The organism is Thiorhodococcus fuscus (assembly GCF_042682685.1).
Classification (GTDB): Bacteria; Pseudomonadota; Gammaproteobacteria; order Chromatiales; family Chromatiaceae; genus Imhoffiella; species Imhoffiella fuscus.
This window is the reverse complement of sequence record NZ_JBHUHX010000036.1, coordinates 56,242-113,912: the sequence shown is the minus strand read 5'-3', so window position 1 is coordinate 113,912 and position 57,671 is coordinate 56,242. Positions and strand designations below refer to the sequence as shown.

50 protein-coding genes (2 of these 50 only partly in view) are annotated in these 57,671 nt (G+C 61.6%); 24 read left to right on the top strand and 26 right to left on the bottom strand.

Going from position 1 to position 57,671, the window contains the following annotated elements; all coding sequences use genetic code 11:
- A protein-coding gene (gene gyrB / locus ACFSJC_RS13335) for a DNA topoisomerase (ATP-hydrolyzing) subunit B (RefSeq protein ID WP_386027410.1) crosses the window boundary here: on the top strand, positions 1–581 show its 3' end. Its footprint begins 1,825 nt before the window's first position; only the last 581 of its 2,406 coding nucleotides appear in the window; its start codon lies beyond the left edge, outside the window; the stop codon is at positions 579–581.
- 69 nt (positions 582–650) lie between these two features.
- Here gyrB and ACFSJC_RS13330 read toward each other — a convergent pair whose 3' ends face one another.
- Genes ACFSJC_RS13330 through glyQ form a run of 4 tightly spaced genes read right to left on the bottom strand, consistent with a single transcriptional unit; the run spans position 651 to position 4,972 of the window.
- Positions 651–1,391 (bottom strand): lysophospholipid acyltransferase family protein, encoded by a 741-nt coding sequence (locus ACFSJC_RS13330; RefSeq protein WP_386027408.1) that lies wholly within the window; start codon positions 1,389–1,391, stop codon positions 651–653.
- The gene (gene gmhB, locus ACFSJC_RS13325; protein ID WP_386027423.1) at positions 1,388–1,975 is read right to left on the bottom strand and encodes a D-glycero-beta-D-manno-heptose 1,7-bisphosphate 7-phosphatase; all 588 of its coding nucleotides are present in this window, start codon (positions 1,973–1,975) and stop codon (positions 1,388–1,390) included. Before gmhB ends, ACFSJC_RS13330 begins: the two co-directional genes overlap by 4 nt.
- Complete coding sequence (glyS, locus tag ACFSJC_RS13320; protein WP_386027407.1) at positions 1,975–4,059, bottom strand: glycine--tRNA ligase subunit beta; 2,085 nt, start codon at positions 4,057–4,059, stop codon at positions 1,975–1,977. The genes gmhB and glyS overlap by 1 nt, the downstream gene beginning before the upstream one ends.
- A gap of 7 nt (positions 4,060–4,066) precedes the next feature.
- Complete coding sequence (gene glyQ, locus ACFSJC_RS13315; RefSeq protein WP_386027406.1) at positions 4,067–4,972, bottom strand: glycine--tRNA ligase subunit alpha; 906 nt, start codon at positions 4,970–4,972, stop codon at positions 4,067–4,069.
- Between the two features lie 345 nt (positions 4,973–5,317).
- Here glyQ and ACFSJC_RS13310 point away from each other — a divergent pair, with 345 nt between their 5' ends.
- The 5 genes from ACFSJC_RS13310 to ACFSJC_RS13290 all read left to right on the top strand — a co-directional run bounded on the left by ACFSJC_RS13310 (position 5,318) and on the right by ACFSJC_RS13290 (position 11,693).
- Positions 5,318–6,472, top strand: coding sequence for a cation diffusion facilitator family transporter (locus ACFSJC_RS13310; protein ID WP_386027405.1), 1,155 nt, complete (start codon positions 5,318–5,320; stop codon positions 6,470–6,472).
- Between the two features lie 490 nt (positions 6,473–6,962).
- Complete coding sequence (glnA, locus tag ACFSJC_RS13305; protein ID WP_386027403.1) at positions 6,963–8,366, top strand: glutamate--ammonia ligase; 1,404 nt, start codon at positions 6,963–6,965, stop codon at positions 8,364–8,366.
- Between the two features lie 371 nt (positions 8,367–8,737).
- Positions 8,738–9,820, top strand: coding sequence for a nitrogen regulation protein NR(II) (gene glnL, locus ACFSJC_RS13300; RefSeq protein WP_386027402.1), 1,083 nt, complete (start codon positions 8,738–8,740; stop codon positions 9,818–9,820).
- Positions 9,813–11,246 (top strand): nitrogen regulation protein NR(I), encoded by a 1,434-nt coding sequence (ntrC, locus tag ACFSJC_RS13295; protein WP_386027401.1) that lies wholly within the window; start codon positions 9,813–9,815, stop codon positions 11,244–11,246. The genes glnL and ntrC overlap by 8 nt, the downstream gene beginning before the upstream one ends.
- A gap of 39 nt (positions 11,247–11,285) precedes the next feature.
- Positions 11,286–11,693, top strand: a complete 408-nt coding sequence (locus ACFSJC_RS13290) for a hypothetical protein (protein WP_386027400.1) — start codon at positions 11,286–11,288, stop codon at positions 11,691–11,693.
- Between the two features lie 93 nt (positions 11,694–11,786).
- Here ACFSJC_RS13290 and ACFSJC_RS13285 read toward each other — a convergent pair whose 3' ends face one another.
- Positions 11,787–12,011: a hypothetical protein gene (locus tag ACFSJC_RS13285; protein WP_386027399.1), complete on the bottom strand. Its 225-nt coding sequence runs from the start codon at positions 12,009–12,011 to the stop codon at positions 11,787–11,789.
- 136 nt (positions 12,012–12,147) lie between these two features.
- On the opposite strand from ACFSJC_RS13285, the gene ACFSJC_RS13280 reads away from it, so the two are divergent.
- Positions 12,148–12,636 carry a tRNA (cytidine(34)-2'-O)-methyltransferase gene (locus ACFSJC_RS13280; RefSeq protein WP_386027398.1) on the top strand — a complete coding sequence of 163 codons (489 nt, stop codon included), beginning with the start codon at positions 12,148–12,150 and terminating at the stop codon, positions 12,634–12,636.
- A 21-nt stretch (positions 12,637–12,657) separates the two neighbouring features.
- Here the strand turns inward: ACFSJC_RS13280 and ACFSJC_RS13275 are convergent, their stop codons facing one another.
- From ACFSJC_RS13275 to ACFSJC_RS13260, 4 genes are all read right to left on the bottom strand, one after another.
- Positions 12,658–13,686 (bottom strand): NAD(P)H-dependent glycerol-3-phosphate dehydrogenase, encoded by a 1,029-nt coding sequence (locus tag ACFSJC_RS13275; RefSeq protein ID WP_386027397.1) that lies wholly within the window; start codon positions 13,684–13,686, stop codon positions 12,658–12,660.
- On the bottom strand, positions 13,683–14,165 hold the full coding sequence (gene secB / locus ACFSJC_RS13270) for a protein-export chaperone SecB (RefSeq protein WP_386027396.1): 483 nt from the start codon (positions 14,163–14,165) through the stop codon (positions 13,683–13,685). Before secB ends, ACFSJC_RS13275 begins: the two co-directional genes overlap by 4 nt.
- Before the next feature lie 81 nt (positions 14,166–14,246).
- Complete coding sequence (locus ACFSJC_RS13265) at positions 14,247–14,678, bottom strand: rhodanese-like domain-containing protein (RefSeq protein WP_386027395.1); 432 nt, start codon at positions 14,676–14,678, stop codon at positions 14,247–14,249.
- A 190-nt stretch (positions 14,679–14,868) separates the two neighbouring features.
- Positions 14,869–15,171, bottom strand: coding sequence for an ArsR/SmtB family transcription factor (locus tag ACFSJC_RS13260; RefSeq protein WP_007040883.1), 303 nt, complete (start codon positions 15,169–15,171; stop codon positions 14,869–14,871).
- A 210-nt stretch (positions 15,172–15,381) separates the two neighbouring features.
- On the opposite strand from ACFSJC_RS13260, the gene ACFSJC_RS13255 reads away from it, so the two are divergent.
- The 16 genes from ACFSJC_RS13255 (at position 15,382) to gspD (ending at position 32,676) form a co-directional block, all read left to right on the top strand.
- Positions 15,382–16,644, top strand: coding sequence for a murein hydrolase activator EnvC family protein (locus ACFSJC_RS13255; protein WP_386027394.1), 1,263 nt, complete (start codon positions 15,382–15,384; stop codon positions 16,642–16,644).
- 202 nt (positions 16,645–16,846) lie between these two features.
- Positions 16,847–18,154, top strand: coding sequence for a S41 family peptidase (locus tag ACFSJC_RS13250; protein ID WP_386027421.1), 1,308 nt, complete (start codon positions 16,847–16,849; stop codon positions 18,152–18,154).
- Between the two features lie 124 nt (positions 18,155–18,278).
- Positions 18,279–18,833 (top strand): DJ-1 family glyoxalase III, encoded by a 555-nt coding sequence (locus ACFSJC_RS13245; protein ID WP_386027393.1) that lies wholly within the window; start codon positions 18,279–18,281, stop codon positions 18,831–18,833.
- Positions 18,834–18,898: 65 nt separating this feature from the next.
- A complete protein-coding gene (locus tag ACFSJC_RS13240) occupies positions 18,899–19,945 on the top strand; it encodes an MraY family glycosyltransferase (protein ID WP_386027392.1) in 1,047 nt (348 codons plus the stop codon).
- Entirely contained in the window at positions 19,942–21,834 is a 1,893-nt protein-coding gene (locus ACFSJC_RS13235) for a polysaccharide biosynthesis protein (RefSeq protein WP_386027391.1), read from the top strand. The genes ACFSJC_RS13240 and ACFSJC_RS13235 overlap by 4 nt, the downstream gene beginning before the upstream one ends.
- Positions 21,835–21,847: 13 nt before the next feature.
- Entirely contained in the window at positions 21,848–23,680 is a 1,833-nt protein-coding gene (gene gspE, locus ACFSJC_RS13230) for a type II secretion system ATPase GspE (protein WP_386027390.1), read from the top strand.
- A gap of 57 nt (positions 23,681–23,737) precedes the next feature.
- Positions 23,738–24,946 (top strand): type II secretion system F family protein, encoded by a 1,209-nt coding sequence (locus tag ACFSJC_RS13225; RefSeq protein WP_386027389.1) that lies wholly within the window; start codon positions 23,738–23,740, stop codon positions 24,944–24,946.
- A gap of 81 nt (positions 24,947–25,027) precedes the next feature.
- On the top strand, positions 25,028–25,456 hold the full coding sequence (gene gspG / locus ACFSJC_RS13220) for a type II secretion system major pseudopilin GspG (RefSeq protein ID WP_007040891.1): 429 nt from the start codon (positions 25,028–25,030) through the stop codon (positions 25,454–25,456).
- Between the two features lie 21 nt (positions 25,457–25,477).
- The gene (locus ACFSJC_RS13215) at positions 25,478–25,930 is read left to right on the top strand and encodes a GspH/FimT family pseudopilin (protein WP_386027388.1); all 453 of its coding nucleotides are present in this window, start codon (positions 25,478–25,480) and stop codon (positions 25,928–25,930) included.
- Positions 25,927–26,319 carry a prepilin-type N-terminal cleavage/methylation domain-containing protein gene (locus tag ACFSJC_RS13210; RefSeq protein ID WP_386027387.1) on the top strand — a complete coding sequence of 131 codons (393 nt, stop codon included), beginning with the start codon at positions 25,927–25,929 and terminating at the stop codon, positions 26,317–26,319. Before ACFSJC_RS13215 ends, ACFSJC_RS13210 begins: the two co-directional genes overlap by 4 nt.
- 1 nt (position 26,320) lies before the next feature.
- Positions 26,321–27,025: a prepilin-type N-terminal cleavage/methylation domain-containing protein gene (locus ACFSJC_RS13205; protein WP_386027386.1), complete on the top strand. Its 705-nt coding sequence runs from the start codon at positions 26,321–26,323 to the stop codon at positions 27,023–27,025.
- Position 27,026: 1 nt separating this feature from the next.
- Positions 27,027–27,947 carry a type II secretion system minor pseudopilin gene (locus ACFSJC_RS13200; protein WP_386027385.1) on the top strand — a complete coding sequence of 307 codons (921 nt, stop codon included), beginning with the start codon at positions 27,027–27,029 and terminating at the stop codon, positions 27,945–27,947.
- 154 nt (positions 27,948–28,101) lie between these two features.
- Positions 28,102–29,211, top strand: a complete 1,110-nt coding sequence (locus tag ACFSJC_RS13195) for a PilN domain-containing protein (RefSeq protein WP_386027384.1) — start codon at positions 28,102–28,104, stop codon at positions 29,209–29,211.
- Positions 29,208–29,819 (top strand): type II secretion system protein GspM, encoded by a 612-nt coding sequence (gspM, locus tag ACFSJC_RS13190; protein ID WP_386027383.1) that lies wholly within the window; start codon positions 29,208–29,210, stop codon positions 29,817–29,819. The genes ACFSJC_RS13195 and gspM overlap by 4 nt, the downstream gene beginning before the upstream one ends.
- Positions 29,816–30,400, top strand: coding sequence for a hypothetical protein (locus ACFSJC_RS13185; RefSeq protein WP_386027382.1), 585 nt, complete (start codon positions 29,816–29,818; stop codon positions 30,398–30,400). The genes gspM and ACFSJC_RS13185 overlap by 4 nt, the downstream gene beginning before the upstream one ends.
- A 41-nt stretch (positions 30,401–30,441) precedes the next feature.
- Positions 30,442–32,676, top strand: a complete 2,235-nt coding sequence (gene gspD, locus ACFSJC_RS13180) for a type II secretion system secretin GspD (RefSeq protein ID WP_386027380.1) — start codon at positions 30,442–30,444, stop codon at positions 32,674–32,676.
- A 123-nt stretch (positions 32,677–32,799) separates the two neighbouring features.
- Here the strand turns inward: gspD and ACFSJC_RS13175 are convergent, their stop codons facing one another.
- The 9 genes from ACFSJC_RS13175 to ACFSJC_RS13135 form a co-directional block, all read right to left on the bottom strand.
- A complete protein-coding gene (locus ACFSJC_RS13175) occupies positions 32,800–34,266 on the bottom strand; it encodes a glutamate synthase subunit beta (protein WP_386027379.1) in 1,467 nt (488 codons plus the stop codon).
- Positions 34,259–38,914: a glutamate synthase large subunit gene (gene gltB, locus ACFSJC_RS13170; protein ID WP_386027377.1), complete on the bottom strand. Its 4,656-nt coding sequence runs from the start codon at positions 38,912–38,914 to the stop codon at positions 34,259–34,261. The genes ACFSJC_RS13175 and gltB overlap by 8 nt, the downstream gene beginning before the upstream one ends.
- A gap of 437 nt (positions 38,915–39,351) precedes the next feature.
- Entirely contained in the window at positions 39,352–40,434 is a 1,083-nt protein-coding gene (gene aroB, locus ACFSJC_RS13165; RefSeq protein WP_386027376.1) for a 3-dehydroquinate synthase, read from the bottom strand.
- Between the two features lie 9 nt (positions 40,435–40,443).
- A complete protein-coding gene (gene aroK / locus ACFSJC_RS13160; RefSeq protein WP_386027375.1) occupies positions 40,444–40,968 on the bottom strand; it encodes a shikimate kinase AroK in 525 nt (174 codons plus the stop codon).
- Positions 40,969–41,200: 232 nt separating this feature from the next.
- Positions 41,201–43,438, bottom strand: a complete 2,238-nt coding sequence (gene pilQ, locus ACFSJC_RS13155; RefSeq protein ID WP_386027374.1) for a type IV pilus secretin PilQ — start codon at positions 43,436–43,438, stop codon at positions 41,201–41,203.
- A 113-nt stretch (positions 43,439–43,551) separates the two neighbouring features.
- On the bottom strand, positions 43,552–44,004 hold the full coding sequence (locus tag ACFSJC_RS13150) for a pilus assembly protein PilP (protein WP_386027419.1): 453 nt from the start codon (positions 44,002–44,004) through the stop codon (positions 43,552–43,554).
- Between the two features lie 74 nt (positions 44,005–44,078).
- Positions 44,079–44,696, bottom strand: coding sequence for a type IV pilus inner membrane component PilO (locus ACFSJC_RS13145; protein WP_386027372.1), 618 nt, complete (start codon positions 44,694–44,696; stop codon positions 44,079–44,081).
- A 57-nt stretch (positions 44,697–44,753) separates the two neighbouring features.
- Positions 44,754–45,326, bottom strand: coding sequence for a PilN domain-containing protein (locus ACFSJC_RS13140; RefSeq protein ID WP_386027371.1), 573 nt, complete (start codon positions 45,324–45,326; stop codon positions 44,754–44,756).
- Complete coding sequence (locus ACFSJC_RS13135; RefSeq protein WP_386027370.1) at positions 45,327–46,400, bottom strand: pilus assembly protein PilM; 1,074 nt, start codon at positions 46,398–46,400, stop codon at positions 45,327–45,329.
- Between the two features lie 512 nt (positions 46,401–46,912).
- On the opposite strand from ACFSJC_RS13135, the gene ACFSJC_RS13130 reads away from it, so the two are divergent.
- The gene (locus tag ACFSJC_RS13130; protein ID WP_386027368.1) at positions 46,913–47,548 is read left to right on the top strand and encodes a hypothetical protein; all 636 of its coding nucleotides are present in this window, start codon (positions 46,913–46,915) and stop codon (positions 47,546–47,548) included.
- Here ACFSJC_RS13130 and ACFSJC_RS13125 read toward each other — a convergent pair.
- The 8 genes from ACFSJC_RS13125 to uvrD form a co-directional block, all read right to left on the bottom strand.
- The gene (locus ACFSJC_RS13125; RefSeq protein ID WP_386027366.1) at positions 47,524–48,819 is read right to left on the bottom strand and encodes a citrate synthase; all 1,296 of its coding nucleotides are present in this window, start codon (positions 48,817–48,819) and stop codon (positions 47,524–47,526) included. The genes ACFSJC_RS13130 and ACFSJC_RS13125 overlap by 25 nt on opposite strands.
- A 101-nt stretch (positions 48,820–48,920) precedes the next feature.
- Complete coding sequence (gene mdh / locus ACFSJC_RS13120) at positions 48,921–49,853, bottom strand: malate dehydrogenase (RefSeq protein ID WP_386027365.1); 933 nt, start codon at positions 49,851–49,853, stop codon at positions 48,921–48,923.
- Positions 49,854–49,964: 111 nt separating this feature from the next.
- The gene (locus tag ACFSJC_RS13115) at positions 49,965–51,227 is read right to left on the bottom strand and encodes a malic enzyme-like NAD(P)-binding protein (RefSeq protein WP_386027363.1); all 1,263 of its coding nucleotides are present in this window, start codon (positions 51,225–51,227) and stop codon (positions 49,965–49,967) included.
- 308 nt (positions 51,228–51,535) lie between these two features.
- Positions 51,536–51,736 (bottom strand): 50S ribosomal protein L31, encoded by a 201-nt coding sequence (rpmE, locus tag ACFSJC_RS13110; RefSeq protein WP_007042166.1) that lies wholly within the window; start codon positions 51,734–51,736, stop codon positions 51,536–51,538.
- A gap of 100 nt (positions 51,737–51,836) precedes the next feature.
- On the bottom strand, positions 51,837–53,024 hold the full coding sequence (hemW, locus tag ACFSJC_RS13105; protein WP_386027361.1) for a radical SAM family heme chaperone HemW: 1,188 nt from the start codon (positions 53,022–53,024) through the stop codon (positions 51,837–51,839).
- Complete coding sequence (locus tag ACFSJC_RS13100; protein ID WP_386027360.1) at positions 53,021–54,106, bottom strand: TRAP transporter substrate-binding protein; 1,086 nt, start codon at positions 54,104–54,106, stop codon at positions 53,021–53,023. The genes hemW and ACFSJC_RS13100 overlap by 4 nt, the downstream gene beginning before the upstream one ends.
- 62 nt (positions 54,107–54,168) lie before the next feature.
- Complete coding sequence (locus ACFSJC_RS13095) at positions 54,169–55,383, bottom strand: 30S ribosomal protein S1 (protein ID WP_386027359.1); 1,215 nt, start codon at positions 55,381–55,383, stop codon at positions 54,169–54,171.
- Between the two features lie 135 nt (positions 55,384–55,518).
- On the bottom strand, positions 55,519–57,671 hold the 3' portion of the coding sequence (gene uvrD / locus ACFSJC_RS13090; protein ID WP_386027358.1) for a DNA helicase II. Its footprint extends 25 nt past the window's final position; 2,153 of the gene's 2,178 nt are visible here — the last part of the coding sequence; its start codon lies off the right edge, out of view; its stop codon occupies positions 55,519–55,521.

Sequence of the window (57,671 nt, the reverse complement as noted above, 5' to 3'; positions counted from 1 at the left end):
TCGCGCCGTTCGACGAGTCGGTACATTCGAATGCCCAGCGGCTGGACGAATGGTGCAAGGCGGTCGAGGTGGGCTTGAACACCGACGGTCAGGCAGCCGTACACTATCGGCTGCGTTATTCACAGGCGACGGACGAGACATCCGCTGGAATCGAGGTCATCCGCCTGATCCACGGGATTCCGGAGACGCGCGTCGTACCCATCGAGTTTTTCCAGACGTCCGACTATGCCAAGTTGGTCGAGTTCGGCGTGAAGACGGAGGGGCTCCTCCATCCAGGTGCCTACATCAAACGCGGGGATCGTCGCTGTACGATTGAGGATTTGGGAAGCGGTATCCGCTGGCTGCTGGCCGAGGCGCAACGCGCCTACAACATTCAGCGATACAAAGGACTTGGAGAGATGAATCCGGATCAGCTTTGGGAAACCACCATGAATCCCGAGCTTCGTCGCTTGCTTCAGGTCACGATCGAGGACGCCGTGGCTGCGGATCAGATCTTCACCACCCTCATGGGCGATCAAGTCGAGCCTCGGCGCCTTTTCATCGAGAGAAATGCGTTGAACGTCGAGAACCTCGACGTCTGACCTCGACTCGGCGCAACACCTCACGATAGATCCTGCCGGACTCAATCGCCCGGCAGGATCGCACCCTCCTCAGACAGCTGTCTTCAGCTGACCGAACCGATCCGGAAGCGATGCCACGGTGGACTCGATCCAATGCTCTACCTCGGCATTGATTTCGGTCGCCTTCTTGCCGTCCGTCTGCATGAGTGGACCGATCACCACGTCGATGGTCCCCGGATATTTCAGGATGCTCCTACGTCCCCAGAACTCGCCGGCATTATGGGCGATGGGAATCACCGCTTTGTCGCAACGCTCAGCGAGCAAGGCACCACCGATTTCATAACGCTGCTGGGTGCCGGGAGCAACGCGCGTTCCTTCCGGAAACACGATGATCCAGCGGCCCTTTTTAGCCGCCACCTGTCCCTCGCGAATCAGCTTGCTCATGGCCCTGCGGCCGTCGGAGCGTCGAATGGCGATGGATTGGAAACGCTTCAGCGCCCAGCCGAAAAGCGGGATCTGCGTCAGTTCCTGTTTCAGCACCCAGGTCTGATTGCACGGCAGAAACGCCCGCAGCGCGATCGTTTCCCAGGCGGACTGATGCTTCGCCAGCACCACGACCGATTCTTGTGGCAGGTTCTCGAATCCCTTGACTCGGTAGTCGAGACGACAGAACGTGCGAAGCGCCCAGAGATTGGCGTATCCCCAGGCGTTCCCCAGCCGATCGGTCGGTGGATTGCGAAGAATCAGGTCCAGGATCAGGATGACGCTCGAATAATAGAGACTGGAAGCGATCAGGAAGATCTGAAATAACAGCGAGCGAAGTAGGATCATAGACAACCTTCGTTGTTCAAAAGGGCATCGGCCGCAGCTGCGAGATCTCGATAGATCGGCAGGTTCGCACCCCATTTGGTGTTCTTTTCATCGTCGAGCGAGACGAGCGTCTTTTCGCCCTTTCCGGTCCTAACGAGGATCGGGAAGGCCCCGGCCGATCGTGCCGCTTCAATATCCGAGAGCGAATCTCCGATGAAGGGCACGCCAGCCAGGTCCAGGCTCAGTCGCTCGGCAATCTCCTCCAGCAAGGCGATTCCCGGTTTCCGACAGCGGCACCCATCGCTCGGCGTATGGGGACAGAAGGCGATCATGTCGATTCGGCCTCCTTGCGCCGACACCAGATCCCGCATCCGCTGGTGCATTGCATTCAGATCGACGAGGGAGAAATAGCCCCGACCCAACCCGGACTGATTGGACGCGACCGCGATCCGCAACCCGGCCCGAGACAATCGCGCGATGGCTTCGATGCTGCCGGCGATCGGCCTCCAGTCGGACAGACAGCGGATATAGCGGTCGGAGTCCTGGTTGATGACACCATCGCGATCCAAAATGACGGCCCGGCCGGTCAAGTCGGGACACCGCATCATTGAAGCCGAGAGATGTCGGCCACCTGTAGAAAGAGCTCCGCGACGGATGCCAGGAGTCGGATACGGTTGTTGCGGACCGCCTCGTCATCCGCCATCACCATCACATCGGTGAAGAAGCGGTCGATGTCAGCCCTCAGATCGGCGAGACACTCCAAGGTTTCCACATAGTTGCCCTTCTCGATCAGGGGCTGGACCTGGCTCCTCAGAGCGGCGACCTTGTCGGCCAATGCGATTTCGGCTGGATCCGAAAGCAAGTCCGAATCCAATCGAGTATCCGCAATCGCCCCGCTGTCGGCCTTCGCCAGGATGTTGCGAATGCGCTTGTTGGCGGCGGCGAGTTCCGGTGCCGCTGACAGCGTTTGGAAGCGGGATACGGCGGCGACGCGTCGATCGATGTCGAAAGCGTTGCTTACCCCGACCTGGATCACCGCGTCCACGACATCGGCCGAAATCTCCCGATCGCCGTAATAACCGTGCAGCCGCTCCAGCATATACTCGAGCACGGTACTGGAGGTGTCGTCCGCAATGACGCCCGCCGGGAAACCCTCCGCTGCGGTTTGCAGCAGATCCTTGAGATCGAGGTCCACGGGCGTCTCGATGAGAATGCGCAGCACGGCGATCGAGGCCCGTCTGAGCGCATAGGGATCCTTCGTCCCCGTCGGTCGCAAGCCGATACCGAAGATGCCAACGAGGGTATCGATCCGATCCGCGATCGCCAGGGCTAGACCGCAAGCACTGGAAGGCAAGACATCGCCAGCGAATCGCGGCAGATACTGCTCCTGCATGGCGCTGCAGACACAGGGATCCTCGTTGGAATGCGCCGCGTAGTACTGCCCCATGATTCCCTGCAGACCAGGAAACTCATAGACCATCGAACTCACCAGATCGCACTTGGCAAGTTCGGCCGCGCGCTGCACCAGTTCGGGATCGGCCTGGACGCTGGCTGCCAGATGACGCCCCAAACGGGCGACGCGGGCGCTCTTGTCCGCGATGGTTCCCAGCTTCTCTTGAAAGACGACCGTCTCCAGTCGCTGAGCGAAGGCGTCAAGCGGCTGCTTGATATCCTGCGACCAGAAAAAGGCGGCGTCGGAGAATCGGGGGCGAATGACGCGCTCGTTGCCTTCGCGGACCCGATCGGGATCCTGGCTCTCCAGGTTGGTGACGACGATGAAGGCCGACTGAAGTCTCCCCTCGGCATCTTCGACGGGAAAATATTTCTGGTTGGTCTGCATCGTCTCGATCAGAACCTCAGGAGGGATCTCCAGAAATTTCTCGTCGAAATGACAGAGTAGAGTCTGAGGCCATTCGACCAGCGCAGCGACCTCCTCCAACAGACCCGGATCGATACGTGGAACCAACCCCTGCTCGGAGGCCATGGTCCGGATTTGCTTTTCGATCGATGTCTTACGGGCCTCGAATGAGGGTACGACATAAGCCTCGGCGCTTAGACGCGCTTCGTAGCTCGCCGCCTCTTCGATCGTGATGGCATCGGGATGATGGAAGCGATGCCCGTAGGTGACCGGGGCCGAGGTCAGACCGAGCACGGAACCCTCGATCGGGGTCGCGCCAATAACCAGACACACCCAATGCACCGGACGCACGAATTCCTCGTTGCCAGCGCCCCAGCGCATGCGCTTGGGGATCGGTAGGGCCGCGAGTGCCTTTTCTGCGACGTCTGGCACCAAGGTCGCCGTGTCTTGACCCGGGATCAGGCTCTTGTAGATGAGCCACTCGCCCTTTTCGGACACCTCCCGTCCCAGATCCGTTACCTCGACGCCACAGGAACGCGCGAACCCTTGGGCTGCGGGCGTCGGGTTTCCCGAAGCGTCGAACGCCGCTCGCACGGCGGGACCTCGGCGCACGCTCTCCTGATCCGCCTGACGGGTCTGGAGGTCCCGCACCAAGACGGCCAGACGTCTTGGCGTCGCGAATCGCTCGATGGCGCGGTACGAAATCCCGTAGCCCTCGAACTGGGATCCCACCGCATCGGCGAAGGCCTTGGAGAGCTTCGGCAGGGCGATCGGCGGGAGTTCCTCCGTCCCTATCTCGATCAAGAGGTCAGCGAATGTATCCAAAATCATCTCCCAATCACTGCGTCAACATGGGGAAGCCGAGCGCTTCCCGTTTTTCGTAATAGGCCTGTGCGACCGCCCGAGACAGCGCCCTCACCCGAAGGATGAATCGCTGACGCTCCGTGACCGAGATGGCACCGCGCGCGTCCAGCAGATTGAAGGTATGCGAGGCCTTCAGGACCTGATCGTAGGCGGGCAGAGGCAGTCCATTCTCGATCAGGCTGGTGCTGACGCGCTCGCAGGTATCGAACAGATCGAACAGTGCGGCGACATCCGCATGCTCGAAGTTGTATGTCGACTGCTCGACCTCGTTCTGATGGAAGACGTCGCCATAGGTGACCGTGCGCTCGGGCGTGCGGCTCCAGACCAGGTCGTAGACGCTCTCCACGTTCTGCAGATACATGGCGATGCGCTCGAGGCCGTAGGTGATCTCGCCGGTGACCGGACGGCAGTCCAGACCGCCGACCTGTTGGAAGTAGGTGAACTGAGTCACCTCCATCCCGTTGAGCCAGACCTCCCAGCCCAAACCCCAGGCACCGAGTGTCGGCGATTCCCAGTTGTCCTCGACGAAGCGAATATCGTGCACCGAGGGATCCAGTCCCAGGCGACGGAGCGAGCTCAGATAGAGATCCTGGATGTCGATCGGTGACGGCTTGAGCACCACCTGGAACTGGTAATAGTGCTGCAGTCGGTTTGGGTTCTCGCCGTAGCGGCCGTCGGTCGGTCGGCGCGACGGTTGAACGTAGGCGCTTCGCCATGGCTCGGGGCCGATCGAGCGCAGAAAGGTGGACGGATGGAAGGTGCCGGCTCCGACCTCCATGTCCAGCGGCTGAACGATGACGCAGCCCAACTCGGCCCAGTATCGTTGCAGTGCAAATATGAGACCTTGAAAGGTCCCGAGATCCTCGGATTCTAGATTCAAAGGGGTCTCCTTCATCCAGGTTATGTGGAAAAATCCTGCAGTATATTCGGTCGCCGATTCGTCCGTGCCGGCAGGGCGGAAATTCGGTGCGGGCCTGTGGGGAAAAACGGGTTCCATTGCATTGGAGCCAATAGGATACCCCTCGGCGTCGCGCGCCGTGCGCCCACCGCCGACCAAGGGAAGACTTCTTGGGTCGAGACGGGTCTCGCGTTCTCCAGGCGTCCCTCGGCGCGAATCACGCCAAGGTCGACCCACCCCGAGAGGCACGTCTCATACACCGCGTGACACCCTGGCTCCGCTATACTGAGCCGCTCGCTCCAACATTCGTCTCGACGACCGAGTACCGTGTCCAAGGAAAACCAAACTCAGATCGACCGCACTCAGGCAGTGACCCGCACGGCTGTGGGTGGCGCCATCGTCAATCTTCTTCTGTCGGTGCTCAAGGTGGTCGTGGGGCAGCTCGGCCATTCCCAGGCGCTCATCGCCGACGGCATCCATTCGCTCTCCGATCTGCTCTCCGATCTGCTGGTCCTCATCGCCGGCCACCATGCGAGCCAGGAGGCGGATCGCGATCATCCCTACGGCCACGCACGCTACGAGACGGTCGCGACCCTCGCTTTGGGGTTCCTGCTGTTCGGCGTCGCCATCGGTATCGGCTGGGATGCCGCCGAGCGACTCTTTCAGCCCGAAGAACTCCTTCGCCCAGAACTCTCCGCCTTGGTCGTGAGCCTGTTTTCGATCGGCGTGAAGGAATGGCTCTATTGGTGGACCCTCGGCTATGCCAAGCGGGTCAAGTCGGATCTGCTGAGAGCCAATGCCTGGCATCATCGCTCCGACGCCATCTCCTCGATCGTGGTCTTCATCGGCGTTCTCGGCACCATGGCCGGACTTCCCTATCTGGACGCCATCGCCGCCATCCTCGTCGCGGTCATGATTGCCAAGATCGCCTGGGAGCTCGGCTGGGAGGCAACCAACGAACTGGTCGACACCGGACTGGAGGCCTCTCGTCTGAAAGACGTCACGGATACCATCTGTTCGGTCGGCGGCGTCCGTTCCATCCATATGCTGCGAACCCGGCGCTCCGGCGGGCGGGCCTCGGCCGACGTTCACGTCCTGGTCGATCCCTACGTCAGCGTTTCGGAGGGGCATATGGTCAGCGTTCTGGTGGAGCAGCGCCTGAAACGTCAGATTGCCGAGATCACGGACGTCACGGTGCATATCGATCCAGAGGACGATGAGACCATTCCGGCCGGTCCGCTTCTGCCACTTCGCGCCGAGGCGCTGGCCATCATCGCCTCGGCCTGGTCGGCGATTCCGGCGGCTTGCGAACGCGAGCGTGTCGTCTTCCACTATCTGGGAGGCAAAATCGATATCGACGTCTATTTGCCGATATCGGCTTGCCTGAGAAAGGGCTGGGATCCCTCCGGTTTGAGGAACGAGCTCCAGAACGCCCTGGCCCAAGAACCGGCCTTCGGGCGTGTTCGGATCTACTATGGGTGACTTTATGCGCTATATTGGTGCGCTCGCTCGTCATCAGGTACGTTATTGGTGCAATTCTGGGCTCGCATGTGCCGCAGCGTCTGATGACCACTCATCCATACGGGATCGCAACCAGGTAGCGTCGGCACCTTATGCAAGGTATATCCCAATTAAATCATCCTATTAGACCGTTAGTGCGCATGCCTCCATCCCCGAACCATGAGGTCAACCCGAGCCACCTGACAAGGCGGATGCTTGGCGTATTCATTGCATACGGCCAGCGAGACCATTGAGTGGGCCAACCGCCCAACCCCGAGTCCCCTCGCGGACAGAGCCGACGGCTCCATCCGACCTCTTCAGGGATTTCGATAGCGGCTCGTGCAACTCAATCGGCGACCTGTTACGCTCCGGCGCCGGGTGCGATGCCTTCTGTGAGCCCGTCTCTCGACTCGGCGTCCAGAATCGCGTCTGCCGGAACAGATTTTGAGAAAACTGCATCGGAGACTGCCAAATGACAGATGTCATTAAGATGATCAAAGACAACGAAGTGAAGTTCGTCGACCTTCGCTTCACGGATACTCGCGGCAAGGAGCAGCACGTCTCCATGCCCGCCAGTGTCATCGACGAAGACATGTTCAAGGACGGCAAGATGTTCGACGGTTCGTCGATCGCCGGCTGGAAAGGCATCGAGGCATCCGACATGGTGCTCATGCCCGAGGCGGACACTGCGGTCATCGACCCCTTCTCCGACGAGAACACCCTGATCATCCGCTGCGACATCCTCGAACCGGACACCATGATCGGCTACGAGCGCGATCCGCGTTCCGTCGCCAAGCGCGCCGAGGCTTACCTCAAGTCCACCGGTATCGCCGACACCGCCTATTTCGGGCCCGAGCCGGAATTCTTCGTCCTCGACGACGTCCGTTGGGGCTCCGACATGTCGGGTTCCTTCTATAAGATCGACTCCGAAGAGGCCGGCTGGAATTCCGAGCGCGTCTTCCCCGACGGCAACATGGGTCATCGTCCTGGCGTCAAGGGTGGTTACTTCCCGGTTCCCCCGGTCGACTCCCTCAACGATCTGCGTGCGGCCATGTGTCTCACCCTCGAAGAGATGGGCGTTGGGGTCGAGGTTCATCACCACGAAGTGGCGACCGCAGGTCAGTGTGAGATCGGCACCAAGTTCGACACCCTGGTGGCCCGCGCCGACCAGAACCAGATCCTCAAGTACGTCATCCAGAACGTCGCTCACGCCTATGGCAAGACAGTGACCTTCATGCCCAAGCCGCTGGTCGGCGACAACGGCAACGGCATGCACGTCCACCAGTCCCTGTCGAAGGATGGCCAGAACCTCTTCGCAGGCGACAAGTACGCCGGTCTGTCCGACAACGCGCTCTACTACATCGGCGGCATCATCAAGCACGCCCGTGCACTGAACGCCCTGACCAACGCCTCGACCAATTCCTACAAGCGTCTGGTCCCCGGCTTCGAGGCTCCGGTCATGCTGGCCTACTCGGCTCGCAACCGTTCGGCGTCGATCCGTATCCCGCACTGCGCCAGCCCCAAGGGCCGTCGCATCGAGGTGCGTTTTCCCGACTCGACCGGTAACCCCTATCTGTCGTTCTCCGCGATGATGCTGGCCGGTCTCGACGGCATCATGAACAAGATCCATCCCGGCGACTCAATGGACAAGGACCTCTACGACCTGCCGGCCGAAGAGGCGAAGGCTATCCCGACCGTGTGCTCCTCGCTCGACATGGCCCTGGAAGCACTCGACAAGGACCGCGAGTTCCTGACCGCTGGCGGCGTCTTCTCCGACGACCTGATCGACAGCTACATTAAGCTGAAGATGGATGAAGTGACCCGGCTGCGGATGACGACGCACCCCGTCGAGTTCGACATGTACTACAGCCTCTGATCGGATCGATCGTCATTCGGTATTAAGAATGACCGGGTGCATGGACGCACCCAATATCCGCCCGTCCTATCGCCACACTGGGCGACTGCACCAAACCCTCCGTTCGCCTGCATATGCCGGGCGTCCCTCGATAGCCCCCTCGCAGCGATGCGTTTCGTCGCTATTCGGGCGCGAAAGCACTCCCGATCCTCCAGCATGCGGAATCGCCCCCAAGCCTAAAACTTGGCTCGCTTATTGCTTTTATAGGTCAGGATCCCGATCCTTAGACATGATCGAATCACCTCGTCGTTGCCACTCACCTTCGGTTCAGGATCGAAACCGATTTCGTCAACGAGCGACGACGCAGCGAACATCTATCTGGATTACGCCTCATGACGATTCCGCCAACGGTCAGACCGGCCATTGAGAGGATGATTCTGGATCATCTCAATACGGCAGTGATGCTGTTTGACAAGGACTTAACCCTTCGGTACATCAATCCGGCGACCGAAATTCTGTTCGAGGTCAGTTCGCGCCACCTGATCGGGCAAACGGCGGGCGTGCTTTTGCCCTGTCCTGGAAACCATGCCTTGGAACGCCTCACCGCTGCGCTGAACTCCCGCCACCCCTTCACCGAACGGGAGATCAACATCACAGTCGCGGACGGACGCACCAAAACGGTGAACTGTACGGTTCTGCCTTTGCATCATGATGATGCAGGCGATGAACTGCTGGTCGAGCTCTATCAAGTTGATCGCCAACTCCGCATCACCCGCGAGGAGCAACTGCTGACCCAGCATCAGGCGGCGCAGGCGCTGATCAAGGGACTCGCCCACGAGATCAAAAATCCGCTTGGTGGACTGCGTGGAGCGGCTCAGCTACTCGAACAGGAACTGCCAGACCCCGCATTGCGCGAATACACCCGGATCATCATCGAAGAGGCGGACCGGCTTCAGGCGCTGATGAACCGGATGATCGGTCCGAATCTCATGCCGCGTCGCGGAATGCTCAACATTCACGACGTCATCGAGCACGTCCGAGGGCTGCTGCTGGCTGAATTCCCGCGTGGCCCCGTGATGCTGCGCGACTATGACCCGAGCATCCCGGATTTCATGGCCGATCAAGACCGCCTGATCCAGGCGTTCCTCAATCTCGCCCGCAATGCCGCAGCAGCGGCCGGGCTCGACGGTTGTGTCGAATTCCGAACCCGCGTCCTGCGCCAGTTCACGATCGGCAATCGGCGTCACCGCCTGGTTCTGCTGACCCAGATGCGTGACAACGGACCGGGAATCCCCGAAGAGATTCGCGATCAGATTTTCTTTCCGATGGTTTCCGGGCGCCAGGGCGGAACCGGTCTGGGTCTGTCGATCGCGCAAGAACTGATCAACCAGCACGGTGGGCTCATCGAATGCGAGAGTCGACCCGGAGAGACGACCTTTTGTGTCTACCTGCCCCTGGAGTGCGACCATGAATAGAGAGCCCAAGGTGTGGGTCATCGATGACGATCGCTCGATTCGCTGGGTGCTGGATCGAGCCATGCGCAAGGCTGAGATGAACGTCACCTGCTTTTCGAACGGGGTGGGCGTCATGGAGGCCCTGCAGCAGGAGCAACCGGATGTCATCCTCACCGATATCCGCATGCCCGGCGTCGATGGTCTAGATCTGCTCCGCCAGGTCTCCGCCCGCTATCCGGGGCTGCCGGTCATTATCATGACGGCCCACTCCGATCTGGACAGCGCCGTATCGGCCTTTCACGGCGGGGCGTTCGAATATCTGCCGAAGCCGTTCGATCTGGACGAGGCGGTCTCCCAGGTCAGGCGGGCCTGCAGACGCGGCCGCGAGGATCGCACCGAGGAGATCAGTGCGCCGAAGGGGCCGGACATCATCGGCGAGGCGCCCGCGATGCAGGATGTGTTTCGCGCCATCGGACGTTTGGCGCGATCCAACATTACGGTCCTCATCAACGGGGAGTCCGGCACGGGCAAGGAGTTGGTCGCGCATGCGCTGCATCGTCACAGCCCGCGCAGCGATTGTCCCTTCATCGCCCTGAACATGGCGGCGATCCCACGCGATCTGTTGGAGTCGGAGCTGTTCGGTCACGAGCGCGGCTCCTTCACCGGCGCTCAGGCGCGTCGAGAGGGACGTTTCGAGCAGGCCGATGGCGGCACGCTGTTCCTCGACGAGATCGGCGACATGCCCGCCGAACTCCAGACGCGCCTGCTGCGAGTGCTCGCCGATGGCGAATTCTATCGTGTCGGCGGTATCTCCCCCATCAAGGTCGATGTGCGCATCATCGCGGCGACTCATCAGAACTTGGAAGATCTGGTTCGACAGGGCCGTTTTCGCGAAGACCTGTTCCACCGCTTGAACGTGATCCGGATCCATCTCCCTGCGCTGCGCGATCGGCGCGAGGACGTTCCGCTTCTCATGCGTCATTTCCTGGCCCAGGCCGCGCAGGAGTTGAGCTGCGAACCAAAGGTTCTGCTGGCCGACGCGATCGAGCACCTCAAGCGACTGGACTGGCCAGGGAACGTGCGTCAGTTGGAGAATACGGCTCGCTGGGTGACGGTCATGGCATCGAGCAAGCACATCCATGCCGAGGATCTGCCGCCGGAGCTCAACGCCTCCTTTCCCAACCAGGTGGCCGACGAATCCTGGGAGAGCGTCTTTCGGCGCTGGGCGAGACAGAGCCTCAAGCAGGGCAGGGAGAATATCCTGGACACCGCATTGCCCGCCTTCGAGCAGGTCCTCATCCAGACCGCGCTGGAGCATACCGGTGGGCGGCGCCAGGAGGCCGCGCGCTTGCTCGGATGGGGGCGCAACACCTTGACACGCAAGATCAAGGAACTGGGGCTGGATACGGACAACGAGACGTCCGAGGCCCTCTCGAACGAACATTGATACCCAACACGATGGGTCGGCACTTTATGGAGACCGCTATTGGATAACATCAGCATCGAGCTGAAGGGTTCGGAGATCGCAGCGATCGATTGTCGAGACGGTCTGTTGACCATCGAGTTCTCGCGCGCCTATCTGATCAAGACGATGACGGGTTCGCACGAACGGACGCGCTGGTGGCAGGCCGGAAGCCTGATGATCGATGGGGCGGTTCTAGAGGGGGAAACGCCCGATTGTCCCTTGATCTGCTCCGGAGGCGACATCGAGGAGAACATCTACACCTACCGAGACATGATCCCCATTCCGCTCGACAGCCGTGGTCACGTCCGCTGCGAGCTCGGCTTCTCTGGTCTCGAATCCCGTCTCGTCGCAACGGGAACCGCCATTCGTCTCCTGATGCGCGAGACGCCCAAATACATCGAGCATCTCCGATCGAACGGAAGCGCCTGATCCGATCTCCATCCTAATAACGAAAAACCCGCGCCTCGGCGCGGGTTTTTCGTTTCGCTCGTCTCGTTCCGCGTGTGCCGCGGAGCCCCTCGCTCAGAAGCGGGCGGAGCCGACGATCTCATGGGCGAGATCCACGACGCGAGTAGCCATCTCCTGATACTCCTGACGGTAGTCCGCCAGCAATCCTTCGGTCGATGCCCAGTAGTCCTTTCCTGAGACGCCGTTCTCGTGCTCGTAAGCGATGAATTTCTTCTGCATTTCGAGCATCTTGTCGATCAGATCTTGCTTTTCTTGTTTCAGCGCCGCGATATCGGTCATGGATGTGTCCCCCATCATGAATAAACCGAAGATGCAAGGCAGTTTCGGTAGATACGGATTTTTTAATATATCATGGGACTCGGAAAAACAGTCAACTCAAAGACATCGCATCCCGAACGAGCCCGCCCCTTCGCCCATGTTCGATATCATCCTCTATCAGCCGGAAATTCCGCCCAATACCGGCAACATCATGCGTTTGAGCGTCAATGTCGGCGCTCGTCTGCACCTGACTCGACCGCTCGGGTTTTCGCTCGACGATCGACTGCTTCGCAGGGCGGGACTGGATTATCGCGAATGGGCGGATGTGCGGCTGCATGACTCGCTCGACGCCTGTCTCGAACAGATCGCCCCGTCGCGCATCTTCGCCGCAACGACGCGAGGGACGGTCGCCCATACGGAACCGACCTATCGGGAGGGAGATGCCTTTCTGTTCGGACCTGAAACGCGCGGTCTACCCAGCGAGATTCTAGAGGAGATTGCTGGCGACCGGCGGCTCTATGTCCCGATGCGTCCGGACAACAGGAGCCTGAACCTGTCGAACTCGGTCGCGGTGATCCTGTTCGAGGCCTGGCGTCAGCTTGGATTCGAGGGGGCGGGGCGACGTCCAGAGACCGCGACACCCTGATCGAGCGTCGCGGATTCGATCTCAGCCGAATTCGGGTTTCGGGTCGCGTTCCAGCAGCGCCTTGGTGGCCTGTTCCGGCGAGATCCCATCGTAGAGGACCCGGTAGACCTGCTCGCTGATCGGCATCTCGATGCCGAGCCGCTCCGAGAGCCGGTGAATGGCCAGTGCGGTCACGACCCCCTCAACCTCCTGACCGATCTCGGACTTCGCCTGCTCGATCCCCTTGCCGCTCGCGAGGGCCAAACCCATGCGCCGATTGCGCGATTGGTTATCGGTGCAGGTCAGAACCAGATCGCCGATTCCGGCGAGCCCCATGAAGGTCTCGGTCCGGCCACCGAGCGCCGTTCCAACCCGAATGAGCTCGGCGAGCCCGCGCGTGATGATCGCCGCCCGGGTGTTGGCGCCAAAGCCCAGTCCATCGGCGATGCCGGTCGCGATGGCGAGCACGTTCTTGGCGGCACCGCACATCTCGACACCCACCATGTCCGAGCTCGTATAGGCACGGAAGCGGTCGCCGTGAAGCAGCAATGCGATCCGCTCGGCGAAGCTCTCGGACGAGGAGGCGACCGTGATGGCCGTGGGCAGGCCCCGCGCGACCTCCAAAGCGAAGCTGGGACCGGACGCGACGGCAAGTGGGCGATCGCCGAGGCACTCTCGGGCGATCGTATGCAGCAACTGACCGGAGCGCGAATCCAGACCCTTGGTCGCCCAGGCGACGCCCATGTCCTGGGGAAGGCGCTCCGCTAGGGCCGAAGCGACCGACTCGAAGGCCATGCTGGGAACAACGACCAGACAATCGGTCGCATCCGAGAGCGCTTCGTCGAGCGAATCGGTCGGAATCAGCTCCGAGGGCAGGGGAAAGCCCGGCAGGAACTGCCGATTCTCGCTGTCACGCCGGATGGCCTCGACCTGAGCGGCCTCATGCCCCCACAAACGGACCCGATGACCGTTGCGGCAGAGTTGGAGAGCCAGGGCGGTTCCCCAGGAACCTGGCCCCAGCAGCGCGACCGTCGCCTTCGTCGAGCCGTTCACGCCGACCTCTTTGCTCAATGGTGGCTCGGCTGAGCGCCGCCGGCCTGGCCTTGCTCTGCGGCCTGTTTCTGATGCTGAGCGTACAGCAGGTCGAAGTTCACGTGCTGAAGGACCAGCTGGGGATAGCTGCCCTTCACGACCAGATCCGTCACGACTTCACGTGCATAGGGGAAGAGCAGGGTTGGGCAATAGGCGCCGAGCAGCGGTCCCATTTCTTCCTCGGAGAAGCCGTTGGCGCTGAAAATGCCTGCCTGCTGCACCTCGACGACGAATGCGACCTTGTCATCGACCTTCGCATTGACCGTGACGGACAGCACCACCTCGAAGATGTTGTTATCGAGCGGATTGACCTTGGTGTTGAGATTCATCTCGTGCTTCGGGTTCCACTCGCCACGAAAGATCTGGGGGGCGTTCGGAGACTCGAAGGAGACGTCCTTGGTGTAGATGCGCTGAACGGAAAACTGACGCTCTGCGGATGGCTGTTCGTTTTCTGCCATATTTCGATGTCCTGGTTTCTGTGAGGTGAGGTGTTTCCGGTGAAATCGAGGGCGAGGAAATGTCCGAGGCGGACGGCGGCGTCAACGCTTCTTCTTGGTCAGGGGCAGACTCGCCGTCTCCCACGCCATGATGCCGCCCTGGAGGTTGTAGACCTCCTCGAAACCCGCCTTGCGAAGCTGAGCGCAGGCAACCGAGGATTGAGACCCGGACCGGCAGTTCACAATGATGGGGCGACCCTTGTATTTGTTCAGGGTGGCCATCTGGTTCTTGAACCCGTTCATCGGGATGTTGATGGCGTTGATGATGTGGCCCTGAGCGAAATCCGCAGCGGGACGCACGTCGATGACGACCGCGTCCTTGTGATTCATCATCTCGGTGGCCTGCAGGGGACCTGCGGAGCCCTTGCTGCCGACGATCAGATTGTAGATCAGCAACCCGGCGATCACGACCAACGCCACAAAGAGAAACCAATGATTTCCGACGAATTCGATGAGCTGATTCAATAGCGCCATGTTGATGCTGTCTCGTTAACAGGTAGCGTAGCGGCCCCGCGTTAATGACGGCAGCGACGGACCACGCTGGAAAACCTCGTGCGCCCATGCCACCCGGTGATACACAAGGCCGAGCGGATTCTAAAGGCGCTGAAGTATAAGGATCGCGAGAACGGGCGTCACCCCGCCTCGGCGGCGCGAGCGGGGAAATCTAGCGCGTGTGATGACAGAAGACCTCACGCATCATCCCGATCAGGCGTAGCGTTCGGCCGTCGCTGACGCGGTAGTAGACGCGATTGGCATCCTTTCGCGATGCCAGAATGCCCTTGTCGCGCAGAATGGCCAGATGCTGAGAGATGTTGCTCTGTGACGTCCCGACGTGCCCCACGATTTCTTGGACGCTGATCTCCTGATCGCCCAAGGTGCAGAGGATTTTCAGGCGCAACGGATGCGACATCGCCTTGAGCGACCGCGAGGCGCGCTCGATGTCTGCGTCGTCCGCAAACAAATCCATCGCCTCGCTGTCCGTTGCCGAAAGGTTCAAAATCGGGCGTGGAGGATGGCTCACGTCATTACCCATTGAATCGCATCTGATCGACTTATCACCATACAATAATAAACTTTTTTCCGCTCGCCCGCGAAGCGTTCGCGTCGGGGCTTGGCTCCGGCACGATCCAAGTATCACTAGGATCCACCGGGCGGAGAAGATCTGGAGCTTATCGCGATGCGCAATGCCGCCGATTCCCGACGTAGGACTCAAGCCCAGCCCCGACTCCACTCAGGCCTGGATCGTCTCCATCGGCGATTTGGCATCCAGTTCCCGCAAGGATTCCTCATCCTGGCCGTTTCACTGTGCGTCTGCTCGGCAACCCTCGCGGAGGACAGCGATCCGAGCCTGGATGCACGTCAGCGCGATCTGATGGATATCGAACGCAAAGTGGAGTCCATCGGACAGGATCTGATCGGCCGTCGAGAGGATCGGCGCGCCATGATCCTGGAGCTGGAGGCCCGTGAGCGCAACGTCGCGGAACTCGCCCTCGCGAATCGCGAGCTCCAGCGTCTCGTCGCCGAGCACACCCGGATCGCAGCCGAGCTGCGGGCACGCCAAGCGGAGGAGCGCCAGGCCCTCGACAAGCAATTGGTCCTGCTGGCCGAGCTCGTGCGCACCGCCTACGTCATGGGACGCGCAGACCGTTTGAGGCTGTTGCTCAATCAGCAGGATCCGACCGAAGCCAGCCGGGTCATGTCCTATTTCGCCTATTTCAACCGCGAGCGCATGAAGCGCATCCAGGCCGTACAGGAGTCGGCCGACCGTCTTGCCCGACTGGCTCGGGACGCGGAGGAGGAGGCCAAGCGGCTCGCCAAGCTCGCCAAGAGCCAGGAGGCGACCCGTCAGCGTTTGGAGGTCGCTAAGCAGGAGCGCGCCAAGGTTCTGAAGCAACTGGAAGCGACCATCGCCAGCCGCTCCGAAACCCTGGAGACGCTCAAGAAGGATGCCGAATCGCTCAAGCGACTGATCGAGCATCTGCGTCAACGCGCCCAGATCCGGGCCGAGCTGGACATCCGCCGCGAGCCCTTCGAGAAACGCAAGGGCAGACTCCCCTGGCCGCTGCTCGAAGGCCGGATCGTCGCCTCCTTCGGGAGCCGAAAGGAGGACTCCGAGGTCGCCTGGGACGGCGTCCTGCTGGCGGCTCGGGAGGGCGAAGAGGTCCGTGCGGTCAGCGGTGGGCGTGTCGTCTATGCCGATTGGCTGCGGGGGTTTGGCCTGTTGATGGTCATCGACCATGGAGATGGCTTCATGACCCTCTACGGTCACAACGAAGCATTGATGCGCGAGGTGGGCGAGTGGGTCTCTGGCGGCGACATTATCGCCCTAGGAGGAAACAGCGGGGGGCGGAGCAAAGCGGTACTCTATTTCGCCATCCGTCGTATGGGGAAGCCGCAGGATCCGGCGCAATGGTGCACCGGCTCTGGCACCCATAGCTGATCGTCCATGTCGAAGCGCAGGGACATTTGCCGCCGATCGCGGTCCAAGACGAAACCCACCGCGCACTGTCGAGGCGAATGAAAACATGCGATCCTTCGCCACCATCTCGATGTGTCGCAGCCGATCGGTCCATCCAGGATGGTGCCGGGACTGCGAACTCGCCCCACATTCACAGCCCATGCACAGATTCCAGAACATCATGATGCGTCGTCATTTCGCCCAACGCCTCTGTCTCACAGCCTTCCTGTTGGCGGGGCTGCCCCTCTCCCATGCCGAAGAATCCACGCCTGCCAAACTTCAGGCGGACGCCGATCTGCCACTCGAAGAGCTGCGCTCCTTCGCAGACGTCTTCGGCCGAATCAAGGACGATTATGTCGAACCGGTCGATGATAAAACGCTGATCGAGAGTGCGATTCGAGGCATGCTATCCGGGCTCGATCCCCATTCGTCCTATCTCGACGCTGACGCATATCGAGATCTCCAGGTCGGAACGAGCGGCGAGTTCGGAGGGCTTGGAATCGAGGTCGGACTGGAAAATGGCTTCGTCAAGGTAATCGCCCCGATCGACGACACGCCGGCACAGCGTGCGGGTCTGCAGGCAGGAGATCTGATCATCCGCATCGACGACAAACCGATCAAGGGATTGGGCCTCGACGAGTCGGTCAAGCTGATGCGCGGCAAACCCGGCACCAAGATCCAACTGACCATCATGCGCGGCAGCAATCAGTCTCCGTTCGACGTCAGCATCGAGCGAGCGGTCATTCAGGTCGAGAGCGTGAAGAGCCGCATGCTGGAACCGGGATATGGCTATGTTCGCCTGACCAACTTCCAGGCGCATACCTCGGACGACATGCAGAAGGCCCTGACCGCGCTGGAGAAGTCCAACGAGGGACCGCTCAAGGGCCTGATTTTGGACCTTCGCAACAATCCGGGCGGCGTACTCAGTGGCGCGGTTGGCGTCAGCGACGCCTTCCTGACCGAGGGTCTCATCGTTTATACCCAGGGACGGGTGAAGAACAGCAAGATGCAGTTCGATGCCGGACCGGATGACATCCTCGACGGCGCGCCTCTCGTCGTGCTGGTGAACGGCGGCAGCGCCTCGGCCTCGGAGATCGTCGCCGGCGCGTTGCAGGATCAAAAACGGGCCATCATCATGGGCACCCGAACCTTCGGCAAGGGCTCGGTGCAGACGATCGTTCCCATCGACGACAGCACCGCGCTCAAGTTGACGACCGCACGCTACTACACCCCGTCGGGGCGTTCCATCCAGGCACAGGGCATCGAGCCGGACATCCTTCTCCAGCCAGGCGAGTTCAAGCCGATCGAAAACGCCACGCTGAAACCCGTCAAGGAGGCCGATCTGATGCGTCACCTCGACGAAGAGGCGCCGGATGAGGCGAAATCCGGGGAGGAAGAACCCAAACCCCTGGCGATCGAAGACTTACAGCTCTCCGAGGCACTCAACGTGCTCAAAGGGTTGACCATCCTCGGACACTCGAAGGCCGACTGATCCGTGCGCAATAGAGCTCGGGTCGCCCGACCCGAGCGGACCGCTGACGCGGGTTTTCGCGAGCGGCGATCCGCCCACCAGACACCCTTCAACTCATCCATTGCGATCCACTTGGAGACATCCGATGCCAAAGGTACTCGTTCCGCTCGCTCAGGGATGCGAAGAACTCGAAGCCGTGACCATCATCGATCTACTGCGTCGCGCCGAGATCGATGTCGTCACCGCAGGACTGACCGATGAGCCGGTTACGGCCAGCCGGGGAACCGTTCTGATCGCGGACACCACCCTGGACGCCGTCCTGGATCAGGACTTCGACATGATCGTCTTGCCGGGCGGACTTCCCGGGGCGACCAACCTTCAGGAGGATTCTCGGGTCTGCGATCTGCTGCGCCGCCAGCAGGCTCAGGACCGCCATGTCGCCGCCATCTGCGCTGCGCCCCGCGTGTTCGCCGCCACGGGGTTGCTCGAAGGCAGGACCGCAACCGCCTACCCCGGAGCCTTGGTGGCCGACGACCTGCCGGGAACCCGACTGACCGACGCACCAGTGGAGGTCGATGGCAAGGTCGTGACCGGTCGCGGACCGGGAACCGCCATGGATTTCGCACTTCAGCTCGTCGAAATTCTGCAAGGGCGCACTACGCGCGACAGCGTCGAGCGCGACCTGGTTCGAAACATCTGAGATGAGCGGCTCGAATCCGTCATGACCCCCTCTCTTTCGGTGATCGGGAACGCAGATCCGACGCCATGACCTCGTCACTTTGGATATTGATCGCCGCACCGGCGATGTCGCTGCTGTCGAGTCTAACCGCGACCCGTTGGCTCTGCTCGGACCGCGCGGCGCGGCGCGGTCCCATGGACCGCCCCAACGCGCGCTCGTTGCATTCGCACCCGGTTCCGCGAACCGGAGGATTGGCCGTGCTCTTCGGCTTGGTCATTCCGCTCCTGGCCTTGGGCCTCTGGGAGCCGGTCGCGCCCGAGCTTCTCTGGCTGTGCGGTGCCCTGTTCATGGTGGCGGGCGTTTCCTTTCTCGACGATCTGGGCGAGGTTCCGGCGGCCGGACGATTGGTCGTCCATCTGCTGGCGGCCGTCCTAGTGTTGCTCGCCGGAATGGGATGGAGTCATCTGGATCTGCCAGGGACATGGATCTCCTGGCCCCTATGGGTCGCGGTCCCGGCGACCTTGCTGTACCTGGTCTGGATGATCAATCTCTACAATTTCATGGACGGTATGGACGGGCTTGCCGCCGGCATGGCGGTCTTCGGATTCTCGGCGTTCGGTATCCTGGGGTTGATCGGCGGCGAGCCGCAGTTCGCGCTCGTCGCCTTCTGCATCGCGGGTGCGGCGGCCGGATTCGGGATCCTGAACTTTCCTCCCGCCTCCATCTTCCTCGGCGACGTCGGATCCTCAAGTCTCGGTCTGCTGGCTGCGGGTCTGTCGCTGTGGGGCGCCCAGCTCGCGCTCTTTCCGATCTGGACCGCCTGGCTGGCCTTCTCGCCATTCATCGTCGATGCGACCTGGACCCTGTTGGCCCGAGCCTGGCGCCGCGAGCGCATCTGGGAGCCGCATCGCTCGCACCATTATCAGCGCCTCGTCCTGTCCGGCTGGACCCATCGCAAGACCCTGTTGCGCGCCTATGTGCTGATGGCCGCCTCGGCCGCCTGCGCGGTCGCCTCTCCCAGACTCGTCGAGCGGGAGCAATGGATGCTCATCGCAGCCTGGGCCGTCATCTACCTACTCATCCATCTCCGGGTGCGATCCTGCGCCCCTGGTTCGGCACTGGATCGACCATGAATCCACTCGTCGATCGGCTGCGTTCGCGCACCGCCGCCTTCACTCACGACTTCATCAGCATTCCGGTCGCTTGGCTCCTCGCCTATTGGCTGAGGTTCAATCTGGACCAGATTCCGCCCCAGTTCATCACCAGCGCATGGCACTCCTTACCCTGGGTCTTGCTGATTCAGGGATCCATGTGCTGGATCTTCGGTCTCTATCGGGGGGTGTGGCGCTTCGCATCGCTTCCGGACCTGGTTCGCATCACCAAGGCCGTGTCGGCCGGCACCCTGCTGATCGTGGTCGCGCTCTTCCTGGTGGACCGGTCCACCCATATCCCGCGCTCGGTCCCCGTCATCTATTTCGGGCTGCAACTCATGATGCTGGCGGGTCCAAGGCTGATTTACCGATGGATGAAAGACCATCGGCTCAATCTGTCCTCCGGTCAGCGGGTACTCATCATCGGTGCCGGGCGCGATGGCGACATGCTCGCCAGGGATATGATGCGCGATCCGTATCGGGCCTATTTCCCCGTCGGCTTCGTCGACGACAAGCTGCGCCGTCAGGGCAGCGAGGTCCAGGGACTGCCGGTGCTTGGCTCGACGTCGAAGATTCCCGAAATCGTTCGCGAAAAAGGCATCGATCTACTGATGTTGGCCCTGCCCAACGCGACGGCTTGCGAGATGCGCCGTCTGGTCGAGATCTGCGAGCAGACCGGTCTACCCTTCCGCATCCTGCCTCAGCTGCGCGCGCTCATGAACGGGCAGCTCGACATGAGCCAGTTGCGGCCGGTGTCGATCGAGGATTTGCTGGGACGCGATCCCGTCCGGCTCGATTGGCCCGAGATTCGCGCCGGCCTGGCCGGTAAACGGATCCTCATCACGGGTGCCGGCGGCTCGATCGGCTCCGAACTGGTGCGACAGATCGCCCGCAGCGATCCGGCCCGACTGATCCTGGTCGACCATGGGGAGTTCAATCTCTATCGCATCGAAATGGAGCTACTGGAGACGCAACCCGGTCTTGAATTCTCCCGCCACCTGCTCGACGTGACCGACGAACGGGCGATTCGCAATCTGTTCGAATCCGAACGTCCGGTCATCGTCTTCCACGCGGCGGCCTACAAGCATGTTCCGCTGCTGGAGAACCAGCTACGGGCCGCGATCCGCAACAACGTGATGGGGACCCAGATCGTCGCTGAAGCCGCAGCGGTCCATGGCTGCGAGCGCTTCGTCCTCATCTCGACCGACAAGGCGGTCAATCCGGCCAACGTCATGGGGGCGAGCAAGCGCATCGCGGAATCCATCTGCCAGGCCTTGGACGGGGGCTCGGAATGCCGCTTCATCACGGTGCGCTTCGGCAATGTCCTGGGCTCGGCCGGAAGCGTCGTCCCCCTGTTCCGACGTCAGATCGAGCAGGGCGGCCCCGTCACGGTCACCCATCCGGACATCGAGCGTTTCTTCATGACCATCCCGGAGGCCTGCCAGCTCATCATGCAGTCGGCCGTGATCGGCGACGGCGGCGAGATCTTCGTGCTGGACATGGGCGAGCCAATCAAGATCCGCTATCTTGCCGAACAGATGATCCGGCTCTCGGGCCGCGAGCCCGATCAGGACATCCCGATCCAGTACGTCGGTCTGCGCCCGGGCGAGAAGCTCTACGAAGAGCTCTTTTACGCCTCGGAGGAGCTGGTTCCCACGCGTCACCCCAAGATCCGAGCCGCGCGGCACATCGATGGCCCATCGGGGACCGAGCTCACCGAGGGGCTGGACGCCTTGCGGACGTCGGCCGACCTGTTCGACCATGAGGCGATGCTCCTCGCCTTGAACCGCTTGCTGCCATGCTGGTCGAAGGAGCCGGACCCAGAGCGTCCACCGCTCCACTCCGCCGGACTCACCACAGAAGACGCCTGATCCAAGGTCGAACATGGATACCAATCCCGCACAAGATGCGCTTCTGAGCGAAGACGCCCCCGTCATTCGGGGCCTCCGCGACGAACCGGACGAGACGATACAGGAATCGCCCGAACGGTCGATGGAGGACATCGACACCTCCAATGAGCGTTCGGCCGGAGACGATCTGCGCTCTGCCGAGGCCCGTGTGCTCGCCCACCTCCAGGACCGGAGCAAGATCACGGCGGGGGATCTCGGACGCGCCCGTCGTCTGGCCGATGACGCCGGCGATCCGCTCGTCCCCATGTTGGTGCGTCTGGGTCTGATCTCGGAGCGTGACATGGCGCGCGCGATTTCGGAGATTCTGGACATCCCGCTCGCCGAACCGAGCGGCTTTCCGAGCGAGCCCGTGCGCGAGGATCTCTTCTCGCTGCGCTTCCTCAAGGACGCCCGGATCCTGCCGCTGAGCGAAGACGACGACGCCATCCGAATCGCCATCGCCAATCCGCTCGACAACTACGCCCTGGCCGCGATCGGCATGGCCGCCGGAAAGACGGTTTCTCCGCTGGTGGGGCTGCCGACCGAGATCGAATCGGCGATCGAGCAGCTTTACGAAAAGGTCGAGGAGGAACCGGCGGAGGCCGAATCCGAGTTCGGCGATTTCGACGAGGAAGACATCGAACACCTCAAGGATCTGGCCAGCGAGGCGCCGGTGATCCGTATGGTCAACCAGCTGATCCAGAAGGCGGTGGAATCGCGCGCTTCGGACATCCATGTCGAGCCCTTCGCCGATGTCCTGAAGGTGCGCTACCGGGTCGACGGTATCCTCAACGAGGTCGACGCTCCGCCGGTACGCTCCACTGCGGCCGTGATCTCGCGAGTCAAGATCATGGCCAAACTCAACATCGCCGAGCGCCGTCTGCCCCAGGACGGCCGCATCCCGATCCGCATCCAGGGCAAGGACCTCGACCTGCGTGTTTCGACCGTCCCCACCATGTTCGGCGAGAGCGTGGTCATGCGCCTGCTGGATAAGGAAAGCATCCGTTTCGACCTGGACGCGCTCGGTTTCGATGGTCCGCCACGTCAGAGCCTCGCCGAGATCCTGGAGCGCCCCTACGGCATTCTCCTGGTCACCGGGCCGACCGGCTCGGGCAAGAGCACCACGCTCTACACGGCGCTCAGCCGGCTCAACACCGAGGCGCGCAAGATCATCACCGTCGAGGACCCGGTCGAATACCAGCTGCCCGGCATCAATCAGATCCAGGTCAAGTCTGCGATCGGCATGACCTTCGCCGGGGCGCTGCGCGCCATCATGCGCCAAGACCCGGACATCATCATGGTCGGCGAGATGCGCGACCTGGAGACGGCTCGCATCGCGGTCCAGTCTGCGCTGACCGGCCACATCGTGCTCTCCACGCTGCATACCAACGACGCTGCCAGCGGGGTCACGCGTCTGCTCGACATGGGCGTCGAGGATTATCTGCTCACCTCAACCATCAATGGCATCCTGGCGCAGCGCCTGGTTCGCCGTCTGTGCCCGCACTGTCGCGCGCCCTATCCGGCGGTCCGCGAGCTGGCCGAGCGCTTCGGGCACATGCACACCGATTCCGAGCCACTGGAGCTGTTCCGCGCGGTCGGCTGCGACGCCTGCAACGGCACGGGCTACCACGGACGATTGGTCATCACCGAGGTGCTGACCATGTCGGATCGCATCCGCAAGGCCGTGCTGGCTCATGCCACCGCGACAGAGATCCGCCAGATCGCCATGACCGAGGGCATGGTGACCATGTATCAGGACGGATTGCGTAAGTCGCTCGACGGTCGAACCACCATCGAAGAGGTGTTGCGCGTGGCCGAGGGCAATTGATGAGGATGATCGTCGAAACACACCTGCCCGGTTGCCACCCATCACCAGAGACGCGGGATGCCGAAGTTCTTCTATAAGGCCGTGAAACTCGACGGAGAGACCGTCGAGGGCGAGGTCGAGGTCGCCGACGAGGCGACCCTGATCCGCCAGCTCCAGGGACAGGGTCTGATCCCCATCGAGACCCGCACCAACCGAGGACTTCGGGCACGTCTCGGTCGAACCCGTCGCCGTCGACTCAGTCAGAAGGAAACCGGGATCATCACGCGCGAGCTGGCAACCCTGCTGGAGGCCGGGATGACGCTCGACCGCTCGCTACAGATTCTGATCGACCTGACTCAGGAATCGCACATCGTCCGGGTCCTGAACGATCTGCAGGAGCGGGTACGCGGCGGCGCGACCTTTTCGAGCGCCCTGGAGGCCCAGGACGGCCAGTTCCCCAAGCTCTACGTCAACATGGTCCGGGCCGGAGAGGCCGGTGGGGCCTTGGATCAGGTGCTGGACCGTCTCGCCGACTACTTGGAACGCGTCGCCGAGTTGCGTCAGACCGTAACCTCCGCGCTGGTCTATCCCGCCATCCTACTGTTCGTCTCCGGGCTTTCGGTCATCATGCTGCTGGTGTTCGTGGTGCCACAGTTCACCGTCCTGTTCGACGACATGGGCGCGGCCCTGCCGCTGTCGACCCAGATCGTGGTGGCGGCCGGAGACCTCTTTCGCAACTATTGGTGGGCCATGCTGTGCGCGGTTGCCTTGATCGCCGTGCTCATCGAGCGCTGGCTGCAGAACCCACGGGTGCGCGACCGTTTCGACGAACAGGTGCTGAAACTTCCGATGTTCGGCGATCTGATCTGGAAGATGGAGACTGCGCGGCTGTGTCATACGCTCTCGACGCTGCTGAAGAACGGCCTGCCGCTGCTCAACGCCTTGACCCTCGCCAAGGAGGTGGTCTCCAATCGCAAGCTCTTCGGTCTCCTCAACGAGGCGAGCGAGGAACTCAAGCATGGCCGAGGTCTCGCCGGCCCGCTCGCACGTCTGGAGGTGCTCCCGGATCTGGCCCTGCAGATGATCCGCGTCGGGGAGGAATCGGGTAGTCTGGACGCCATGCTCGCCAAAGTGGCCTCCATCTACGACCGGGAAAGCCGCAACAGCGTCCAAAGCATGCTGACGCTGCTGGAGCCAATACTCATCATCGGTCTCGGCGTCGTCGTCGCCGGCATCATCATTTCCATTCTCATGGCCATCCTTGGGGCGAACGATCTGGTCTTTTGATCCAATCGTCCCATCGCTTGGCCGCCAACGACCGGCACCCTAAAATGCCGGCCCAAAATCAACGGATATCGAGGCAATAAGATGCGCTCCAACCACTCTCGTCGCGCGAAGGGTTTCACTCTGGTCGAACTGCTCGTCGTATTGGCCATCCTGGGTCTGCTGGCCGGTCTGGTCGGTCCCCAAGTGATGAAATTCCTCGGCACCTCGAAAACCAAGACCGCCAAGCTGCAGATCGACGATCTGTCCTCGACGCTCGATCTCTACCGTCTGGAGCTGGGCCGCTATCCGACCGAGTCCGAGGGACTGAAGGCCCTGGTCGAGAATCCGGGCAACATGTCCAACTGGAACGGACCCTATTTGAAAAAGGGCGAGGTGCCGAAGGATCCCTGGGGCACCGAGTTCCAGTACCGCTTCCCGGGCGAGCACGGCAGCTTCGATATCTGGTCGCTCGGCGCGGACAACCGCGAGGGTGGCGAGGGCGAGAACGCCGATGTCAAGAGCTGGGAATGATGATCGCCGGGATGCCCTGACGTGCGCTGGTCCAACCGCGGCTTCACCCTGGTCGAACTGCTGGTCGTAATGGCCATCGCGGCCCTCATGATGACTGCGGTTCCATCGCTCTTCTCCGCCGCCATGCCGGGCCTCGAAATGAAGTCCGCCGCCCGGCGGACTGCGGCGACCCTGCGGCTTGCGAGAGAGACGGCCATCCGTCAGGGGACGGATGCCGCCTTGCTCGTCGATCTGGAGAATCACCGGCTCGATCTTCAGGGATACCGCAGTCTGGTACTGCCCAAAGGCCTCATGATCCAGTTGGAGGCGGCCAGCAGCGAGATGCTGGACGACCAGCGCGGGGTGATCCGTTTCTTTCCCGACGGCAGCTCGACCGGTGGCCGAATCCTCATCCTGCATGAGGATCACGGCTATCAGGTCGGGGTGACCTGGCTTACCGGCCGGATCCAACTGACGCCCTGGGAGACGAAATGAGGGGGCGCGCTCAGCGAGGCTTCTCGCTGTTGGAGGTGCTGGTGGCCTTCGCCATCCTGGCCATCTCGCTCGGCGTCCTGATGCAGATCTTCTCGCGCGCCACCCTGACCGCCGTCACCACATCGCAATACAGTCAGGCGGCCTCGCTCGCCGAGTCGCTGCTGCAGGACGCGGGAATCGATATCCCACTGATCGAAGGCGCGACCTCGGACCGCTCGGAGGATGGATTCGACTGGGAGGTCACCATCGTGCGCGTCGAGTTCAACGAAGACGCCTTTCTCGATCCGCCCGCCACGCTCTATCGCGTCAATGCGACCGTCCTCTGGAACGACGCTGGACGCGCACGTCATCTGACGCTTTCGACCCTGCGTCTCGGCGAGAAGCTCTGAAATGCGCGCCGTCGCCTCGGCTCGATTGCGATCGCGCGGTTTCACTTTGGTCGAACTGCTCATCGCGCTCGCCATCATCGGGCTCATCACATTGCTGCTCTTCTCCGGTTTGCGTCTTGGATCGCGCGCCTGGGAGGCGGTGGACGCCGTGGCGCTGCGCACCGGGGATCTAAGGCTGGCTCACGGCTTCCTGGCTCGGACGCTCGGCCAGATGCGGATCATCTCGACCACCTTCGACTCCGAGCCCATCCTGCTCTTCAACGGCGATGCCGAGCGGATCGAATTCGTGGCCCCGCTGTCCGATCACGTCGGCATTCCCGGACTCTACGTCCTGCGTCTCTCGCTCGAAGGCGAGGGATCCAAGCGCAATCTGGTGCTCAGCCGCTGGCTGTACCATCCGAAGGTTCTTGAGGGGGGAGACGACTATCCGCCCTGGGAGCCGCTGCAAAGCGGCCGAGGCATGTCGCTCGACGGCTTCCCCACCGATATGGACGCCGGCGGCGGGGCCTTCGGACGCACCCAGCTGCTCGAAGACGTCGATGTGCTCAGGATCGCCTATTATGGGCTCGCCGACGGCGACAGCGAGCCGCATTGGCATGAGGATTGGCTCAAACAGACGCAATGGCCGACCCTGGTCCGCATCCGGCTCTGGACCCATTCCCAAACCTGGCCGGACCTCTATGTCACGGTTCCAGGACGTCAATGAGATGAAGAGTCCCGACCGACAGCGCGGAATCGCTCTGATGCTCGTCATGTGGGTGCTGACCCTGCTCACCATCATGGCGCTCGGCATGACGGCGACCCAGCGCACCGAAACCGCACTGACCGAAAACGCCGTCGCCACCGCGCGCTTCCGCACGCTTGCCGACGCGGCGATCGCCTACGCGGCCCTGTCCTTCATGTCTCGGCCGTCGAGCACCGAGACGGAGGACCAGCAGGACAGTTCCAGCGTCTGGCTACCGAACGGGGCTCCCAGACCCTGGAATTTCGATGGCCAGTCGCTGATCCTTCGCGTGTCGAACGAGTCCTCGCGTATCAACTTGAACGATGCCCAGCCGGATCTGCTGCGCTCGCTCATGGAGGTGCTCGGGGTTCAGGAAGAAGAGGCGACCTCGATCGCGGCCGCAATCGCCGATTGGCGCGACGCGGACGATCTGGCCCAACTCAACGGCGCGGAAGACGATGACTACGAAAATGCCGGGCTGCCGCTCGGCGCCAAGGATGCCCCTTTCGATTCGGTGGAGGAGCTGCGCCAGGTCATGGGCATGACGGAGGCGATCTACCGCAGGCTGGCCCCAGAGCTGACCGTCACCGCCAGCGGGGCGGTCGACGAGGCGTTCGCCTCGCCGGCGGTTCTGGCTACCCTGCGAGGAATCTCGCTCGAAGAGGCCATCGAGGATGTCGCCGAGCGCGACCAGCCAACGGTGCCTGGAGCCACGGCACCGACCACTCGGAATCGCGGGGGCCCGGTGTATCGCATCCGGGTCGAGGATGGCGCGGGAGGTGGACGCGGCCATGCCATGGAGGCCGTGTTCGAGCTCGACCCTGGTCGAAATCCTCCCTATTTCGTCGATTGGCGACGTTACGGCATGCCTCCCTCGGCGCCGATCGCCGTTCCATCGGAATGAAGGCTGGCTGGCCTAGGACGCAGCCTCCGATTTACACTGGGTGAGATCGGTTGAATATCGTCCTTTTTCCATCTTTCGGACCAAACCCTCGTTCAGACTCACCCCATCAGGATGACCACCGGCTACCACTAGCCACTGGATTGCAACCCTAGACATGGCTCTCACAGATCGCCTGAATCAGCTCGTTGGCGGGTTCTCCCGAACGGGCGCTTCCCTGCCGAACGCCTTTTCGGATGATCTCGGCGAGCGCCTCGTGGAGTGTCTACCGAGCGTGGCCCGCAAGGCGCTGGCACGCCGCCATCGGCGTCTGCTGATCGAGGTCGAGGGTGAGTTCGCACGCCTGATCCTGATCGCCGGCCCGCAGCGCGAAACACTGGGCGAGGTAGCCTTGAACGGACCGGCGACGCTTCCCGCAGTCTTCACTGAGCTCGCTAAAGATCCCTCGATCCGGATCGAGCTCGTGCTGCCGAAAGCGGCCATCCTGCTGAGACCCCTGTCCTTCCCGGCTCAGGTCAGAACCAATCTCTCCCAGGTCATCGGCTACGAAATGGATCGTCTGTCGCCCTTTCAGGCCAAGGACGTCCTGTTCGACTTTCAGCCTCAGGGGAATCCAAAACGAACCGATCGGGTGTCGCTGGAGTTGGCGATCTGCCGCCGCGACCTGGCGGAGCCCTGGATCCAGCGACTCTCCGAGCTCGGAGTCGCCGTCGACAAGATCCATTGGATCGGGGCCTGGTCGCGCGCCAACCTGCTTCCACACGATCAAAGGCCGCGCCGTCGCCGATTGCATCTCAGTGCCGGTTTGGCGCTCTGGATCCTGGTCGGCCTCGCGTTCCTGGCCGCAATGATGACGCCCATCTGGCAGAAGTCGCGGATCCTCGAGGGGCTGGAAGCGGACCTCAAGCAGGCTCGAACCCAGGCCGTTGCGGTCGATGAATTGCGTCAGGAGCTGGAGAAGGCGCGCGCAGGAAGCACGGAGGTGCTGAAACGCAAGATCAACCAGACACCGATTCTGGATCTGCTGCGCGAACTCACGGACAGCTTGCCGGACGATACCTGGATTCAAAATCTCGAGTTCAACGATGGACAGGTGGATATCCGGGGCGAGTCCGGACAGGCCACCGCACTGATCGCCGTTCTGGAGAAGCTTCCCGACATCGATGGCGTCTCCTTCAAATCCCCGGTGACCCAGGTCGCGCGCACGGGGAAGGAGCGTTTCTACATCACCTTCACATTCACCGGACCGGGGGAGCGGGCGCAATGAGCGCGATCTCCAAGCCCAAGGCATTCTGTCTGCTCGCGTGGGGTGCCGCAGCCGTTTTGGTGCTGGCTCTCCTCGGTGGGACGCTGATTCCTTGGTGGACCAAAAACGCCGACCTGAATCGGCGCATCTCCGGCACGGAGGACCAGCTGGTACGCTATCAGCGACTTCTGGACTCGCGCCCGGCACTGGAGTCCGAACTCCAACAGGTACGCAACAACGACAGCTACAAGGCCTTCTATTTCAACGCGCCCACGCAATCCCTGGCGGGTGCCCAGTTGCAATCGTTGGTTCAGGATATCGTCAACACGGCCCAGGGGCGTCTGATCAGCACGCAACTGCTGAACGAAGAACGGGCGTCGACCCCGGCCAGAATCAGCGTTCGCACCCAGATCCAGGGTTCGACAGATGCGCTTCTGTCCATCCTCTATCAGATCGAGCAGGCCCGTCCCTTCCTCTTCGTCGAGCGGATGTCGATTCGATCCTCGGCCCGACCGATCGTTGTCAATCAGAGCCGGCCGAATCGGCCCGTGCGCCGTCCGCCGATGAATCGCGACGAGTTGACGGTAAGACTGGATCTCTTCGGGTTCACCCTGGGGGGCGAATCTTGACCAAATTGATTCCAAGTATCCTGCTCTTCCTGCTGCTCGCGGTTCTGGCGTTGCAGTGGAAATCCTGGCCTCCAACAGCCCCGCTAGCCAAGGTCGGCGACGGATCGGGCCAGTCCGCGCAACCCAGCAGCACGGGACCCTCCCAGCCCATTCCGCTGGAACAGCTCAAATCCCTGGAGGACAAGGACACCTATGCCAGCGTTTTGGAACGCCCGCTGTTCCGTCCCGATCGCCGCCCCCTTCCACCGGAAGATGAAGCGCCCGAGCAACCCTCAACGCCTGAAACCGTCGCAGAACTCGATAAGGTCGATCTGACCGCAGTGCTCATCAGCCCCGCAGTCGTATCGGCATGGATTCGCGATCCCGGACAGCCCAAGCTCGTCCGTCTACGGATCGGCGATGAGTATTCAGGCTGGTCGGTGCAACAGATCCAGGAGGATCGGGTGCTCATGGAGCGACAGGGTGAAGAGCATGCGCTAATATTGCGCGATTATTCCAAGGCGCCGCCGACGGCGCCCGCGCGCGTTCCCCCCAAGCAGCGTCCCCGTCCGGATCGCGCTGCTCCAAATCTCCGTAGATGATCCGTCGGTCGTCGTTCACGCACCGTATCAATCGAGGCACAATGTACCCCGCGCTTCATATCGATCGCCGTATCCGGCTTGGAGACTGGCTGAGAGTCATCGTACTGATCGCCGTCATCCCCTGTCTGTCCGCGTGTGAGAAGGAGAACTGGGATCCAACCCTAAAGGTAGGCGATCCTCAGGGTCACATCGTCGATGGCGATCAGCTGACAAAGCTGGGGGAAAACAGTAAACGCGGGGGTGGAAGCGCGGGCACCATCGCGCTCGGCGACGCTACGGACAAGGCACCCCGAGCACTCGACTCGCTCCAACGCGGAACCGGCACCTTCGTGCGCAAGGTCACCCCGCCAAGCGTCGACACCACCCCGGGAGACGTCACACTCAACTTCGACGGCACCGACATCCGCGAAGTCGTGAAGGTCATCCTTGGGGACCTGCTCAAGGTGAACTATGTCCTTCACCCTTCGGTGCAAGGCGTGACCTCCCTGCAGACAGGGCGACCGCTCCGTCGCGAGGATCTGATTCCAACCCTGGAAACCTTGCTGCGCATGAACAATGCGGCGATCGTCTATCGCGACGGCACGTATGAGGTGGTCCCCCTCACGAGCGCTATGCAGGGCAAGGTCGTACCTCAGCTCGGCGAATCCACGCGCGCGCTTCCAGCGGGCTACAGCGTCCAGGTCGTACCGCTGCGCTACATCGGCGCCGAGGAGATGAGCAGCATTCTCCAGCCCCTGGCGCCCGAGGGCAGCGTCATCCGCGTCGACAACCTGCGCAACCTGCTGGTGATCGCCGGAACCAGCTCGGAAATGGGCAATCTGCTCGATACCATCCGCGTTTTCGACGTCGACTGGATGTCTGGCCTGTCGGTCGGATTCTTCGTCCTGGAGTTCGCCAAGGCCAACGAGGTCCAGACCCAGCTCCAGAGCCTGCTCGCCGATGAAGGCGGCAATCCGCTGAAGGGCCTGTTCCGCTTCGTACCCATCGAAAGCGCCAACGCCCTGCTGGTGGTCTCGCCCCAGGAGCGCTATATCCAGCAGGCGCGCAACTGGATCGAGCGTTTGGATATGGCCGAAGCGAGCGGGGACGCAGCCGAGCGTCTGTTCGTCTATCGCGTGAAGCACAGCGATGCCGAGAACATGGCCGAGATCCTCTCCCAGTTGTTCGGTGGCGGCAGCAGCGGCTCGAACCGTTCGGTCGGCAGCGTGGCGCCCGGTCTCGGGCGATCGAGCATCGGCTCCCGAACCCAGTCGAATGCCAATGCGGTGATGGCAACCGACAGCGGCGTGGGTGGGATCTCGTCGAGCGGTTCCTCCAGCACCTCGGGGCGAACCCAGCCCAGCTCGTCGTCGCACGAACTCCAGATGAGTTCCGCCGTCAGCATCGTCGCCGACGGCGTGAACAACTCGTTATTGATTCGCGGCACGGCCCGCGACTACAAGAAGATCTTGGATGCCCTGAAGCAGCTCGACATCGTGCCTCTACAGGTGTTGGTCGAGGCAACGATCGTCGAGATCACCCTGGCGGGCAATCTGCAATACGGCGTTCAATGGGAGCTGTTCGGTCCCGGGTCAGAGGGAAAGAGTTACGCTACGCTCGACGGTACGCTCGATAGTTCGAAAACCTCCGGCATCGGCACCGCATTCCCCGGATTCAACTGGGCGTTGGTCTCCAACCCGAACACCATCAAGGCAACCCTGAGCGCCCTGGCGAGCGAGAGCCTGGTCAATGTGCTGTCCTCGCCGTCCGTAATGGTCATGGACAATCAGACGGCGAAGATTCAGGTCGGTCAGCAGGTTCCGATCGCGACCTCGGAACAGCAGAGCACCTCGTCCAACAACGATCGCGTCATCAATACCATCGAGTACAAGGACACGGGCGTAATGCTGTCGGTCAAGCCACGAGTGACACCCGGCGGACTGGTACAGATGGAAATCGAGCAGGAGGTGAGCACGGTCGCGGAGACCACCAGTTCCGCGCTCGATTCGCCAACCTTCCAGACGCGCAGCATCAACAGCTCGGTCGCCGTCCGTTCCAATCAGGCGGTCGTTCTGGGCGGTCTGATCCAGGATCAACGAGAACAGGGCAAATCGGGGATACCTGGGCTCTACAAGATGCCCTTCGCCGGCATCCTGTTCGGAGAGCGCACCAAATCGGCCAACCGAACCGAACTGATCGTGGTGCTGACCCCCAAGGTGATTTCGAGCGACCAGGACGTGGAGGCCGTGACAGAGGATTTCCGCAAGAAGGTCAAGGGGCTCAATTTCAAGTTCTGATGGTGTGAGCGACCAGCCTCCAGCTCTCGGCGACCAGCAAGAGAACGACGCACATTTTGCTGGTCGCTGGTAATAAAAAAGGCGGCCAGATGGCCGCCTTTTTATGTCCCGTCGGGCGAGCTTTTATCTCGGTAGATCCGTCTGGCCCATCAGCCATTCATCGACCGCGCGAGCGCATTGACGTCCCTCGCGAATCGCCCACACCACGAGCGATTGACCGCGACGCATGTCGCCTGCGCAGAAGACACCATCGACCGAGGTGCGATAGGCATCGCTACCCTCTGTGACGCCCTTGACGTTGCCGCGTGCGTCGAGTTCGAGACCGGCCTCTTCCTGAAGCTGCTGGATCATGCCTGTGTGCACCGGATGCACGAAGCCCATCGCAAGCAACACCAGATCGGCCTTGATCTCACCCTCGGTCCCGGGGAGCTCCTTCATCTGCCAACGGCCATCGGCGTCCTTGTCCCATTGGACCTTGATGTAACGCACGGCGGTCACGTTGCCGTCGGCGTCGCCGACGAATTCCTTGGTGGCGAAGTTCCACATCCGTTCGCAACCTTCTTCCTGCGAACTGGAGGTGCGCATCTTGTTCGGCCAGTTGGGCCAGGTCAGCGCCTTGTTCTCCTTCTCCGGGGGGCGATCAAGGATCTCGACTTGGGTGACGGACTTGGCGCCGTGCCGATTCGAGGTTCCAATACAGTCCGACCCCGTGTCGCCGCCACCAATGACCAGGACGTGCTTCCCTTGGGCGCAGATGAAGTCGGCATCGGGAACGAAGGATCCCTGAACCCGCTTGCTGTTCCGCGACAGGAAGTCCATCGCGAAATGGACGCCCTTCAGGTCGCGGCCAGGAACGGGGAGATCGCGCGGCTTCTCGGAGCCACCGGCGAGCACCACGGCGTCATAGGTCTCGCGCAGCGTGCCGATGGGCAGATCGACGCCAACGTGCGTGTTGGTGTGAAACTCGACCCCTTCGGTGCGCATCTGCGCCATGCGGCGATCGATGAGCGATTTTTCCAGCTTGAAATCGGGGATTCCGTAGCGCAACAGACCGCCGATACGATCGGCCTTCTCGTACAGTGAAACCTTATGACCGGCCCGCGCCAACTGTTGGGCGGCGGCCATACCAGCGGGCCCGGAACCCACGATGGCGACACGCTTGCCGGTGCGCCGTTCGGGCACCTGCGGCTTGATCCAACCTTCTTCCCAGCCACGGTCGACGATGGCGCACTCGATGGTCTTGATGGTGACCGGAGAATCGTTCAGGTTCAGGGTGCAGGATGACTCGCAGGGAGCGGGACAGATGCGGCCCGTGAACTCTGGAAAATTGTTGGTCGAGTGCAGCACCTCGATCGCGGCCTGCCAGTCGCCCCGGTACACCAGATCGTTCCAATCCGGAATGATGTTGTTGACCGGACAGCCTTGATGACAAAAGGGAATCCCGCAGTCCATGCAACGGGCGCCCTGTTCGCGGAGATCGCCCTCGGTGAGAGGCAGAACGAACTCTTTGTAGTGCACGATGCGGTCGCTTGCCGGCTCGTAACGCCGGTCGCGACGCGCGTATTCCATGAAACCGGTTGGCTTACCCATGGTCGACGATCCCCTTCAGCGGCTTGTTCGGCTGTGGCGGTCTGCTCTGGTTGGCTTGCATGTCCTCCAGCGCGCGCCGGTAATCGACCGGCATCACCTTGACGAACTTGGGCAGATAGCTGGACCAATCGTCGAGGATACGGCGAGCGACCGCAGAATTGGTGTAGTGCAGGTGCTTTTCGATCAGCTGTCTGAGACGCTTGGCGTCGTATCGCGTCATGTCGTGACTCAGATCCACGCGCCCGTGGGACTCCAAATCGCCACCCTGGTGGTCGAGCGACTCCAGCGCATCGTCCTCTTCGGCAATCGGTTCCAGACCGACCATCGCGAGATTGCAGCGATCGGCGAAATCGCCTGCCTCGTCCAGCACGTAGGCGATGCCGCCGGACATGCCGGCTGCGAAGTTACGTCCTGTGGGACCGAGCACCACCGTGATACCGCCGGTCATGTACTCGCAACCGTGATCGCCAGCCCCTTCGACGACGGCCGTGGCGCCCGAATTGCGCACGCAGAAGCGTTCGCCTGCGACGCCTCGGAAGAAACACTCGCCACCGATGGCGCCGTAGAGCACGGTGTTGCCGACGATGATGTTCTCCTCGGCCTTGCCGATGGCCGATTCGGCTGGCGGATAGATGATGAGGCGACCGCCCGAAAGGCCCTTGCCGACGTAGTCGTTACCCTCGCCCTCGAGTTCGAGAGTGACGCCACGGGCAACCCAGGCACCGAAGGATTGACCTGCAGTGCCCTTGGCCTTGATGTGGATGGTGTCGTCGGGCAGCCCGGCATGACCGTAGCGTTCGGCGACCCGGCCGGAGAGCATGGCGCCAACCGAACGGTTGAAGTTCTTCACCGGGGTTTCGATATGCACGGATTCGCCGCGTTCGAGCGCTGGCTCGGCCTGGCGGATCAGCTCGCGATCGAGCGCGCGATCGAGACCGTGGTCCTGGGTTTCGCAGTTGTGGATGGCGACCTCGGGACCGACCTCCGGGGTGGCGAGCAGACGCGAGAAATCGAGCCCCTGCGCCTTCCAGTGCTCGATCGCACGACGCATTTCGAGCCGGTCGGACCGGCCGATCATCTCGTCCATGGAGCGGAAGCCCAGCTTGGCCATCAGCTGACGCACTTCCTCGGCGACGAAGAAGAAGTAGTTGATGACGTGCTCGGGCTTGCCGGTGAAGCGCTTACGCAGCTCCGGATCCTGAGTGGCAACACCGACCGGACAGGTATTGAGATGACACTTGCGCATCATCAGACAGCCCTCGACGATCAGCGGCGCAGTGGCGAAGCCGAACTCGTCCGCGCCGAGCAGGGCGCCAACGACCACGTCGCGACCGGTACGCATACCGCCGTCGACCTGAACCGCGATGCGCCCGCGCAAGCGGTTGAGCACCAGGGTTTGGTGGGTCTCGGCGAGACCGATCTCCCAGGGCGAGCCGGCATGCTTGATCGAGGTCAGCGGGCTCGCGCCGGTGCCGCCGTCATAGCCGGAGACGGTCACATGATCGGCATGGGCCTTAGACACGCCCGCAGCCACGGTGCCGACACCGACCTCTGAGACCAGCTTGACCGAGATGCGCGCCTTGGGATTGACGTTCTTCAGGTCGTGGATGAGCTGCGCCAGATCCTCGATCGAGTAGATGTCGTGGTGCGGCGGCGGTGAGATCAGGCCGACACCCTGGGTCGAATGACGCACCCGCGCGATCTGGGCGTTGACCTTATGGCCAGGCAACTGACCGCCCTCGCCGGGCTTGGCGCCCTGGGCGATCTTGATCTGGATGTCGTCGGCGTTGACCAGATACTCGGCGGTGACGCCGAATCGACCCGAGGCGACCTGCTTGATCGCCGAACGCTCGGGGTTCGTCGAACCGTCGGGTAGCGGATTGAAGCGCTCGGGCTCCTCGCCGCCTTCGCCGGTGTTCGACTTGCCGCCGATGGCATTCATCGCCTTGGCGAGCGTCGAGTGCGCCTCGTAGCTGATCGAGCCGAAGGACATGGCACCGGTCGCGAAGCGCTTGACGATCTCCTTGGCCGGTTCGACCTCATCCAACGGGATCGGATCGGCGGCGAAACGGAAGTCCATCAAGCCGCGGAAGGTCAGCAGATGTTCGCTCTGCTCGTCGATCAGGCGCGAAAACTCGGAGAAGGTCTTGGCGTCGTTGGCACGTGTGGCGTGCTGCAGCTTGGCGATGGTCTCCGGAGTCCAGATGTGATCCTCACCGCGCAGCCGGAAGGCGTAGTCGCCACCGACGTCGAGGTGCTTGCGGTAGATCTGGTGGTTGCCGTATGCCTGGTCGTGCCAGCGTACCGCCTCCTTGGCGATCTCGGACAGACCCACGCCCTCGACCGTGGTCGGGGTGCCGGTGAAGTATTCGGCGACGAAACCGCTGTTGAGACCGATCGCATCGAAGATTTGGGCACCGCAGTAGGACTGGAAGGTGGAGATGCCCATCTTCGACATCACCTTCTTCAGCCCCTTGCCGACCGCCTTGATGTAGCGCGATTGCGCCTCTTCGAAGCTCAGCTTCTCGGAGAGCTGCGGCAGCATCGACTGGATGGTGTCGAACGCCAGATAGGGGTTGATCGCCTCCGCGCCATAGCCGGCCAAGGTGGCGAAGTGATGGACCTCGAGCGCGGCACCCGTCTCGACCACCAGACCGGAGCTGGTGCGCAGCCCACGGCGGATCAGGTGGTGATGGACCGCCGAGGTCGCCAGCAGCGCGGGGATGGCGATGTGATCGCGATTGGTGTTGCGATCGGAGAGGATGAGGATGTTGTAGCCTGCGAGCACCGCATCCTCGGCCTCTTTGCAGAGACGCTCGAGCGCAGCGGACATCCCAGCGTCACCTTCGCTCGAGGCATAGACCATGTGCAGTGAGGTGGTGCGGAAGGCTCCGCCGCAGTTGTCCTCGATATGGCGCACCCGCTCCAGGTCCTGGTTGGTCAGTACCGGCTGGTTGACCTCAAGACGCCAGTTCTTGCCGGCTTCGTTGAGACCGAGCAGGTTCGGCCGCGGACCGATGAGCGACACCAGCGACATCACCAGCTCTTCGCGGATCGGATCGATCGGCGGATTGGTGACCTGAGCGAAGTTCTGCTTGAAGTAGGTCGAAAGATGCTTCGGACGGCTCGACAGCACCGAGGGCGGATTGTCCGCGCCCATGGATCCGATCGCCTCCTGACCCGTGACGACCATCGGTGTGAGCAGGAATTTGAGGTCTTCCTGGCTATAGCCGAAGGCCTGCTGCGCGTCGAGCAAGGTGTCGTCGTCCGGCGCCATGGGGGCGACGTTGGTCGGCAACTCGTCGAGATGGATCTGGGTCTTGGACAGCCATTCGCGGTACGGCTGTGCCGAGGCCAATTCGGCCTTGAGCTCGCCGTCGTCGATGATGCGACCCTGTTCGAGGTCGATCAGGAACATCTTGCCGGGCTGTAGCCGCCATTTCTTGACGATCCGCTCCTCGGCGATATCCAGGACACCCATCTCGGAGGCCATGATGACCATATCGTCGTTGGTGACGAGATAGCGTGCCGGGCGTAGACCGTTACGGTCCAGGGTCGCGCCGATCTGGCGGCCGTCGGTGAAGGCGACCGCCGCCGGACCGTCCCAGGGCTCCATCAGCGCGGCGTGGTACTCGTAGAAGGAACGCCGTTCGGCGTCCATCTGCTTGTTGCCGGACCAGGCCTCGGGGATCAGGATCATCATGGCGTGGGCGAGCGAATAGCCGCCCATCACCAGCAACTCGAGCGCATTGTCGAAGCAGGCCGAATCGGACTGCCCCTCGGGGATCAGCGGCCAGATGCTGTCGAGGTCGTCGCCGAGGATCTCCGAGCGCATGGTGTGACGGCGCGCGGCCATCCAGTTGACGTTGCCGCGCACGGTGTTGATCTCGCCGTTGTGGCAGATCATTCGGAACGGCTGCGCCAGGTCCCAGGTCGGGAAGGTGTTGGTCGAGAAGCGCTGATGCACCAGGGCCAGGGCCGAGGTGAAGCGCTCGTCGCCGAGATCGAGGTAGTACTTGCCGACCTGGTCGGCGAGCAGCATGCCCTTGTAATTGATGGTGCGCGAGGACAGCGAGACCACGTAATAGGCGGTCTTGTCGAATCCGGCGCTACGGATCTCGTTGTCCATGCGTTTGCGGATGACGAACAGGCGTCGCTCGAAGGCTGCCTGGTCGGGACAATGATCGCCCAAGCCGACGAAGACCTGGCGCACCACGGGCTCGCTCGGCAGCACGCTCTCACCGAGCGAACTGTTGTCCACCGGGACGTCACGCCAACCGAGTACGCGCTGACCGCCTTCCTCAAGGCGACGGGTGACCGTCTCCTCCATGCCGGCGCGAGCGCTCGCATCCTTGGGCAGGAACACCATGCCCACACCATAGGCACCGACGGGCGGCAATTCGAAATCGACCACCGCGCGGAAGAAGGCATCGGGGATCTGGACCAAGATTCCAGCTCCATCCCCAGCCTTCGGATCGGCGCCGACAGCACCGCGATGGGTCAACCGGTCGAGGATTTCGAGCCCTTGTTGAACGATCGCGTGGCTTTTCTTGTTCTTGATGTGACAGACGAAGCCGACGCCACAGGCGTCACGCTCATTGGCTGGGTCATAGAGACCCTGTGCGGGTGGTAGTGCACGAAGGCTCATCGCTGACCTCGTTGATACCTAAGGTAAGTAATTCCGACTGTATGGCGTCTGCCGAATAAGCGTCCACCGGCTCTCGTGGGAAACCGAATGGTTCAGTTTCGGACGGACACCACCATCCTGTGATCTTTGGGCCGGATAGCAGCGGGTCGACGGCAACGGGCCGTGATCGACATCCGATATCCAGTGTGATCAGACTTCAGCGGCCCGGTCGTCCAGCGCGGAAGTCCGGCGGGAGATCGTCATTCGCATCGACGTATCACGAGGCAACCAGACCGGGTTGAAATCGCGAACCCACGATCATATCGCCTTTGCATTGAGCATGCCAGCAAAAACAAGGGTCTTTGAGAGGTCAGAGAGCGGAAAAGGTTGGCGGGGCACAAGGCGAGCCGCACCACAATAGTGCGGAATGTTACATTATCGAGCGTTCCTCACATCCATCAAGAACGCCGATCGGCCAAAGTGGCGTAGAGCAGGTCCGGCTCGACATCGGAGGTCACGAGTGCATCACCCAAGGCCTTTAGGAGAACGAAGCGCATCTTTCCGGAGAGCACCTTCTTATCCACCGACATGAGGTCGAGGAAACGCTCCGGCGACAAATCGGCCGGCGGGTCGGTGGGCAGACCGGCTGAGGAAACGAGTCGACGCACGCGTTCCACATCGCGTTCGTCGAGCCAACCGAGCCGCTGTGAGAGGTTGGCCGCCATACAGGTCCCTACCGCGACGGCCTCCCCATGTAACCAGGTTCCGTAACCCGTTCCGGCTTCGATCGCGTGACCGAAGGTGTGACCCAGATTGAGAAGCGCGCGCTGGCCCGCTTCGAGTTCGTCCTCGGCGACGATCGCAGCCTTGATCTCGCAGGATCGCTTGATCGCATGTCCCAAGGCGCTCGGGTCGCGGGCGAGGAGTTCGGCCATGTGGGATTCCATCCAGGCCAGGAAGGGGAGATCCCGGATGAAGCCGTATTTCAGAACCTCGGCGAGCCCGGCCGACAGCTCCTTCTGCGCGAGTGTTGCCAACGTGTCGGTATCGGCAATCACCGCCAGAGGCTGATGGAAGGCGCCGATCATATTTTTGCCGGCCGGATGATTGATCCCCGTCTTGCCACCGACCGAGGAGTCGACCTGTGCGAGCAGCGTCGTCGGAACCTGGATGAAGGGCACCCCGCGCTGATAGCAGGCTGCCGCGAATCCGGTCATATCGCCGACGACACCGCCACCGAGTGCGATCAGGGTGCAATCCCGAGCGAAGCGCTCGTGCAACAACGCATCGAAGATCCGATTCCAGACCTCCAGTGTCTTGTATTGCTCGCCATCCGGAAGCACGACATCGGAAATCTGATAGTCCGCCAGAGCCGCCTTCACCGAGTCGAGATAGAGCGGAGCGACCGTCTCGTTGGTGACGATCATCACGCTCTCGCCCCGAACGTGCGGCCGATAGAATTCCGGATTTGCGATCAGCCCGCTTCCGATATGGATCGGGTAGCTGCGCAATCCGAGGTCGACGTTCAGTGTTTGAGCCATGATGAAGATTCAGATCTCTTCGGATTCGAGTCGACGGCAGATTTCCTTAACCACCGAACTGGTGCCCCGTTTCTCGGTGGAGACCACCATATCGGCCACTTGTCGATAGAGCGGTTCGCGCTCCGCCATGATCTCGCGGAGCCGTTCGAGCGGGTCCTCCGTTTCGAGCAGGGGCCGATTGCGATCGCGTGCCGTACGGGAATATTGCTGCTCGGGACTGCAGTGCAGATAGATGACGACGCCCCTCGCCGAGAGATCCTGACGGTTCTCAGGGCTCAAGATGGCACCGCCACCGGTGGCCAGCACAATCCGCTCCTCGGCCACTAAGGCCTCGATAACCTGCCTCTCGCGGGCCCGGAAACCTGTTTCGCCCTCGAACTCGAAAATGGTTGGAATATCGACGCCGGTACGACGCTGAATTTCCTGGTCGCTGTCCTTGAAGGTATAGGACAGGGTTTCGGCCAGCTGTCGGCCAACGGTGCTCTTGCCGGCGCCCATGGGGCCGACGATAAAAATGTTCTGTGCGCGCATCATAGCGGAAAGGTATGCCAGATTTTTGGCATGCAAGCAAGGGCGCGCGCGCCGAGCGCGCGCCGTGGAAAGGAAGACCAGGCGAGAGACGCCCGTTCTGGAAGGCTAGAACCTCGGATGAAACGCGTGATTCGATCCGAGTTCCGGCTAGCGACACGATGCGTCCGTGTACCCATTGCGCCAACCATCGCGGAATGGGCACCGACTCGATCGCCATTGATCGGTATGAGACGCCTCAACGCTGAACGAGATCGCTCTTCAGAATCTTCGGCGTCACGAAGATCAGAAGTTCCGAGTTGTTGTCCTGGCGACTCTCGGTTTTGAACAAACGACCCAGGACGGGTATGTCGCCTAGCCAGGGTACCTGTTCCTTGTTGAACGTCTTTTCACGCTCGTAGACTCCGCCAAGCACCACGGTTTCGCCGTTGTCGACAACGACATTCGTTTCAATGGCTCGGGTGTCTATAGGCGGCACATTTTGAACCGTTCTCGTAAAGTCAGGGTTATCTTTGTTGACCTTGAGATCCATCATGATGCGATCGTCGGGCGTAATATGGGGCGTCACATCCAACTTAAGTACGGCCTCCTTGAAGGACACCGTATTGGTGGTCGAGTTCTGAGACGACTCCTGATAGGGAATCTCGGAGCCGACCTTGATGGTCGCCTGATGCTGGTCCGAGGTGATGACCCGGGGGCTTGAGACGATCTCTCCCCGGCCTTCGCGCTGCATCGCCGAGAGCTCCAGCTGAAGCAGGTAGGACCCGACCTTTCCAAGCAGGAAGTCGATGGATCCAGATGGTGAGCCAACCGGAAGGTTTGTGATGAGGGTGGTATTTCCGTCGTCGTCGGTCAATGTCGAATTGTAAGCGGTTCCCGTCCCTGTATTGAGACCGAAAGGTCCTGAGTCGAACCCCGACAAGGCGAGATTCCCGTCCTGACCACCGGCGATCAGCAGCTCGTTGCCGCCGATGGACCCCATGGAACCGGATACCCCGAATCTGACGCCGAGATCGCGCGCAAAGTCGTTATTGGCGATGACGACCCGAGACTCGATCATCACCTGCCGAACCGCCACATCGAGCTTGGCGACGATCGCACGAATCCCCTCAAGCTTGGCCATGGTGTCCATCACGACCAACGTATTGGTACGCTCATCGAAACTGGCGGTTCCGCGATCGGACAGGATGGACTCCTTGTCGACGCCAGCCGGAGCTGGCAGACCGGTGTTGCGCGACGTTTTGGACGCGGACCTGCCCGAGCTGGATCCGCCTCGGATGAACTGCGCGATATCGGACGCCTTGGCGTAGTTGATCTGAATGAACTCGGTGCGAAGCGGAGCCAGTTCCTCGAAACTCTTCTCCGATTCCAAGGCCAGTCGTTCCTGCTCGGCGAGTTCCTGGGTCGGCGCGACCATGATGACATTGCCGTTGCGACGCATATCCAATCCCTTGGTCTTTAGGATGATGTCCAGCGCCTGATCCCAAGGCACGTTTTTCAGCCGCAAGGTGATGTTGCCCTGGACGGTGTCGCTCGCCACCAGATTCAGATCGGTGAAGTCGGCGAGAACCTGGAGGACGGCCCGCACCTCGATATCCTGGAAATTGAGCGACAGCCGATCACCCTCATAGACGACCTTCTTGCGCGCCATCTCCTCCTTCTCGGCAGGGGTCAAGGGCCTGAAATCGAGCGTGAAGATCTCGTCCGTCTGGTAGGCCATGTAGTCGAAATCACCCTCGGTCTGAACCTCGACCTCGACGTTGCGCCCCGTCGGCCGAGATTCGACCGCGACCACCGGGGTCGCGAAATCCAGGACGTCCAGTCGCCGAAACAGCCTCTGAGGCAAGGAAGTGTCGTAGAGATCCACATAGACCCGCGTCGCCTGTTCTCGGACCGCAACCCGAGTGTCGGAACTCGGTAGACGGATGATGATGCGACCTTCACCGCTTGCTCCGCGCCGGAAATCGATGTCTTTCACGGGGGGACCGGCGATCGCAGCACGCGCCGAGCGCGTCGGGTAGCTCCAAGCGGGCGGTGTTTGTTGAGCACTCGTTGCAACGGATCTCGGCGAGGCGCTCGCGGCCGTCGGTGGCGGTGCGACCGGCGGCGGAGCCGCGCTCGCGAGCGAGCCATGTTGATCGACCTTGATGATGATGCGGTTTCCCGAGGTGCTGACGTCGTAGGCGACTGGATCGGTCAGATTCAGGACCACGCGCGTCTTGTCGCTACCTTCGACGGCGATCAGGCTGTGAACCGCACCAACGCCGATCGGAATGGACTTGGAGTCCAATTTGCTCGCGACGCCAGGCAGGTCGAGTGCGATCCGCGCCGGAGACTCCGTCGCAAATGACTGAGGTAGCGCGATGGGTTCCGATAGCGTCAGCTCCACCTCCACGCGGCTGCCAGGCAAGGCGGCGAAGTCGACCTTCTGAAGGTCGGCCGCCTCGACCGAAGGCGCCAACATGTTCCAAAACATGAGGATACCGAAACCAGGTACCGCAGAGACGCGCCACAGAATAGCCAATGAACGCAACCTGGCCTTTGACACGTGCTGAAATGCGCTCTTCATCGCCGTCTTCCCTCCACCGATTATTGGGTCAGCGCAATCGTGGCCGAGCGTTCGCGCCATTGGCCAGGCGCATCGGAAACGATCTCAGTCAATTGGATCTGGTCGTCGCTGATACTCGTGATCTGTCCGTTATTCATGCCGAGATAATTGCCTACCTTCACGCGGTGGAGAATGCCATCTTTGGTTCGGACAAGGGCCCAGCGCACGTCGTCCAGGTCCAGGGTACCGACCATCCGGAGCGAATCCAGCGGATGCGTTTCCAACTCCTCCTTGCGCCGCATCGGATCCGGGGCAAGACCATTGTCGGCGATCGCCTGCTGCGTCGGCTCGGTTTCTTCGTCCGGGGTAAAGGGGTCGCGCCGATCGCCCGGTTCATAGACGTAGACGTCGATTGGCTGTATCTCGGGCAAGGGCTCGATCGCTCCGGGCGGTTTCGACTTCACCCGTGCCACGTAGCCCTCAAGGTCCGTCATGTCGTGACTCACGCATCCAGCCAAGAAGACGACAGGAAGCAGGCAGAGCGCAAACCTCGGGTCCTGGCGCCGTTTCATTGGGCCGCCTCCTCATCCAGATAGCGATAGGTCTTCAGCGTCGCCTGCAGATTCAGTTTCGTTTCCTTCTGACCCTGTCCGGTTTGCGATCCCTTGCCGGCATCGGCGATCTGCACATCGTGCACGGTGACGATACGAGGTAGGGCGGCGAGCCCACTGACGAAACGTCCGAAGTCGTGATAGGTGCCGTTCACACGAATGCGGATCGGCAGCTCCGCGTAGAAATCCTGCTTCAGCTCATTGTCGGGCTGGAAAAGTTCGAACTCGAGGCCGTTGGCCAGTCCGGTCTGGGACACCTCGACCAGGAGCGAGCCGACCTCCGTTTTGTTCGGCAGCTGACGCAGCATCGCCCCGAAGGACTCTTTCATCTCCGCAAGCTGATTTTTGTAGGCGTTGAGGTTCGCCGCTTGCTCCTGCTTCTTCTCGAAGGTTCGACGAAGGTCGACCTCGGTATTGCGTTCCTGTTCGAGCCTCAGAAGCTGATCCTTGGTATCCAGGTAATAGCCGAGTCCACCAACCAGAGCGCAGGCAAGAAGAATGGCGATCGCCTTGACCGGGGTCGGCCACTCGCCGAAGCTGTCAAGATCGAGTTCGTTCAGTTCGTTAAGATCCATCACCAGATCCCTTGAGGTTTACCTGAGTCTGCCGAATGAACAATCGGCGGTGGCGACCTACGCCTTCTTGTCCGTTCCGGTGCCCTCGGCGGGAGTGGTTTGATCGAACGAAAGGCGGAAATGGCTGAGACCCGTTCCCGTCTTATCCTTGTTTTCGATCAACATGAGTCGCGGATTGCCGATCCAGCGCGATTGCTCGATTTTGCCCATGAAGGCCGAAACGCGCGCATTGGATTGCGCGCGTCCCTCGACGACGATGGAGCGCCCTTGCTGTTCGACCTTGGTGAGATAGACCCCTTCAGGGATCGCCGTGACCAGTTCGTCGAAAAGGCGCACGATCTCCGGACGACTCTTCTGTAGTCGCTGGATGATTTCCATGCGCGCCAAAAGCGCCTCCTTGGTCTTCTGAAGGCTCTGTATTTCAGCAATGCGTCGGTTCAGCGAGGCGATTTCAAGATTGAGCAGCTGATTGCGCTCTTGCTGGTAGCTGATCCTGGACTCGAAATTCATATGGACCAGGATGATGCCACCGAGACTGATGAGCAGCGCGGCAACCAGTGCGGTCAGAAAATCCTTGCGTCTTTGCTGACGGGCCGCTTCGCGCCAGGGAAGGAGATTGATGCGAGCCATTTAGTCGAATCCTCGCAAGGCCAACCCGACCGCGACCATCATTCCGGGTGCCTCTCGCATGAGTTCCTGGGATTTGATGCTGGGAGACAACGACATCTGACCGAATGGATTGGCGACCATGGTCGGTACCTTCAGTCGTTCCTCGATCAGGACGTCGATCTTGCGGATGCTCGCCGGGCCGCCCGCCAACAAAATCTGATCCACCCGGCTAAAGGTGGTACCCGAGTAGAAGAACTGCAGCGCACGACCGATCTGCTGCGCCAATGCCTCCTTGAAGGGCTGTAGAACCCCATCCTCGTAGTCGTCCGCGACGTCGCCGTCGAGGATTTTCCGCATGGCCTCCTCGCGCGAAAGCCCGTAACGGCGTTGAACCTCATCGCGAAGCTGCTGGCCGCCGAAGTTTTGCTCGCGTGTGTAGATGATCTGCCCTTGGCTCAATACGTGCAGCGTGGTCGTCGCGGCACCCACGTCCGCGACTGCGATGGTCTTGTCCGCCAATTCGTCATGCCGGTTTCGCAACAGCAGGGAACAGGCGTTCTCCATGGCATAGGCCTCGACGTCCACAACGGCGGCGGTGAGTCCGGCAAGTTCCAGCGCGCTGACCCGATCGTCCACGTTCTCGCGACGCGACGCGGCGATGAGCACGTCGACCATGTCAGGTGCATTCTTGGTGGGACCGATCAGGTCGAAATCGAGATTGACCTCTTCGAGGGGGAACGGGATGTACTGGTCCGCCTCGAGTTGGATCTGGGTATCCATCTCCTCTTCACTGAGACTGGCGGACAAGCTGATCGTCTTGGTGATAACGGCAGACCCGGCCACCGCGACGGCCGCGCGTTTCGTCTTGGATTTCGACTTCGACAAGGCCTTGCGAAGGCTCTGCCCAACGGCGTCGGGATCGGCGATCTTTTGCTCGGAAACCGCGTTCGGACTCAGCGGCTCGATGGCGTAATGCTCGACGCGGTAATGCTTCGACGATGAGCTTGATGTCAGGGACAGCTCGATCAATTTGATCGCGGTCGAGCTGATGTCGATTCCAAGAAGGGGCTTATTGCGCTGAGTGAGGCCAAACATAGTGATCTCGCTGGGTGATATCCGTCGCCGAGTGAGTGACCTGAATTTCCATGCCGGCTCCAAAGATAACAAATCTGACGGACTTTGCGCGCAAAGGAATGGCTCTTGCGAAGATCCGTCCGTCAAAGCCTCCCTTCGCCAACCCGACGAAGATCTATCAAGCACGGCGCCGAATGCTTAGTCCAAACAGCCGCCGAGACAGGGCACATTAGGATGCCGAAGGGTTTGTGAATCCAGCATCGCTATCGAAACTGGCGAAGACGTGAAGCAGCGCCCACAGACAGGCCGCCTTGCTAGAAACCCCGGGCATTATATCCATATAGAGCACGCTGAGTGCTAGTACTCTGGCATAACCCTGGCATAAGGGGCGACCGGAAAGCCGTCACATCCGAGAATGGCCGCAAATCGCGATGAGAAGACGCCTGGTTTGCGATCGAATAGACGCCTCATCCGATACCGCGTCTCGGGTATCATGATGGCCTGATCGCCTCGTCAACGCTCGGGAGAAGCCCATGTCCGGACGTGATCGCTCCAGTGCCTTAAAGGAACGCCTGGCCTACGAGGCCGCGCGCATCATGATCGAGCAGGGCCTGTCCGATTTCGACCGCGCGCGGCGCAAGGCCGCCGAACGCACGGGTATTCTGGATCGGCGCAATTGGCCATCCAACGAAGCGGTTCACGAGGCGGTCGTGACCCAGCGACGGCTCTTTCTGAATTCCAGCCAGACGCGTGCGACGCGCGATCTGCGCACCCAGGCCATCGAGGCCATGCGGGTATTCGATGCCTTTTCCCCTCGTCTGGTGGGAGCGGTACTGGCAGGAACGGCGGACCCGCAGATGGGCGTCGAACTCTTTCTCTTCGCGGATCGACCCGAGGATGTGCTGTTTGCCCTGATGGAGCAACAGATTCCCTGGCAGGAGGGCGAGCGCACCTTCCGCTATCCCGGCGGATCGCGTTGCGCGCATCCGGTCTTTCGCTTCATGGCCGGCGACATCCCATTCGAGCTGGCCATTCTACCCTGGCGCGCTCAACGGCATCCGCCGCTTGATCCGATCACCGAGCGGCCCCAACGCGGGGCCACCCGTGAAGAGGTGATTCGGATGCTCGACGAGCCCGACTCGGCCTATCGCTTCGAGATCGGCAAATAGTCCCGTTGCGTCGGTCCGCGATAGATCTGTCTGGGCCGACCGATGCGGTTGTTGGAATCGGACATCATCTCCAGCCAGTGAGAGACCCAGCCAACGGTACGCGCGACGGCGAACATGACCGTGAACATATTGCGCGGAATGCCGAGCGCCTGATAGATGATGCCTGAATAGAAGTCGACGTTCGGATACAGCTTGCGCTCGACGAAATACTCGTCGCTGAGCGCGATTTCCTCCAGCTTCATCGCCAATTCGAACAGGGGATTGTTGGCATCGGCGAGTTCGTCGAGCACCTGGTGGCAGACCTCGCGGATGATCTTGGCCCGCGGATCGTAATTCTTGTAGACCCGGTGCCCGAAGCCCATCAGACGGAAGGGGTCGTCCTTGTCCTTGGCCTTCTCGATGTAGCGCTGCACGTTCTTGACGTCGCCGATCTCCAGCAACATGTCGAGAACGGCCTCGTTGGCGCCGCCGTGGGCCGGTCCCCACAATGAGGCGATTCCCGCCGCGATACAGGCGAACGGATTGGCCCCGGAACTGCCAGCCAGACGGACGGTGGAGGTGCTGGCGTTCTGCTCGTGATCGGCATGGAGAATGAAGAGCAGATTCATCGCCTTCTCGGCGATCAGGCCCGGTTTGTAGTCCTCGCAGGGGGTGGCGAACATCATGTGCAAGAAATTCGCGCAGTAACGCAGATCGTTGCGCGGATACATGATGGGTTCGCCAATGCTGTGCTTGTAGGCGACGGCCGCGATCGTCGGCAGCTTGGCGATGAGGCGATGCGCCGAGATCTCGCGATGGCGCGGATCGTTGACGCTCAACGAGTCGTGATAGAAGGCGGAGAGCGAGCCGACCACGCCGACCAGCATCGCCATCGGATGGGCATCGTAATGGAACCCGTTGAGGAAATTCTTCAGGTTCTCGTTGAGCATGGTGTGTCGGGTAATGAGATGCTCGAACCCGACTAGCGCCTTTTCGTCCGGCAGGTCTCCATAGATCAGGAGATAGGCGACTTCGAGGAAGCTCGCCTTGGTCGCCAGCTGCTCGATCGGATATCCCCGATAGAGCAGGATTCCCTCCTCACCATCGATATAGGTAATGGCGCTGTTGCAACTCGCCGTGGACATGAAGCCCGGATCGTAGGTGAAGATGCCCGTCTCTTTGTAAAGCGACGAGATGTCGACCGACATCGGCCCCAGGGTTCCGGCCCTCAGCGGGAATTCGTGCTGCTCTCCTGTGGCATTGTTGGTGATCGTAATGGTTTCGTTCGACATAAGCTCGCTCCTGGCCACGCTGGCGGAGATGCACACGCACATGCACCTGCGCGGCAGCTAGTAGTTTTGGGTTTCGAGTCTGATGTGCGCCGGCTGGCGAGTCATCGGATGTCGCGCAAACGCTCGATCTCGGAGCGCACGGCCGAGGCCGATTGGGTGAAGTCGGCCTGCTCGCGTTCGTTCAGTTCGAGTTCGAGGATCGATTCCACACCCTTTTCGCCGAGGACGCAGGGAACCCCCATGGCGATATCCGCCTCGCCATATTCCCCTTCCAACAGGGCGACACAGGGCAGCAGACGCCGCCGATTGTTGACGATGGCATCGACCATGGCGGCGACCGCTGCGCCGGGCGCGTCGTAGGCGCTCGAATTCTTGCGTAGCGCAAGAATCTCGGCGCCGCCCTTGCGGGTACGCTCCATGATCGCCTCGACGCGATCCTCGGGCAGAAAATAGGAAAGAGGGACCCCGTTGATGGTGCAGAAACGCGGAACCGGCACCATGGTGTCGCCGTGACCGCCAAGCACCATGGTGGTGATATCCCTGGCAGAGAAGCCCGTCTCCTGAGCGATGAAACTCGCCATCCGCGAGGCATCGAGCACCCCGGCTTGGCCGAACACCCGATTGCGGCTCCAGCCCGTGCGCTGAGCAACCCGATAGGTCAGAGTATCGACCGGATTCGAGACCATGAGCACCATGGTTTCGGGGGCATAGGCCAGGATGTGGTCGGTGACCTCGTCGATGACGCGGACGTTGCTTTCCAACACGTCCGCGCGCGACATGCCCGGCTTGCGCGGAAAACCGGCCGTGACAATGACCAGATCCGAATCCTTCAGGATGCGGGGATCGTTGCTCCCATGTACCGCGCAGTCGAACTCGAAGAATGGGGCGGTCTGGACGATATCGAGCGCGATCCCCTCGGGGACATCCTCGCGCACGTCGAAGAGCGCAACCTCGCGGCAGAGTTCCTCTTCCGCCAGAATCTGGGCCGTTGTCTCTCCGACCCGGCCAGCGCCTACGATGGTGATCTTCTTCACGTCGCTGTTTCTCCGGTTCTGATGAATGACAGCCAAGGAAACCCCGGGGCCTATCTTGCTGCGCTTGCGGAGGTCGGCGACGACCCCGAGTCCTATTTTACGTGGGGCGGATCATGCGCCGGAGTACGGGATCCGGGCAACACCGCTGGCGACGGCGGCACGCGAAACGGCGCTTGGCACCCGCTCGCGCAGACGCGGATCGAAGGGTTTCGGAATAATGTAGTCCGGCCCGAAACCCAGCTCCGTGATCCCGTATGCGGCCAGCACCTCGGCCGGAACGGGCTCGTGCGCGAGTGCGCGTAGCGCCTCGACCGCAGCAATCTGCATATCCTCGTTGATGCGCGAGGCGCGCACGTCCAGGGCACCGCGAAAGATGAAGGGGAAGCCCAGCACATTATTGATCTGATTCGGATAATCGGATCGGCCCGTGGCCATGATCAAATCGTCGCGAACCGACTTGGCCACATCCGGGCGGATCTCGGGCACTGGATTGGAAAGTGCGAAGACCACCGGACGTGGCGCCATGGAGGCCAGCATCTCGGCCGTGACCAGATCCGGGCCGGAAACGCCGATGAAGACATCGGCACCGTCCATCGCATCCGCGAGGGTGCGCTTCTCGGTGTCGGCCGCGACCCCGAATTTGTAGGGATTGAGATCCTTGCGTCCCAGATGAATGACGCCCTGGCGGTCGATACAGAAGATGTTGTTGCGATGCGCGCCCAGGCTCATCAACAATCGAATGGCCGCGATTCCGGCCGCTCCAGCGCCCAATACCACGATGCGCGCCTCTTCGATCGACTTGCCCTGAAGTTCGAGCGCATTCAACAGGCCCGCTGCGATGATGATCGCCGTGCCGTGCTGATCGTCGTGGAATACGGGGATATCGAGCTGCTCGATCAGTGCCTGCTCGATCTCGAAACAGTGCGGAGCGGCGATGTCCTCGAGATTGATGCCACCGAAGGTCGGGGCGATGCGCATCACGGTTTCGATGAACTCCTGCGGACGCTTCGCGTGGACCTCGATGTCGAAGCAATCGATATCGGCGAAGTGCTTGAAGAGCACGGCCTTTCCTTCCATCACCGGCTTACCGGCGAGTCCGCCGACATCGCCCAACCCGAGCACCGCCGTTCCGTCGGTGATGACCGCAACCAGATTGCCCTTGTTGGTGTAGCGATAGGCATTCTGCGGATCCGCATGGATCTGACGCACGGGCTCGGCTACGCCAGGCGTGTATGCGAGCGACAGATCCCGTTGGGTCTCCGCCGGCTTGGTGACCGCGATACCCGTCTTACCGGGGCGAGGCTCGGCGTGATAGACCAATGCCTGGCGGTTCAAATCGGCGTCTGGGTGGGCAAAACTCTCAGGATCGGTCACGGTGATCTCCGTTGATGATGCTCGGGCAATCGCCGGCTGACCGGCGCGCGATCGGGTACGAAGGGTTCATCCATTTGGCGTGCTGCGAAACCCTGGGGTTCGGTACAGGATCTTTCGCGCACGCAAAACTCAGCAGGCTCCGATCATCCGCTCACCGGATTCGGCGAGTCAAACGATGGCGCTCCACTGAGGATGGACCCAAGACGACGTGCGTATTGGGGCGGGCGATTCTATCGCCAGTCTATGCGCGGGGCTCCGACGAAACGGAACCGCCGCATGTCCTGCCGAGGTGCTGTCCGCCGGCTGGGTTAGCGGGCGTACTTGCGACGGAATTTGTCGACGCGACCAGCGGTGTCCAAGACCTTTTGCTTACCGGTGTAAAAGGGGTGGCACGCGGAGCAAACCTCCACATGCATGCCTTCAGCCTTGGTGGAACAAGTCGTGAACTCGTTACCGCAGCTGCAGACCACCTTCACCTCGGAATATTGCGGGTGGATGCCTTCTTTCATGATGACCTTTTGCCACTTGGGCTGTGGAATTCTTGTAAAACGCGCAAAGCTACCACCCCCGGCACCTGTCTGCAACTCCCTATTGACTTTTTCGTGCGACTTACTGCATACCGGGCGCAAAGAGCTCGATGAGATCATCGAGGAAAGCGCGTCCCAAGGGGGTTGGACGAATCCTGTCCGAGTCGTCTTCGACCAGATCTTTACTAACCGCCTCTTCCATTGATGGAGCCAATCGCGCCCATCCAATCCCGGTTCGCTGGGCAAACAGCGCATGCGGAAACCCCTGAGTGAGACGAAAGGCATTGAGCGCAAATTCGAAGATACGATCCGCTTCCGAGAGTTCGCGCTCAGACGCAAGCATGGCGTCTGGCGTCGCATCCAAATAGCGTCGAGGGTCTGAGATCTTCGCGTTGCGTCGGATCGCGAGATCGTCGCTCGATCGCCGCGAAATCTTGCCATGGGCGCCGGCCCCGATCCCCAGATAGTCGCCGAACTCCCAATAGTTCAGGTTGTGGCGGCAGCGTTTTCCCGGCTGGGCATAGGCGGAGACCTCGTAGCGTCCGAACCCTGCCGTTTCGAGACGCTCGGCTCCCTGCTCCGCCATGTCGGCCGCAAGATCCGGATCCGGTAGTGGCGGTGGGTCCGCATGGAATCCCGTATGGGGCTCAAGGGTCAGCTGGTAGTAGGAGATGTGATCGGGACCCAGGTCGATCAGGGCCTCCAGGTCGGCTGCGGCCTCGGCGAGCCCCTGATCTGGCAGGGCGAACATCATATCCAGATTGAGGTTGCGAAAGCCCGCTCGGCGTGCCACGGCAACCGTGTCCCTGGCCTGTCGTGGATCGTGGATGCGTCCGAGTCGGTTCAACTGAACGGCAGACAGACTCTGGACACCGATGGACAGTCGGTTGACGCCCGCCTCGCCGTAGCGGGCGAAATGGGCGGCATCCGTAGTGCCAGGATTCGCCTCCAGTGTGATCTCGACCGCTTCGTCCAATGCGATTCGCGCTCGAACCCCCTCCAGCAGACGCTGAACCAGTTGCCCCGGCAACAGGCTTGGCGTTCCCCCACCGATGAAGATGGACGCCAGACGACGTGAATCGGACAAGCCTTCGAGTTCCCAATCGAGATCGGCGAGCAGCCGATCCACATAGAGTTCGAAGGGGGGATTGCGGCCCGCCGCATGCGAATTGAAGTCGCAGTAGGGACATTTGCGCAGACACCAGGGGATATGGACATAGAGCGCGAGCGGCGGAAGCTCCCGAATCAGGCCTGAATCCGAAATGGTCACAGAAGACCGTTCCTCATGCTGCGGGTCGCATCGTCGATCGCAGCCCACTCCAGCGATTGGATCTGGAACTTGCGATAGGAGGCATGCACCCGCGCGGCAAGCTCGTCCTTGGCGACGCGTTCCTCCAAGACCTTCGCGGACAGCGCGCGAAGCCTGTCGATGACGGCGTCCGGGAAACGTCTCACCTCGACCCCGAACCGGCTCACCAGCGTCTGTAGCGCAACCGGATTCCGAGCACTGTACTCGGCCAGCATATCCTGATTCGCTGCCTTGCAGGCATGCACGACGATCGCCTGGAGATCGGGCGACAGCGCCTCGTAACTGCGTCGGTTGATAATGGCCTCCATGACGGTGGCCGGCTCCTGCCAACTCGGGTAGTAATAATATTTGGCAGCCTTGTAGAGCCCAAAGGCCAGATCATTGTAGGGACCAACCCATTCTGCGGCATCGAGCGAACCGTCCTGCAGGGCACCGAGCAACGCCTCGCCGGGAAGATCGACGGGGCGTCCGCCAGCGCGGGCCAATACCTCGGCGCCCAACCCAGGGATACGCATCTTCAACCCGTCGAGATCGGCGACCGTTCGGATCTCCTTGTTGAACCATCCGCCCATCTGGACGCCCGTATTGCCGACCGGCATTGGAATGAGGCCGAATGGGTCGTAGACCTCCGTCCAGAGATCTAGGCCGCCGCCATGGTAGAGCCAGCCATTGGCCTGAGAGGCCGACATCCCGAATGGAATGCTGGAGAAGAAGGGAATCGCGGGGCTCCTGTCCTTCCAGTAGATGGCGGACCCATGCCCCATGTCCGCCGCGCCCTTGGATACCGCCTCGAACACGCCATAGGTCGGCACCAGATCGCCCGCCCCATGGACACGGATCGCGATCCGTCCGCCACTCATCGCGACGATGCTCTCGGCCAGCCGATTGGCCCCCGTACCGAGGCCGGGGAAATTCGTCGGCCAGGTGGTGACCATCGTCCAATTGAACTGCGGCTTGCCGAGGGACGCGCCCACGCTGGTTGCCGCAGCTCCCAGGGTCAGGGAACCGGCCCCCATTCCTCGGATGAAATCACGGCGTCGCATCTCGCGTCCCCAGACACCGCGATCCGAGCGTCCACGCACTGGGATCGCTCAAATCGCATCGATCAACGCTGTTGCCGCAGGCTTTCCTTCAGCAACTCGCCGAAGCTGCCGAGCGTCTTTTCGGGCGCCGGCTCCTGAGTCTTGCGGACCGACGCAGCGATAGACTCCTGCACCTCGCCCGGCTCTCGATTTTCATCGAGGCTCAGGCTGATACGGTGACGTTCGAGGTCGACGCCGAGAACCGTGGCCAACACCTCGTCGCCCGGATTGAGCACCTCGCTCGGATGATTGACGCGACGTCCGGCGCCCAGCTCGCTGATATGGACCAGTCCGTCGATACCGGGTGCCAGCTCGACGAAGGCACCAAAGGTCTGCAAACGCGAGACCTTGCCCTTGACCCGAGTTCCGACCGGGAATGAATCCACCGCGTCGAGCCAAGGATCTCGGCTCAAGGCGCGAATGGAGAGCGCGATCTTTTCGCGCTTCTTGGCATCGGTCGCCGGTTCGATCCGCAGCACGCTGACCTCGACCGTCTGGCCAACCTGCAAGATCTCCTTGGGGTGTCTGACGTGACCGAAGGCCAGCTCGCTGATATGGATCATACCTTCCAGACCGCCGAGATCGACGAAGGCGCCATAGTCTTTCAGCGAGGTGATCACCCCGGACATGACGACCCCTTCCTTGAGCTGGGCGCGTGTCTGCTCGGCCAGGATCTGCTGCTGTTCCTCAAGCAACGCGCGACGCGAGACGACCAGATTGGGCCGGCGTCCGCCCTCGAATTTGGTGACCTTGAAGTCCAGCTTCTGGCCGACGAATTCGCTCAAATCCTCGATGAAGCGCAGATCCGCCTGAGAGGCGGGGCAGAAGGCCCGCACCCCGGCGATGAGAACCTCCAGCCCACCCTTGACGGCCGCGCTGACGTTCCCTTGCACGGGCAATCCCTGACGAAACGCCTGCTCGACCTCATGAATGCCGTGGAACTTGTGTCCGTGCTGATTGCCGAGCAGCAGCATGCCGCTCTCCTCATCCTTGCCGGTCACCAGGGTCTCGATCTCGTCGCCGACCCCATACTTGAGTTCGCCCTCGGCATCCTTGAGCTCAGAGAGGTCGATCCGACCTTCCGATTTGGCGCCGAGGTTCACGAAGGCATAGTCCTCGCCGATCGCGATCAACGCGCCACGCACCTTGTCGCCCGGAGCCGGTTCGGCCTGCTGTGAGCCTGGATGGGTTTGGTCGAATTCTTTCAGTAAATCTTCGAAATTTTCAGGGTTGGACATGATTTAGGCGAACGCCGCAGGGTTGTTGATCGAAAAAATCCTCGATCGATTCGCCCACGAACAGGGCCGCGCATCGATCGGGATCCAATGAAGTGTCGGGCGGAATCCTGCACCGCCTTCAGTAAAACGCGTTCATCAAACGCTGGCGGACTCCAATCGAGCATAGGCGAGCACCAGCCACTTGGCTCCGGCATTCTGAAAATTGACCTGGATCCGAGCATTGGTCCCGCTGCCCTCGCTGTTGAGGACCACGCCCTCGCCGAACTTGGGATGACGGACGCGCTGACCGAGCTGGAAGCCACCCGCTGCGGCTGCGCCGGGCTGACCGGCCAGCTTGGCGGCAGGTGCCGGATTGCGTCGAGCCACGCCAGCGGCACGGACCTCCTCCAGCAGATTGGCGGGCAACTCGCGCAGGAAACGCGAGGGAGCCGGGTAGTCCTCGCGCCCATAGAGACGACGGCTCTCGGCATGGGTGACGAAGAGTTGCCGCATGGCACGAGTCATGCCGACGTAGCAGAGACGCCGCTCCTCTTCGAGCCGCTCGGGATCCTCCGCCGACAGACTGTGCGGAAAGAGGCCCTCTTCGAGCCCGACCAGAAAGACGACGGGAAACTCCAATCCCTTGGCGCTATGCAGCGTCATGAGCTGGACGCTGTCCTCGTTCGCGTCGGCCTGTGTCTCGCCCGCTTCCAGGGCGGCATGGGCGAGGAAGGCACCCAGCGGATCGCCTTCCTCCTGATCCAGGTCCTGCTCGAATCGGCCGACCGTATCGACCAGCTGTTCCAGGTTCTCGACCCGGTCCTGGCCCTTGCCGTCCTTGTTCTTGAGATAGAACTCTCGAAGCCCGGTCGCCTCGATCAGGGTATTGGCGGTTGCGGCCAGATCCATGTCCTCGCTGGCCTGACGCTGCCCCTGGATCAGATCGATGAACTGGCGCAAGGCGCCGCTCGCGCGCGGCCCGAGTCCGCCCGCACGAATCAGATCCTGGGCCGACTTCCACAGCGAGACGTGCGATTCGCGCGACTGCTGGCGGACGATCTCCAGCGTGCGTTCGCCGATGCCACGGGTCGGGGTATTCACCACCCGCTCGAAGGCCACGTCGTCGTTGGGATTGGCGACGAGCCGCAGATAGGCCAAGGCATCACGGATCTCGGCGCGTTCGAAGAAGCGCAGCCCGCCATAGACCCGATAGGGGATGCCGGCCTGCATCAGCGATTCCTCGAAGAGTCGCGACTGGGCCGTCGTGCGGTAGAGGATCGCGCACGCATCGCGCCGTATGCCCTCGCTCTGCACGAAGCGTCGGATCCGCTCGACGACGAACCGAGCCTCGTCCACCTCGTTGAAGGCGGTATAGCGACGGATCGGCTCGCCCTTTAAGCCGTCGGTCCAGAGATTCTTACCCAAGCGGTTCGGATTGTTCGCGATCAGCGCATTGGCTGCGGCGAGAATGTTCCCGGTCGAGCGGTAATTCTGTTCCAGACGCACCGTCTGCGTAGTGGGATAGTCCTTCTGGAAGGATTGGATGTTCTCCACCCGTGCGCCGCGCCAGCCGTAGATGGACTGGTCGTCGTCGCCCACGGCGAAGAGATTGTCGTTGTCCCCCGAGAGCAATCGGAGCCAGGCGTACTGGATCGCGTTGGTGTCCTGGAACTCGTCGACGAGGATGTGACGAAAACGCTGCTGATAGTGATGCCGGATATCCGGCCGATCGCGCAGCAGTTCGAGCGAGGTCAGCAGCAGGTCGGCGAAATCCAAGAGGCCAGCCTGGATCCGTGCGGTTTCGTATTGGCGATAGACCTCGACCATCTTCTCCATGAAGAAGTCACCGGCCGGATCCAGGTGGGCCGGTCTCAGACCCTCGTCCTTCTGCTTATTGATGAAGCCCTGAACCTGGCGTGGCGGCCAGCGCGACTCGTCGAGCTGCATCGCCTTCAGGATGCGCTTGATCGATCTGAACTGATCGTCCGAATCCATGATCTGGAAATGCTGCGGCAACTTGGCGTCTTGCCAGTGCGCGCGCAGGAAGCGATGTGTCAGGCCATGAAAGGTCCCCACCCACATGCCCCCAACCGGGGTGCCGAGCATCTCTTCAATCCGACCGCGCATCTCGCGCGCCGCCTTATTGGTGAAGGTCACCGCCAGCACGCTCCATTGAGGTACCTGCTCGACCTGAAGCAACCAGGCGATGCGATGGACCAGGACCCGGGTCTTTCCCGAACCGGCACCGGCCAGGACCAGGAGATTGCCCGAACTGGCGGAAACCGCCTGGCGTTGGGGTTCGTTGAGTG

Bases quoted from the DNA above. Each gene is read 5' to 3' on its own strand.
- ACFSJC_RS13330 (WP_386027408.1), bottom strand. From the start codon at position 1,391: ATGATCCTACTTCGCTCGCTGTTATTTCAGATCTTCCTGATCGCTTCC.
- gmhB (WP_386027423.1), bottom strand. From the start codon at position 1,975: ATGCGGTGTCCCGACTTGACCGGCCGGGCCGTCATTTTGGATCGCGAT.
- glyS (WP_386027407.1), bottom strand. From the start codon at position 4,059: ATGATTTTGGATACATTCGCTGACCTCTTGATCGAGATAGGGACGGAG.
- glnA (WP_386027403.1), top strand. From the start codon at position 6,963: ATGACAGATGTCATTAAGATGATCAAAGACAACGAAGTGAAGTTCGTC.
- glnL (WP_386027402.1), top strand. From the start codon at position 8,738: ATGACGATTCCGCCAACGGTCAGACCGGCCATTGAGAGGATGATTCTG.
- ntrC (WP_386027401.1), top strand. From the start codon at position 9,813: ATGAATAGAGAGCCCAAGGTGTGGGTCATCGATGACGATCGCTCGATT.
- ACFSJC_RS13285 (WP_386027399.1), bottom strand. From the start codon at position 12,011: ATGACCGATATCGCGGCGCTGAAACAAGAAAAGCAAGATCTGATCGAC.
- ACFSJC_RS13280 (WP_386027398.1), top strand. From the start codon at position 12,148: ATGTTCGATATCATCCTCTATCAGCCGGAAATTCCGCCCAATACCGGC.
- secB (WP_386027396.1), bottom strand. From the start codon at position 14,165: ATGGCAGAAAACGAACAGCCATCCGCAGAGCGTCAGTTTTCCGTTCAG.
- ACFSJC_RS13265 (WP_386027395.1), bottom strand. From the start codon at position 14,678: ATGGCGCTATTGAATCAGCTCATCGAATTCGTCGGAAATCATTGGTTT.
- ACFSJC_RS13260 (WP_007040883.1), bottom strand. From the start codon at position 15,171: ATGGATTTGTTTGCGGACGACGCAGACATCGAGCGCGCCTCGCGGTCG.
- ACFSJC_RS13255 (WP_386027394.1), top strand. From the start codon at position 15,382: ATGCGCAATGCCGCCGATTCCCGACGTAGGACTCAAGCCCAGCCCCGA.
- ACFSJC_RS13250 (WP_386027421.1), top strand. From the start codon at position 16,847: ATGCGTCGTCATTTCGCCCAACGCCTCTGTCTCACAGCCTTCCTGTTG.
- ACFSJC_RS13245 (WP_386027393.1), top strand. From the start codon at position 18,279: ATGCCAAAGGTACTCGTTCCGCTCGCTCAGGGATGCGAAGAACTCGAA.
- ACFSJC_RS13240 (WP_386027392.1), top strand. From the start codon at position 18,899: ATGACCTCGTCACTTTGGATATTGATCGCCGCACCGGCGATGTCGCTG.
- ACFSJC_RS13235 (WP_386027391.1), top strand. From the start codon at position 19,942: ATGAATCCACTCGTCGATCGGCTGCGTTCGCGCACCGCCGCCTTCACT.
- gspE (WP_386027390.1), top strand. From the start codon at position 21,848: ATGGATACCAATCCCGCACAAGATGCGCTTCTGAGCGAAGACGCCCCC.
- ACFSJC_RS13225 (WP_386027389.1), top strand. From the start codon at position 23,738: ATGCCGAAGTTCTTCTATAAGGCCGTGAAACTCGACGGAGAGACCGTC.
- gspG (WP_007040891.1), top strand. From the start codon at position 25,028: ATGCGCTCCAACCACTCTCGTCGCGCGAAGGGTTTCACTCTGGTCGAA.
- ACFSJC_RS13210 (WP_386027387.1), top strand. From the start codon at position 25,927: ATGAGGGGGCGCGCTCAGCGAGGCTTCTCGCTGTTGGAGGTGCTGGTG.
- ACFSJC_RS13205 (WP_386027386.1), top strand. From the start codon at position 26,321: ATGCGCGCCGTCGCCTCGGCTCGATTGCGATCGCGCGGTTTCACTTTG.
- ACFSJC_RS13200 (WP_386027385.1), top strand. From the start codon at position 27,027: ATGAAGAGTCCCGACCGACAGCGCGGAATCGCTCTGATGCTCGTCATG.
- ACFSJC_RS13195 (WP_386027384.1), top strand. From the start codon at position 28,102: ATGGCTCTCACAGATCGCCTGAATCAGCTCGTTGGCGGGTTCTCCCGA.
- gspM (WP_386027383.1), top strand. From the start codon at position 29,208: ATGAGCGCGATCTCCAAGCCCAAGGCATTCTGTCTGCTCGCGTGGGGT.
- gspD (WP_386027380.1), top strand. From the start codon at position 30,442: ATGTACCCCGCGCTTCATATCGATCGCCGTATCCGGCTTGGAGACTGG.
- ACFSJC_RS13175 (WP_386027379.1), bottom strand. From the start codon at position 34,266: ATGGGTAAGCCAACCGGTTTCATGGAATACGCGCGTCGCGACCGGCGT.
- gltB (WP_386027377.1), bottom strand. From the start codon at position 38,914: ATGAGCCTTCGTGCACTACCACCCGCACAGGGTCTCTATGACCCAGCC.
- aroB (WP_386027376.1), bottom strand. From the start codon at position 40,434: ATGGCTCAAACACTGAACGTCGACCTCGGATTGCGCAGCTACCCGATC.
- aroK (WP_386027375.1), bottom strand. From the start codon at position 40,968: ATGATGCGCGCACAGAACATTTTTATCGTCGGCCCCATGGGCGCCGGC.
- pilQ (WP_386027374.1), bottom strand. From the start codon at position 43,438: ATGTTTTGGAACATGTTGGCGCCTTCGGTCGAGGCGGCCGACCTTCAG.
- ACFSJC_RS13150 (WP_386027419.1), bottom strand. From the start codon at position 44,004: ATGACGGACCTTGAGGGCTACGTGGCACGGGTGAAGTCGAAACCGCCC.
- ACFSJC_RS13145 (WP_386027372.1), bottom strand. From the start codon at position 44,696: ATGGATCTTAACGAACTGAACGAACTCGATCTTGACAGCTTCGGCGAG.
- ACFSJC_RS13140 (WP_386027371.1), bottom strand. From the start codon at position 45,326: ATGGCTCGCATCAATCTCCTTCCCTGGCGCGAAGCGGCCCGTCAGCAA.
- ACFSJC_RS13135 (WP_386027370.1), bottom strand. From the start codon at position 46,400: ATGTTTGGCCTCACTCAGCGCAATAAGCCCCTTCTTGGAATCGACATC.
- ACFSJC_RS13130 (WP_386027368.1), top strand. From the start codon at position 46,913: ATGTCCGGACGTGATCGCTCCAGTGCCTTAAAGGAACGCCTGGCCTAC.
- ACFSJC_RS13125 (WP_386027366.1), bottom strand. From the start codon at position 48,819: ATGTCGAACGAAACCATTACGATCACCAACAATGCCACAGGAGAGCAG.
- rpmE (WP_007042166.1), bottom strand. From the start codon at position 51,736: ATGAAAGAAGGCATCCACCCGCAATATTCCGAGGTGAAGGTGGTCTGC.
- ACFSJC_RS13100 (WP_386027360.1), bottom strand. From the start codon at position 54,106: ATGCGACGCCGTGATTTCATCCGAGGAATGGGGGCCGGTTCCCTGACC.
- ACFSJC_RS13095 (WP_386027359.1), bottom strand. From the start codon at position 55,383: ATGTCCAACCCTGAAAATTTCGAAGATTTACTGAAAGAATTCGACCAA.